The sequence below is a fragment of the Thalassovita litoralis genome, from assembly GCF_900182725.1.
In the GTDB taxonomy this organism is placed as follows: domain Bacteria; phylum Pseudomonadota; class Alphaproteobacteria; order Rhodobacterales; family Rhodobacteraceae; genus Thalassobius; species Thalassobius litoralis.
Genome location: NZ_FXTO01000003.1, coordinates 171,221 through 228,891 on the forward strand (window position 1 = coordinate 171,221; position 57,671 = coordinate 228,891).

49 protein-coding genes (2 of these 49 running past the window's edge) are annotated in these 57,671 nt (G+C 59.6%); 22 read left to right on the plus strand and 27 right to left on the minus strand.

Annotation, left to right across the window (positions count from 1 at the left end; translation table 11 throughout):
* The 4 genes from FN828_RS04535 to FN828_RS04550 form a co-directional block, all read right to left on the minus strand.
* Window positions 1-46: the 5' portion of a branched-chain amino acid ABC transporter permease gene (locus FN828_RS04535; protein ID WP_142492203.1), read on the minus strand. Its footprint begins 1,007 nt before the window's first position; 46 of the gene's 1,053 nt are visible here — the first part of the coding sequence; its start codon is at window positions 44-46; its stop codon lies beyond the left edge, outside the window.
* Window positions 43-951, minus strand: a complete 909-nt coding sequence (locus FN828_RS04540; protein ID WP_142492204.1) for a branched-chain amino acid ABC transporter permease — start codon at window positions 949-951, stop codon at window positions 43-45. The genes FN828_RS04535 and FN828_RS04540 overlap by 4 nt, the downstream gene beginning before the upstream one ends.
* Window positions 952-1,021: 70 nt before the next feature.
* Entirely contained in the window at window positions 1,022-2,281 is a 1,260-nt protein-coding gene (locus FN828_RS04545) for an ABC transporter substrate-binding protein (RefSeq protein WP_221930524.1), read from the minus strand.
* A gap of 89 nt (window positions 2,282-2,370) precedes the next feature.
* Entirely contained in the window at window positions 2,371-3,147 is a 777-nt protein-coding gene (locus FN828_RS04550; RefSeq protein ID WP_142492205.1) for an SDR family NAD(P)-dependent oxidoreductase, read from the minus strand.
* 140 nt (window positions 3,148-3,287) lie between these two features.
* On the opposite strand from FN828_RS04550, the gene FN828_RS04555 reads away from it, so the two are divergent.
* The gene (locus tag FN828_RS04555; RefSeq protein WP_142492206.1) at window positions 3,288-4,643 is read left to right on the plus strand and encodes an MmgE/PrpD family protein; all 1,356 of its coding nucleotides are present in this window, start codon (window positions 3,288-3,290) and stop codon (window positions 4,641-4,643) included.
* Between the two features lie 118 nt (window positions 4,644-4,761).
* Here the strand turns inward: FN828_RS04555 and FN828_RS04560 are convergent, their stop codons facing one another.
* From FN828_RS04560 to FN828_RS04590, 7 genes are all read right to left on the minus strand, one after another.
* Window positions 4,762-6,255 carry a sugar ABC transporter ATP-binding protein gene (locus tag FN828_RS04560; RefSeq protein ID WP_142492207.1) on the minus strand — a complete coding sequence of 498 codons (1,494 nt, stop codon included), beginning with the start codon at window positions 6,253-6,255 and terminating at the stop codon, window positions 4,762-4,764.
* Window positions 6,252-7,361 (minus strand): SMP-30/gluconolactonase/LRE family protein, encoded by a 1,110-nt coding sequence (locus tag FN828_RS04565; protein WP_142492208.1) that lies wholly within the window; start codon window positions 7,359-7,361, stop codon window positions 6,252-6,254. Before FN828_RS04565 ends, FN828_RS04560 begins: the two co-directional genes overlap by 4 nt.
* Window positions 7,351-9,462 (minus strand): ABC transporter permease, encoded by a 2,112-nt coding sequence (locus tag FN828_RS04570; protein WP_142492209.1) that lies wholly within the window; start codon window positions 9,460-9,462, stop codon window positions 7,351-7,353. The genes FN828_RS04565 and FN828_RS04570 overlap by 11 nt, the downstream gene beginning before the upstream one ends.
* An 89-nt stretch (window positions 9,463-9,551) precedes the next feature.
* On the minus strand, window positions 9,552-10,565 hold the full coding sequence (locus tag FN828_RS04575; protein ID WP_142492210.1) for a sugar ABC transporter substrate-binding protein: 1,014 nt from the start codon (window positions 10,563-10,565) through the stop codon (window positions 9,552-9,554).
* A 51-nt stretch (window positions 10,566-10,616) separates the two neighbouring features.
* On the minus strand, window positions 10,617-11,600 hold the full coding sequence (locus FN828_RS04580; RefSeq protein WP_142492211.1) for an ABC transporter permease: 984 nt from the start codon (window positions 11,598-11,600) through the stop codon (window positions 10,617-10,619).
* Between the two features lie 72 nt (window positions 11,601-11,672).
* Window positions 11,673-12,422 (minus strand): glucose 1-dehydrogenase, encoded by a 750-nt coding sequence (locus FN828_RS04585; RefSeq protein WP_142492212.1) that lies wholly within the window; start codon window positions 12,420-12,422, stop codon window positions 11,673-11,675.
* Window positions 12,423-12,437: 15 nt separating this feature from the next.
* Window positions 12,438-13,877: an aldehyde dehydrogenase family protein gene (locus FN828_RS04590; RefSeq protein ID WP_142492213.1), complete on the minus strand. Its 1,440-nt coding sequence runs from the start codon at window positions 13,875-13,877 to the stop codon at window positions 12,438-12,440.
* Between the two features lie 164 nt (window positions 13,878-14,041).
* Here FN828_RS04590 and FN828_RS04595 point away from each other — a divergent pair, with 164 nt between their 5' ends.
* A complete protein-coding gene (locus FN828_RS04595) occupies window positions 14,042-14,983 on the plus strand; it encodes a LysR family transcriptional regulator (RefSeq protein WP_142492214.1) in 942 nt (313 codons plus the stop codon).
* A 126-nt stretch (window positions 14,984-15,109) separates the two neighbouring features.
* Here FN828_RS04595 and FN828_RS04600 read toward each other — a convergent pair whose 3' ends face one another.
* On the minus strand, window positions 15,110-15,895 hold the full coding sequence (locus tag FN828_RS04600) for an SDR family NAD(P)-dependent oxidoreductase (RefSeq protein WP_142492215.1): 786 nt from the start codon (window positions 15,893-15,895) through the stop codon (window positions 15,110-15,112).
* Between the two features lie 142 nt (window positions 15,896-16,037).
* On the opposite strand from FN828_RS04600, the gene FN828_RS04605 reads away from it, so the two are divergent.
* The 19 genes from FN828_RS04605 to FN828_RS04695 all read left to right on the plus strand — a co-directional run bounded on the left by FN828_RS04605 (window position 16,038) and on the right by FN828_RS04695 (window position 35,771).
* Window positions 16,038-16,997, plus strand: coding sequence for a thiamine pyrophosphate-dependent dehydrogenase E1 component subunit alpha (locus tag FN828_RS04605; protein WP_142492216.1), 960 nt, complete (start codon window positions 16,038-16,040; stop codon window positions 16,995-16,997).
* A 3-nt stretch (window positions 16,998-17,000) separates the two neighbouring features.
* The gene (locus FN828_RS04610) at window positions 17,001-17,975 is read left to right on the plus strand and encodes an alpha-ketoacid dehydrogenase subunit beta (protein ID WP_142492217.1); all 975 of its coding nucleotides are present in this window, start codon (window positions 17,001-17,003) and stop codon (window positions 17,973-17,975) included.
* 18 nt (window positions 17,976-17,993) lie between these two features.
* Entirely contained in the window at window positions 17,994-18,776 is a 783-nt protein-coding gene (locus FN828_RS04615) for an enoyl-CoA hydratase/isomerase family protein (protein WP_142492218.1), read from the plus strand.
* Window positions 18,777-18,778: 2 nt separating this feature from the next.
* Entirely contained in the window at window positions 18,779-20,038 is a 1,260-nt protein-coding gene (locus tag FN828_RS04620) for a dihydrolipoamide acetyltransferase family protein (RefSeq protein ID WP_142492219.1), read from the plus strand.
* 20 nt (window positions 20,039-20,058) lie between these two features.
* On the plus strand, window positions 20,059-21,231 hold the full coding sequence (locus FN828_RS04625) for an acyl-CoA dehydrogenase family protein (RefSeq protein WP_142492220.1): 1,173 nt from the start codon (window positions 20,059-20,061) through the stop codon (window positions 21,229-21,231).
* Window positions 21,232-21,242: 11 nt separating this feature from the next.
* On the plus strand, window positions 21,243-22,745 hold the full coding sequence (locus tag FN828_RS04630) for an AMP-binding protein (protein WP_142492221.1): 1,503 nt from the start codon (window positions 21,243-21,245) through the stop codon (window positions 22,743-22,745).
* 18 nt (window positions 22,746-22,763) lie between these two features.
* Entirely contained in the window at window positions 22,764-23,417 is a 654-nt protein-coding gene (locus FN828_RS04635) for a TetR/AcrR family transcriptional regulator (RefSeq protein ID WP_235891398.1), read from the plus strand.
* Window positions 23,418-23,512: 95 nt separating this feature from the next.
* Window positions 23,513-24,271: an IclR family transcriptional regulator gene (locus tag FN828_RS04640; protein ID WP_142492222.1), complete on the plus strand. Its 759-nt coding sequence runs from the start codon at window positions 23,513-23,515 to the stop codon at window positions 24,269-24,271.
* A gap of 67 nt (window positions 24,272-24,338) precedes the next feature.
* Entirely contained in the window at window positions 24,339-24,791 is a 453-nt protein-coding gene (locus FN828_RS04645; RefSeq protein ID WP_185958928.1) for a MaoC family dehydratase, read from the plus strand.
* Window positions 24,788-25,942: an acyl-CoA dehydrogenase family protein gene (locus tag FN828_RS04650; RefSeq protein ID WP_142492224.1), complete on the plus strand. Its 1,155-nt coding sequence runs from the start codon at window positions 24,788-24,790 to the stop codon at window positions 25,940-25,942. Before FN828_RS04645 ends, FN828_RS04650 begins: the two co-directional genes overlap by 4 nt.
* A gap of 99 nt (window positions 25,943-26,041) precedes the next feature.
* Window positions 26,042-27,178 (plus strand): acyl-CoA dehydrogenase family protein, encoded by a 1,137-nt coding sequence (locus FN828_RS04655; RefSeq protein WP_142492225.1) that lies wholly within the window; start codon window positions 26,042-26,044, stop codon window positions 27,176-27,178.
* 243 nt (window positions 27,179-27,421) lie between these two features.
* Window positions 27,422-28,240: an enoyl-CoA hydratase/isomerase family protein gene (locus FN828_RS04660; protein ID WP_142492226.1), complete on the plus strand. Its 819-nt coding sequence runs from the start codon at window positions 27,422-27,424 to the stop codon at window positions 28,238-28,240.
* Window positions 28,237-29,400, plus strand: a complete 1,164-nt coding sequence (locus tag FN828_RS04665) for a thiolase family protein (protein WP_142492227.1) — start codon at window positions 28,237-28,239, stop codon at window positions 29,398-29,400. Before FN828_RS04660 ends, FN828_RS04665 begins: the two co-directional genes overlap by 4 nt.
* 5 nt (window positions 29,401-29,405) lie before the next feature.
* Window positions 29,406-29,813: a Zn-ribbon domain-containing OB-fold protein gene (locus FN828_RS04670; protein ID WP_142492228.1), complete on the plus strand. Its 408-nt coding sequence runs from the start codon at window positions 29,406-29,408 to the stop codon at window positions 29,811-29,813.
* A complete protein-coding gene (locus FN828_RS04675; protein WP_142492229.1) occupies window positions 29,810-30,196 on the plus strand; it encodes a hotdog family protein in 387 nt (128 codons plus the stop codon). Before FN828_RS04670 ends, FN828_RS04675 begins: the two co-directional genes overlap by 4 nt.
* Window positions 30,184-30,570 (plus strand): MaoC family dehydratase, encoded by a 387-nt coding sequence (locus tag FN828_RS04680; protein ID WP_142492230.1) that lies wholly within the window; start codon window positions 30,184-30,186, stop codon window positions 30,568-30,570. Before FN828_RS04675 ends, FN828_RS04680 begins: the two co-directional genes overlap by 13 nt.
* Complete coding sequence (locus tag FN828_RS04685; protein WP_142492231.1) at window positions 30,567-32,675, plus strand: acetate--CoA ligase family protein; 2,109 nt, start codon at window positions 30,567-30,569, stop codon at window positions 32,673-32,675. Before FN828_RS04680 ends, FN828_RS04685 begins: the two co-directional genes overlap by 4 nt.
* A 154-nt stretch (window positions 32,676-32,829) precedes the next feature.
* On the plus strand, window positions 32,830-34,746 hold the full coding sequence (locus FN828_RS04690; RefSeq protein ID WP_185958929.1) for a TRAP transporter permease: 1,917 nt from the start codon (window positions 32,830-32,832) through the stop codon (window positions 34,744-34,746).
* 29 nt (window positions 34,747-34,775) lie between these two features.
* Window positions 34,776-35,771: a TAXI family TRAP transporter solute-binding subunit gene (locus tag FN828_RS04695; RefSeq protein WP_142492233.1), complete on the plus strand. Its 996-nt coding sequence runs from the start codon at window positions 34,776-34,778 to the stop codon at window positions 35,769-35,771.
* Between the two features lie 199 nt (window positions 35,772-35,970).
* Here FN828_RS04695 and FN828_RS04700 read toward each other — a convergent pair whose 3' ends face one another.
* The 4 genes from FN828_RS04700 to FN828_RS04715 are packed head-to-tail and all read right to left on the minus strand — an operon-like array spanning window position 35,971 to window position 40,033.
* Complete coding sequence (locus FN828_RS04700) at window positions 35,971-37,164, minus strand: M20 aminoacylase family protein (RefSeq protein ID WP_142492234.1); 1,194 nt, start codon at window positions 37,162-37,164, stop codon at window positions 35,971-35,973.
* A 34-nt stretch (window positions 37,165-37,198) separates the two neighbouring features.
* Window positions 37,199-37,714 carry a TRAP transporter small permease gene (locus FN828_RS04705; RefSeq protein ID WP_142492235.1) on the minus strand — a complete coding sequence of 172 codons (516 nt, stop codon included), beginning with the start codon at window positions 37,712-37,714 and terminating at the stop codon, window positions 37,199-37,201.
* A gap of 29 nt (window positions 37,715-37,743) precedes the next feature.
* Window positions 37,744-38,721 (minus strand): TRAP transporter substrate-binding protein, encoded by a 978-nt coding sequence (locus FN828_RS04710; protein ID WP_235891399.1) that lies wholly within the window; start codon window positions 38,719-38,721, stop codon window positions 37,744-37,746.
* 31 nt (window positions 38,722-38,752) lie between these two features.
* Entirely contained in the window at window positions 38,753-40,033 is a 1,281-nt protein-coding gene (locus tag FN828_RS04715) for a TRAP transporter large permease (RefSeq protein ID WP_142492236.1), read from the minus strand.
* 149 nt (window positions 40,034-40,182) lie between these two features.
* On the opposite strand from FN828_RS04715, the gene FN828_RS04720 reads away from it, so the two are divergent.
* Window positions 40,183-41,085 carry a LysR family transcriptional regulator gene (locus tag FN828_RS04720; RefSeq protein WP_142492237.1) on the plus strand — a complete coding sequence of 301 codons (903 nt, stop codon included), beginning with the start codon at window positions 40,183-40,185 and terminating at the stop codon, window positions 41,083-41,085.
* A gap of 122 nt (window positions 41,086-41,207) precedes the next feature.
* Here FN828_RS04720 and FN828_RS04725 read toward each other — a convergent pair whose 3' ends face one another.
* The 11 genes from FN828_RS04725 to FN828_RS04775 form a co-directional block, all read right to left on the minus strand.
* Window positions 41,208-42,836, minus strand: coding sequence for an AMP-binding protein (locus FN828_RS04725; RefSeq protein ID WP_142492238.1), 1,629 nt, complete (start codon window positions 42,834-42,836; stop codon window positions 41,208-41,210).
* Between the two features lie 105 nt (window positions 42,837-42,941).
* Window positions 42,942-43,568, minus strand: a complete 627-nt coding sequence (locus FN828_RS04730) for a TetR/AcrR family transcriptional regulator (protein WP_185958930.1) — start codon at window positions 43,566-43,568, stop codon at window positions 42,942-42,944.
* A gap of 98 nt (window positions 43,569-43,666) precedes the next feature.
* Window positions 43,667-45,070, minus strand: coding sequence for an aldehyde dehydrogenase family protein (locus tag FN828_RS04735; protein ID WP_142492240.1), 1,404 nt, complete (start codon window positions 45,068-45,070; stop codon window positions 43,667-43,669).
* Between the two features lie 20 nt (window positions 45,071-45,090).
* Entirely contained in the window at window positions 45,091-46,653 is a 1,563-nt protein-coding gene (locus FN828_RS04740) for a GMC family oxidoreductase (protein WP_142492241.1), read from the minus strand.
* Window positions 46,654-46,667: 14 nt separating this feature from the next.
* Complete coding sequence (locus FN828_RS04745) at window positions 46,668-47,225, minus strand: hypothetical protein (RefSeq protein ID WP_185958931.1); 558 nt, start codon at window positions 47,223-47,225, stop codon at window positions 46,668-46,670.
* A 665-nt stretch (window positions 47,226-47,890) separates the two neighbouring features.
* A complete protein-coding gene (locus tag FN828_RS04750; RefSeq protein WP_221930525.1) occupies window positions 47,891-49,054 on the minus strand; it encodes an L-lactate dehydrogenase in 1,164 nt (387 codons plus the stop codon).
* Between the two features lie 30 nt (window positions 49,055-49,084).
* Window positions 49,085-50,026: a 2-hydroxyacid dehydrogenase gene (locus tag FN828_RS04755; protein WP_142492243.1), complete on the minus strand. Its 942-nt coding sequence runs from the start codon at window positions 50,024-50,026 to the stop codon at window positions 49,085-49,087.
* 15 nt (window positions 50,027-50,041) lie between these two features.
* Window positions 50,042-51,913 (minus strand): dihydroxy-acid dehydratase, encoded by a 1,872-nt coding sequence (ilvD, locus tag FN828_RS04760; protein WP_142492244.1) that lies wholly within the window; start codon window positions 51,911-51,913, stop codon window positions 50,042-50,044.
* 110 nt (window positions 51,914-52,023) lie between these two features.
* Window positions 52,024-55,482, minus strand: a complete 3,459-nt coding sequence (locus tag FN828_RS04765; protein WP_142492245.1) for an indolepyruvate ferredoxin oxidoreductase family protein — start codon at window positions 55,480-55,482, stop codon at window positions 52,024-52,026.
* Window positions 55,483-55,504: 22 nt separating this feature from the next.
* Window positions 55,505-56,704 carry a serine hydrolase domain-containing protein gene (locus tag FN828_RS04770; protein WP_142492246.1) on the minus strand — a complete coding sequence of 400 codons (1,200 nt, stop codon included), beginning with the start codon at window positions 56,702-56,704 and terminating at the stop codon, window positions 55,505-55,507.
* A gap of 30 nt (window positions 56,705-56,734) precedes the next feature.
* Window positions 56,735-57,671, minus strand: partial view of a TRAP transporter large permease gene (locus FN828_RS04775; RefSeq protein ID WP_142492247.1) — the 3' portion only. Its footprint extends 320 nt past the window's final position; only the last 937 of its 1,257 coding nucleotides appear in the window; the start codon falls outside the window, past its right edge — the gene reads right to left on this strand; it ends in the stop codon at window positions 56,735-56,737.

Here is a 57,671-nt window from a genome sequence, read left to right on the forward strand (position 1 = left end):
TCACGGCCATCAGGCTGGTGCGTGCGAAAATACGCGTGGAATTCATCGACCTGCCCTTTCACCCAAAAGGCCCTGCGGCCGGAAAACCAGAATGACCACCATCATCAGGAACATCGCGCCATCCACGAAAAGCGGGAACCCAAGGCTGCCAAAGGCGCGGGTGAAGCCCAGCAGCAGCGCCGCCAGAAGAGCGCCGGGGATGGACCCCATACCGCCGATCACCGTGACGATGAAACTTTCGATCAGGATGGACAGACCCATGCCGGGGGTCAGCGACCGGACCGGGGCAGCCAACGCGCCTGCCATCCCCGCCAACCCGCACCCCAAACCGAACAGGGTGGCGAAATAGATCGGCACACGGATACCCAGTACCGAAACCATCGTCGGGTTTGCGGCGGCGGCGCGGACGATTTTGCCAAAGCGGCTATAGCGGATCAGGATCAGGCTCAGCACGGCCACCATCAGCGCCGTTCCGGCAAGGAACAGATAAAAGGGCGGAACCACGCCTCCGGCAATGCGCCACGGCCGGACGCGGAATTCATCTGGCACACCCATTGCCAGATATTCCGACCCCCAGATGATTTTCACCGCATCGTCGCAAATCAGTACGAAGGCATAGCAGACCAACAACTGCATCAGCAGGTTTTCCTTGTACACCCGGCTGATGGCTGAGCGTTCGAACAAAACACCCACTATGGCGGCGGCAATGGTGCCGACCAGCACAGCAACATAGTAGTTCCCGGTCACGCCATAGGTGGAATAGGCAACATAGGCACCGATCATGTAAAACGCGCCATGGGCGAAATTCACCACATGCAGCACGCCAAAAATCAGCGTCACCCCCGAGGCGACCAGAAACAGCAACATGCCGATAATCACCCCGGTGGCGGATTGCGTCACCAGACAGGCCGAGTTGCTGAAGCAGTTTGACAACGCACCGAGATCGAGCATTTGCAATCGCTTTCTTAACTGTCAGGAAGATCTAGACGGACGGGATCCCCGCCCGCCTAGGGAACCACGGTCAGAGGAAGCTGTTACGCTTTTTCCAGTCCGTTTCGTAATCCACGATCACGTCCCACGCCGTGGGTTCGAAACCAGTCAGATACGGCGGTTGTGGTACGGTTTGGCCATAACCAATCGCGTAGTCGACCAATGTGTTATCGGCCTCGCGCATTGTGACAGTGCCGTTGACGCCAAAGGGGCTGTCGATGGTACGCCCACGGGTGGCGTCGGCCAGTTTCTGATAATCGGTATCGCCGCCGGTGTCTTTCAGCGCGTTCAGAACGAATTGCGCCCCGGTGTAGGTTTGCCATGCCCAGTTGGTAGGCAACTGGCCGGATTTACGGAATTCGGTATTCCAGTTCTCATTGGCTTCGACATCGGGAATGTCCTTGTGATAGCGATTGCCCGAATGAATGCCGCCCGGCAGGTTCTTGATTGCCTCCAGAACCGGCACGTCGCCCATGTTCACGGCCACTGTCTGGAACTGGTCGAACAGACCATACAGGCTGGCCTGATCGAAGAACGCCACCAGATCGCCGCCCCACAGGCAGGAATACAGCGCATCAGGTGCGACGTTCAAAAGGTTGGTGATGTTTTCCGTGTAATCCGGCTGGAAGATTTTCGGCCATGTTTCCCCGACCAGCTTTACCTCGGGGGCAAAGACGGCCAGGAATTCCATGAATTCGCTGGTCGTGGATCGACCATAGGCATAGTCCGGCGAACAGGTGGCCCAGCGGGTCGCCCCGGCCTTGGCCAGATTCGCCGCGTAAAGCCCCCCGGAAATCGCATCATGAATCCCCTGACGGGCCGACCGGAACACCCAAGGGGCACGGTTGGCCGGGTCTGCCGTCAACGACGAGGTTTCCGAGATCGTGTGCATACAATAGGTTTTGGTATCGCGGACCACTTCATGCACGGCAAAGGTTCCGCCCGAGGCTTCGCCGTTCAGGATGAACGCACAACCATCACTGCTGAGCAGGTCGCGCGTGACCTTCGCAGCCTCGTCCGGTTTACCCTTGCTGTCGCGGATCACCAGTTCCACCATGCGCCCGTCAATACCGCCAGCGGCGTTGAACGCGTCCACGGCCATTTTCGCGCCGACAGATGCCGTTTCGCCCAGGATCGCCACCCGCCCGGACAGGATTGTAGGCATACCGATCTTGATCGGGCTGCCGGCTGCGCGCAGCACCGTGGGGCTGGCCAGCGTTGTCACACCTGCTGCCCCTGCCGCGACCATAAAGTCGCGTCTGGACAGCCCATTTTGCTTCGTCGTTTTCATCTCACTCCTCCCTTGAGACAATGCCAGATCAGGCAAATTCCGAGATGCACCGCGCCCGTGAACAGGGGGCAGTGACGCATATGTTCACATCAGTGGGACCGCACTCCGCCATAAGGCGCCCACGACCCGACATGATAGAAACCGGCATCCACAGCCATCGACACGCCCGTCACCGCCGACGCATCGCGCGACAGCAAAAATGCCGCGACAGTGCCGATTTCGGACGGTTCGACCATGCGGCCAAGCGTGGAGTTTTCATTCATCAGGCTGATGTCGCGGTGGCCCAAATCAATCTGGACCTGAAGCGCAGGTGTGCGGGTATACCCCGGTTCGATCGCATTCACGCGCAGCCCCGCCCTGCCCCATTCCGCCGCCAGACCACCAATCAGATTGGTTACGGCGGCCTTGCCCGGCCCATAGGCGTGTAACGGCGTCGAACGCCGCGCCGTGATCGAACTGAGCGCGACCAAGCTGCCAGCCCGGCGGGGCAGCATGTATTTTGCCATTTCGCGCAGGGACAGGAACGTGCCGCGGAAATTCACCTGATAAATCTGGTCGAACACCTGCATATCCGTTTCCGAAGGCGGTTTGGGCGTCTGGACGATTCCCGCTGACGTAATCCCCCCCACCATCGGCCCCATATCGGTTTCGACCTGTGCGAAAGCGTCAGCGACGCTTTGTTCATCGGCCACATCGACATGGATCGCCGTGCCGCCCAGACGGGTGGCCACCTCCTGCGCCTGTTCTATGTTGCGGTCCAGAATGGCGACCCGCGCCCCTCGTGCGGCCAGAACCTCGGCGCAGGCGGCACCGATACCGCTTGCGCCCCCCGTGATTGCAATCACTGCATCCGCAAATTCCGACATGGCTTCCTCCTCGCCTTGCTGGTGCCAAGATGGCATATATGAATCATGAGTCAATTATGAATTGTGATTCAGTCATCATTTTTATTGACGGTGCCGTTCTGTACCCGCAACCTGACATCAGTCATCAAGGGAGAGAGACAATGACGGTCGCCGAAGAACTTGGGCGTTTCGTGGCCCGGCTGAATCGCGAAACCATCCCCGATCTGGTCTGGCAAAAAGCGCAAACCTGCCTGTTGAATGGCTACGGGATCGCTATGGCGGGCCTTGCCACCCCCTATGAACCAGTGGCGCGGGCTGCCGCCAATGCCATGTATCCGGGGGGCGGCGCGGCCACCTTTCTGGGCAATGGCGAGCGTGGCAATATCACGGGTGCCGTGATGGCCAATGCGGCGCTGTTCCACGGGCGCGGACAGGAAGATACCTGCGGCGCGGCACATCTGGGGGCGGTCATTATCCCGCTGCTGATGGCGCTGATCGAAAGCGGCCACGGCGACATCGACGACCTGATTCCGGCGCTGGTGGCCGGGTACGAAGTGGGCGGCCTGTTCGAGGAAGTGCTGGCTGGCGATACCACGCCCAAGGGGCTGCGGGCGACCACGCTGTATGGTGCCGGGGCGGCGGCCGCGGCCACCGCACGGCTGTTCCATATGGATGCGGAACGGATATGTGCAGCGCTTGGCAATGCTGTGTCCTTTTCCGGCGGTTTGCTGCAAACCTTTGCCGAAGGGACCGACGAATGGCGGTATCAGGTGGGGGTCACGGCGCAGGCGGGCTGGGCGGCGACCGAACTGGCCCGTGCCGGTTCCGTCAGCATCACGCAGGCTTATGAAGGAGCCAAAGGGTTGGCGCAGGCCTTTGCCGGGCGGGCGCTGGATGCGGATATGGTGATTGGCAAGATCGGGCAAGACTGGCAAACGCTGCGTGTGGCGTTCAAACCCTTCCCTGTTTGCGCGTTCAACCAAACCCCGGTGACGGCAGCACTGGATTTGCGCGACCGGATTGCCGGACGCCGCATTGACCGCGCAACGGTCTGGATGAATCCCTATGAATGTGGCTATGCCGGGATGGACAGCAAAGGCCCGTTTTCGACGATTGGCGGTACGCTGATGAGCATTCCGTTCTGTATTACCCAAACCCTGCTGCGCGGTGCGCCGTCGATGGCCATGATGACCGAATATGACGACGCCGAAATCAACGCGCTTGTGGCCCGGATTGATCTGGATGCCGATGCGGCAGTCCCAACGCTGTGCTGCCGGATCCTGGTCCATCTGGACGATGGCGAAGTGATTGATGAAATCTGCAACATGTCCGCTGCGGATTACGCCTATCGGTTCGAGGAAATGCGGGATCGGCTGATCCGTACCAATGCGCAGGAGAATGTATCTGCTGGCTGTGTGGATGCACTGGCCCGTTTCGCAGCAGACCCGACCAAAGCCGGGCTTGGGCCATTGTACGATGCCTTTGCCACGGCACGGGGCGAAATTCGGCGGCAATAGCGCACGGGGACCGGCCCGTCGTCCAATCAGGGGACGGGCCGATCTGATGCAAGATACGGGTGGTCGCTCGCTTGTGTCTGTCTGAAACAACATGTGCGGCGCGACCCGTTCCATGAGCCTAATGCACCGCAGCGTACATCAGTTTTTCTTCGGTCGCGTCCAAAGGCGAAAATTCTTCGACGATCTTGCCCTGCCGCGCCACAAGCAAACGATCTGATAGCTGCATCACCTCGGGCAGGTAAGAGGAGATGACAACCACCGCCCGCCCTTCGTCTGCCAGTTGGTTGATGATGTTGTGAATTTCGGCAATCGCCCCCACATCGACGCCACGGGTGGGTTCATCAAAGATAATCAGTTCGGGTTCCTGCACCAGCGATTTAGCGATCACCGCCTTTTGCTGGTTGCCACCGGACAGTTCGATGACATTGGCATTTTGCGTTACAGATTTGACCTGAAGCGCCTTCACCCATTTTTCTCCCAGCTCGTCCATCTTGGATTTTCGCAACCAAAACCGCGCCAGTTGAGCTTTGCCCATCAGGCCCGCGAACACGTTCTGCTTGATCGACATGGTTTCAAAGAACCCTTCGATTTTCCGGTCTTCGGTGACATAGGCAATGCCATCCCGAACCCCCTGCGCGGGAACCAGATAGCGCACGGGTTTCCCCTTCAGGATCACCTCTCCGCCGTTGCGGTAGTTGCGCTTGATCACACCGGACACCACCTTGAAGGTTTCGGTGCGGCCCGATCCGACCAATCCGAATATCCCCGTCACCTGCCCCTTGAAAACGGAAAGAGAGTTGTTTTTGACCACGCCGCCAACGCGCAGATTTTCAATGCTCAGGATGCGTTCCCCGGCAGGTCTGATTTTGGTTTTCCGGTTTTCATAAAGTTCCTGCGTCAGTTCCCGCCCAACCATCGACTGCACGATCCGGTCACGGTTGAAACTGCTGGTCTTGTCCGTCACCACATGCCTGCCGTCCCGCAGAATGGTGATCCGGTCAGAGATTTCCAGCGCCTCTTCTAAAGCGTGGGAAATGAAGATCACGGCCACGCTGTGACTTTTGAGGGTTTCGACCAGATTGAAGAAATGGCGCTTTTCTTCGGGGGTCAGGGTGGCTGTGGGTTCGTCGAACACGATTACCCGCGCCTCCAGAAGCATCGCGCGGGCGATTTCGACCATCTGTTTTTGGGCCGCGCCAAGCGAAGCGACAATCTGGGTGGGGTCCACATCGAAGCTGAGCGACTGCATAAACTGCTGCGCGGTGATGTTGGTGCCACGGATGCGGTTGAAGAATTTTTCATTCCCAAGAAACAGGTTCTGCGCGACCGTCATGGACGGCACCAGACTGGTTTCCTGAAACACCATGGCGATGCCCAGCTCTACCGCTTCGGCCGGGGTTCGGATGTTGATTTCATCCCCGTTCAGCAAAATCTGACCCGAAGTAGGATGCACCACCCCAGCCATCATTTTTGTCAGGGTCGATTTCCCGGCGCCGTTTTCCCCCAGAATGGCGTGAACCTCGCCGGGGTGAAGATCGAAATCCACCTCGGAAACGGCGGCGGCCTTCCCGTAAAGTTTGGTGATTTTTCGCATTTCCAGAACGGGTTTCATTGTGCCGCACCTCCCAGCAGGGTCGTTTCAACGGTGTGAACGGACAGTTTCAGGATGCGACCGCTGCCTTTGGACAGGGCGTAAAGCGTATCACCATCCTGTACCGTAGCGCAGATGCCGTGATTTCGGCCGCCTACCCGGCTGTGCATCGAATAAAGCGGCACCAGATTGGCATCGAACCGGACCACAAGCCCATAGGACCGGGGCGGAGCCCAGGGTTTCAGAACCCCCATCTGTTTCACCCCACCGCCTTGTAACGGTTCCAGAAAGTCCTGCCCGGACCCGAAACTGGGCGAAATCCAGTAGGCGGGTTCGATGGTGGCCATCATTTCTTGCCGGAAATCATGTTCTTTCAGGACGAATTCAACAAGCTGGGTGCGACTGCAAAACAGGCTGAGCCAGAATCCACCCCCCTGTGCCAGTGACATACGACTGGGATACCCAGCCAGACGATCCACCGCAGGTTTCTTCTTGCCCGTCACAGATGTCAGGCAGTGTTTCCAGCTTTCCGATACAAGAATGCCGGTTTCCGTGCTGTCATAGGCTCCGAATGCATAGGCCATGCCAGAGGCCAGCACCGTGGCATCACCGCTGGCCGGATCAATCCGGATCAGGCGCGCACCGCTGTTTTTGCCCATCAGATCCCACGCCCAGTCATCCACCCCGTGCCGGTCCGAACCATCGCATACCAGCAGCCCGCCATCGGGCTGGCGGTAGATCGCAGTCACCGCGACCAATTTCCGGCCCTTTACCGTGTCGACCACCCGTTCATCGGCGCTGCCGGGCGCCAGCACGATCCGGTCCCCCAGACCGACCACCGGGCGACCGTCTGCCATAAAGGCCAAGGCGGAAATCACACGGTCAAACGTCATGGTTTCCGTCAAAGCCCCGTCTTTCGACAGTGCGTACAATGTGTTGGCAGAGGCGGTGAAAATCTGGCCGTCGTCGCGGCGGGCCAAATCGTTCAGCCCCGGCTGTTCGACCAGAATTTCCGCCTCTTCCAGCAGGTTGTTCGGTTTCAATGCGCCGTCAAAGACCGGCACGGACAGGCTTTTGCTGCGGGTGTTTCCGAACGACCCGATCCAGTTCATCAGATTATCCAACATGGTATTTCCCACTCGAAACATAGGTTTCGTCCGCGTCATCAAGCTTGAGCCGCCCAATCCGGTTGTTGGTGATGCCACCGATATACAGATAGCCCTTGTGTTCGCGCATGGAGGTGATCATCGGGTGGTTGATGCCCTGACGATCCCAAAGCACGTCCAGAATTTCCCCGGCTTCGTTGAATTTGACGATGCAGCCAATGTTGATATTCGGGGCCAGCCATTCATCGCCGGGCAGTTGTTTGGACATCCTGCGGCGGAAACCGGGTTTGCGCATGGACAGGTCGAACACCTGACTGCGCATCCCCATGATGGCCAACCAGTAATTCCCGTCCGACGCGCGGTTGATATTGTCGGGGTAGCCGGGCAGGTTCGGGATCACCATTTCGACCTTGCCCTTCTTCGGACCTTCGAACCAATAGCGTTTGATGGTGCAATTCCAGCTTTCGGCAAACAGGATGGATTGCTTATCCGAGGCGACAACGATCCCGTTGGGGAAGATCAGGTTACGCAGAACGGTCGTGGTTTTGTTCTGCTTGGGATCATACATGATGATCCGACCGTTCCCCCGGCCTTCCAGCGCGTCGGTTGGCCATTCGTGCATTTCATAGCGTACCGTCGCTTCGGAAAACAGGATGCGGCCATCCGGCAGAATATCCAGATCGTCGGCCAGACGCAGGCGGCTGTCATCAATAATGGACAAGAAGTGCCGGTTGGTTTCGTCCGTGACAAGTTCAACTTTGCGATCGCGTGTGACGCGGTACAGGCCCATGCCACCAACACAGACATACAGGTTATACTCCGCGTCAAATGTCATCCCCAGCGGTTGCCCGCCAATTCGGGCGTAGACCTCGTGTCGTTTGTAATCGGGTGCGAAAAAGCGGATGATGTCGCCGTGGCGGCTGCCGCAATACAGGTTGTCGTCTTCGTCCAGAACGACATCTTCGGGGGCTTCGACCTGCCCCAGCCCGATGATTTCCACATCATGCAGTCTTTCGTTCGGGGCGTAATCCGAATCCGGGCTGGTGGCGTCTTTGGACAGTCCGGGCAGTTCCAGCAAGGCAGGGCTAACATAGAGTTCCTGTACAGCCTTATGGCGGTTCTTGAACCAGCGGATGTCCAGCGTGGCGGCCAGAAGCAGAATGGTGGCCAGAATGATCCGGGACGTACCTGCGGGCGTCGCCATGCGCAACAGACCATTGGTAATCAGCAGGATGATCAGCGTGCCAAGGATCGCTTTCATGACCGATCCCTTGCCGCCGCCAAGCCGGATACCCCCCAGAATGGCCGCTGTCAGAACGGTGATTTCCAGCCCCTTGCCGGTATCGGCGCCGGGGCTGGCCAACCGCGCGGCATAAAAGATTGCCGAGGCCGCAGTCAGCACCCCCGAAGCGACATAGGACAGGGCGACGATCCGGTTCACCGGCAACCCGGTGTTATAGGCCGAACGGCGATTGCCCCCTACGGCCAGCAACCACCAGCCATAGCGCAGACGGGTCAGGAAAATATGCGTGAAAATGGCAAGAATACCAAATGCCCAGACCACTGTCGGGATCGACAGGATGGCCCCGTATCCCATCCGGTCCCAGGCCGGTGAGTCGGGAAAATTCGATGAAATGGCCACCGCGACCTTTACGTTCAGCAGATCATGGATGGCTTTGAACACGATCAACGTGACCATCGTGGTCAAAAAGGCCCGCATTCGGAAATATCCAATCAGGATACCGTTGATCGCCCCAAGCGCCGCCCCCAGAAGCAAGGTCACGGACACAGCCCCGATCAGCGGCATTTGCCAGACATGCATACAATACAGCACCAGCAAATTGCACAGCGCAAAAATCGAAGCGACACTAAGGTCAATGCCGCCCACAATCAGCACCAGCGAAATCCCCAGCACGACAAAGCCCAGTTCCGCAGCCTGCCGGAAGTTATCAGACAGGTTGTTGGCGGAAATGAAGTTGTCGATCTGGGCGCTGAAGAAAACAATGGTGAAAATCAGCACGATCAATGGAACTGCCGTTTCCATCCACGGCTTTTGCAGGATCTCTCCGAAGATGTGATCCGGCCAGTACTTATAGCGTAATTTCTTCAAGGTCTGTGACATCGTCGGGTCCGTCAAACTGGGGCCGCTGGGATCAGGCCGCGTGATCCGGCACCGTATTCCACGGTGCCAGACACAATCCTGAGGGCATTTTACTTGATGCTTTCGAGCGTCCAGCAGGATTGCTGGTCCACGTTATCGGCGGTGAATTCGATCAGTGGCGTGTACAGGATCGTCTTGGTCGAACCGACCTCGTTCTTGTCCTGCAATGCTGCAAGGATCAGATCGTTCAGGTCGCGCGCCTGTCCCGGAACATCGTAGCTGACATAGTGCTGCCACAGGTTTTCACGGATACCCTTGCACGACAATTCGCCGCCACCGCCCGAGGTCGAAACAAACACATCGTTGGTTTTACCCGCTTCGGCCAGTGCCGCCGCTGTTCCAATGTCCGTGTTGTCCCAGACCCCCAGAATTCCGCAAAGATCCGGATGCTGTTGCAGAACCACTTGCGTGATCGACTTTGCCTTGGCGGATTCATAAGCGCCGGTCGACTGAACGCTGACCACCTGAATCTTATCATTTCCATTCAGGACATTTTCATAGCCATGCAGCATGTAGGCGGAAAACGGGCTGGTCGGCGGACCGGCCAGGATCAGAACCTTACCGGATTTACCTTCACCAGTGCAGTGGTTCACGACCGCATTGGCCTGAGTTTCACCGATTTCAACCACATCCGCCCCAACAAAGCCGGTGGTCAGGATGTTGGTTTTCATGTTGAGCTGAAGTACGTGAATCCCGGCATCTTCGGCTCGTTTCAGAAGTCGGGCATAGGATTGCACATCAGGGTTCTGCACCACCAGCACATCGGGCTTTTCCGAAATCAGCGATGTGATGGTTTGGGCACCGGCGGCAGTGTTGAAGTTCGAATTGCGAACCTCGTATTTATACCCCAGCTTTTCGGCCTGCCGGGCCATCATTTTCGACCAGCCCTCGGTCAGATCAAGCCCCATGAAAACCGGCACGAAAACGACGCTGCGGTCTTTCAGACTGGCATATAGCGCATCGCGGGCCGGGTCGTTGATGCTTTGCTGTGCCACGGCGGAACCGCCGATTGCGAATGACAGCAGAGTCACGGCCGTCATCGCGGCTTTGGTAAATAGTTTCATGTTTTCCTCCCATTTGTTTTCGGAACGTTTTGTTCCGGGCCGTAAGTCAGTTCAGATATCCCCTTGCTTCGCGGTCTCCTCGTTGCGGGGGTTCAGGATGCTGTCGGTCATCAGCGCGGCCAGCAACACCATCCCCCGGACCAGATTCTGCCCTTCAAAGGAAACGTTCATGATCGTCATGCCATTGATGATCGTGCCGATCAGCAAAGTGCCGATAATCACGTTCCAGACCCCGCCGCGCCCGCCGGACAGGCCAATACCGCCCAGCACGACGACTAGGATCACGTCGTAAATCCATGTCAGGTTGAAAATCCGCGTATCCATGTTTGCCGAGGACGCGGCCAGAACCAGCCCGGCGAACAGGGCAATTACCGAGGCCATCACATATTGCAGAATAATGATCGGGCGCACCCGCACCCCAGTGATCCGTGCCGCCAGCAGGTTGTCCCCGAGGGCATAGATGAAGAACCCCATTCGGGTCTTTTTCAGAAAGATATGGACGACAAGCGCCGCCGCCAGAAAGGCAAGGATCGAATAGGGAATGCCCAGAATGACCCCGCGTCCGATCCATGAAATCGAATCCAATGCGGGGGGCCATGCCACGATGTCATATTCGAACAGCCCGCTTTGGCCGATCCCAGCGATCCCGATGCCCACTGCCAGCGTGGCGAACAAAGCGGGGATTTCCGCATAGGCCACCAGAACGCCATTCAGCACGCCGGTCGCGATTGCAAAGGCCAGCCCGGCCAGTATTGCCAGAACCGGCGGATATCCGGCCCCCGCAAGGGTCATCACCCAAGCCGCGGGAACCGCCAGCGTTGCGATCATCGACAGGTCGATCCCGCGCCCGATCACGACGATGGCCATGCCCAATCCCAGAATGCCCAGAACGGAAACCGATCTGACCAGCGTGAGGATATTCCCCGCCGATATAAACCCCGGCAGAAATACCGCGAATGACAGGAAAATCAGAATAAACAGTATCAGGACAATGATCTGCTGATCCAGTTTTCGGCCACGTAAGAGGTTGAGCATGGTTCGATCCTGTTTCTGGGGCTGGACGGGCTGATGTCTGTCAGCCCGCGGTCACTGTTGGAGCGGACGGGGTCAGACCCCGCGCCCGCCGTCCACTTCAAGGGCAACACCCGTGATGAATTCGGCGTCATCCGAACTCAGGTACAGCGCGGCCCCGGCCACATCAGACGGCCGGGCCATGCGGCCCAGTGGGATTGTCGCCAGGAACGCCGTGCGATTTTCGGGGGTATTGGCCATCCCCATGAAATCTTCGGTCAGGCCGGTATCCCCCAGCACCGGGCAAATCGCGTTTACCCGGATCTTATCGGGGGCCAGTTCGACCGCGATGCCCTTGGACAGGTTGGTCGCCGCCGCCTTGGAACCGTTATACCAGACCAGTCCGGGGCGCGGACGCAGCGCCCCAATCGAGGCCACGTTCAGAATGACCCCACCGCCCTGCCTGCGCATCACGGGCACTACGGCCTTGGTGGCCAGATAAATCGCCTTAACGTTGACATCGTAAATACGGTCAAAGGTTTTTTCGTCGACTTCCAGCATCGAACCGTTGCGGCTGGTGTAGCCTGCGTTGTTGATCAGGATGTCCAGACGGCCAAATTTGGTTTCGGCTAGGTCAATCATTGCCTGAACATCGGCCTGCACGGTCACATCTGTCTGGATGGCAACGGCGGCATCGCCGATTTCGTCCGCGACACGTTTGGCCCCTGCGCCATTGATGTCAGCGACCACGACCTTTGCGCCCTCCTGCGCAAATCGTTTGGCGATCCCTTCACCGAAGCCGGACCCTGCACCCGTAATCACTGCAACTTTCCCCGGAATACGCATTCCCGCTCCCTTTCATTAGTCGTGTTTGAGGACAATCGTTTTGGTCACAGTGAATTCGTGCATGGCCTGAAAGCCCTTTTCACGCCCGTGACCGCTGTGTTTGACACCGCCAAAGGGCAATTCCACCCCGCCGCCAGCGCCGTAATTGTTGATAAAAACCTGACCGCAGCGCAGCTTCTTGGCGACACGCATCTGCCGCGCCCCGCTATTGGTCCAGATCCCGGCAATCAGGCCGAATTCCGTATCGTTAGCGATGCGGATCGCGTCTTCTTCGTCGTCGAAGGGGATCGCAGCCAGAACCGGGCCGAACACTTCTTTACGGGCCAGATCGCTGGTTTCGGGGACCGGGCCGAACAAGGCGGGGGCGACATAATACCCCGTTCCCGGTGCGTCAGCATCCAGCGTGGCCTGCGCCAGACAAGGAACATTGGTTGCCTTGGCTTGGGTCAGGAAATGTTTCACGCGATCCTGCTGTTTGGCGCTGATCAGCGGGCCACAATGCAAGTCTTTTTCATGCGATCCGGCACGCAATCCGTTGATCCGTTCGGCCAGCGCCGCTGTCACCGTCTCGAAAATGTTGCGCTGGATCAGAACCCGGCTGCCTGCCGAACAGGTTTGTCCGCCGTTTTGAATGATAGCCGCAACGACCACCGGCAGAGCCTCGTCCAGATCGGCGTCATCGAACAGGATTTGCGGGGATTTCCCGCCCAGTTCCAGCACACAGGCCCGATGATGCTGGGCCGAAGCGACCTGCACCAAGGTTCCCACCTCTGGCGAGCCGGTAAAGGAAATGAAATCCACATCGGGATGCGCTGTCAAGGCGGCCCCGGCGGTTTCGCCATATCCCGTGACCAGATTCAATGCACCGGGGGGCAGCCCGGCCTCGTGTGCCAGTTCCGTGAGACGGACGCAGCTTAAGCAAGCTTCTTCGGCGGGTTTCAGAACTGCCGCGTTTCCAGTAGCCAATGCAGGCCCCAAGGTGCGCCCGAACATCTGAGCCGGATAATTCCACGGAATGATATGACCAGTCACACCACGGGGTTCGCGAATAACCGAAACGAAATATTCGTTCAGATAGGGGATCGTTTCCCCATGCAGCTTATCTGCCGCGCCGCCGTAGAATTCAAAATACCGGGCGCAGGCGGCAATATCGGCCCGCGCCTGTGACATCGGCTTGCCGGTATCGCGTGCTTCGATCTGGGTCAGCTCGTCCGCGTGTTTCAGGATCAACGCGCTGAGCCGGGACAGAACCCTGCCGCGCTCGGACGGGATAGTTGCCCCCCAAGCTCCCGCCAGACTGGCTCGTGCAGCCCGGACCGCCAGATCAATATCGGCGGCTTGTCCATCCGCAATACAGGAAAACACCTGACCGTCGCTGGGCGCGACCACATCAATGGTTCCACCCTTTTCGGCGGCACGCCAAATGCCGTCGATACATATCTTTCCCGCAGTCATTTCTCCCCCCTGCAGTGCTGACGGCCGGTTATCGACAGCCGTCTGAGGGAAAGGCTATTGACGGTCTCAGTATGCGTCTAATACTCATTTCTTATTCATGTCATGCTTTTTCGGCATGGATGAGTGAAGGCACTGGCCTTCATGAAACGTGAGGAAGATGACGAATGAACCTGAATCTTACCCATTTGATCAACTTTATTCAGGTCGTCGAATGGGGGAACGTTTCGAAGGCCGCGACCTATCTGAATATCGCGCAACCGGCGCTGAGCCGCCAAATTCAGTCGCTTGAAGCGACTCTGAATACCAAGCTGTTACGCCGTCAAAACTGGGGGGTGGAACCGACGGAAGATGGCAGGATTCTTCTGGAACATGCCCGGCGTATCCAGAAGGAATGTCTTTCGGTACATGAAAGCGTGCGATCGAACAGGGACAGCCCGGTCGGGTCGGTTTATCTGGGCGTACCTGCGGCCTATGCAATCACATTGGTGCCGCCGCTGCTGCAAAGAATGCAGGTGCTGTATCCCAACATCAAAATTCACATCGTCGAAGCCTTCAGCGGGACGATCTATGAATGGTTGGTCAGCGGGCGGCTTGATCTGGCGGTTCTGTATCATTCCAAAGAACACACAGTCAAAGAATCGACCCCGTTTTTCGTGGAAGAACTGATCGGGTTGACCGCGCCCGGTATGTTCCCGGACATGACCGAACTGACCCTTGCGGATCTTGCCGATCAAGAGATTATCGCCCCGTGGCGTCCGCACCTATTGCGGTTGGTCCTGGATGAAAAATTCATCGAACTTGGGAAACTTTTCACGCCTAAGATCGAATTGGATTCAATGCCATGTATGATTGAAATGGCGCGGCGGGGTGACGGTATCGTGATCTTACCCCCATCCTGCGTGTTCCGGGAATTGTCCGAAGGGCAGCTCCGGGGCATTCCCCTGATGCCGAATGTCAAATTGTCGACGGCATTGGGAAAAACGCCCGAACGTCAACCTACGCGGGCAATGAATATTCTGACCAATGTGTTACGGGATCTGGTTGTTGAACTGGCCCCGCAAAAGGGGTGGAACGTTGTCGGGTCAGAAGACAACACTCCTACATAGGCATCTAAGTGATCTTCGATCGCATTGGAGTTTTCAAGAATAGTAAGGGGTTCGCCCATACCGTTCTCATGGCCAGTCGTGCGCGTCAGATTAGCCTGACTGGCCAGAAAATGCGCGCCTTGACGCTCAAGGTGTGTCTGTCAATGGCTCACGCAGTCCCCCATAGGCTGCCCAGTCCCCGGCCACCAGATAGCCTGCATCGACCGGAAGCACCGCCCCCGTGATCCCGGAAGCGGCGGGGCTGGCCAGAAAGCCAATGGCGGCGGCGATTTCCTGCGGCGCCACCAGACGACCCAATGCAGCGGCGGCCTCTAGCCGGGAGGCCCGAAGCGCCCCGGCGGACAGGCCACGATCCAGCGCGGGGGTTTCGGTAAAGCCCGGCGCGACGCAATTCACCCGCACCCCGCCCGGCCCCCATTCGGCCGCCAGCCCCTTGGACAGGTGGGCAATCGCGGCCTTGGCGGGGCCGTAGCCATGCAGCGGCCCCGTCCCCAGCCCGGCAACCGAGGCGATGGTGACAATCGCGCCTTGCCGCCGTTTGACCATCCGCCCGCCGAAGCTGCGGCAACAGGCATAGGTGCCGCGCAGATGCACCGCGATCATACGATCCCATTCGCCCCAGCTCAGGACCTCGGGGCGCAGGGTGCGTTGCAGAATGCCCGCGCAGGTCACAAGGATCGTGGGCGGGGTGTGCGCTTCCAGCAATTCGGCCAGCGATTCTATGGCGGTCTCATCGGTCACATCAGCCTTGTGGAAAGCTGCGCCGATGCGGGCGGCGGCCTGATCCGCCCCGTCAGCCAGATCCAGAATCGTGACCTGCGCCCCCTGCCCGCGCAGCAATTGCGCCGTTGCCAAACCGATGCCGCTACCGCCGCCGGTGATCACCGCATGTTGCCCCGTCATATCCGCCATATCCGCCCCCTGTTCTGTGCTGCGGGCAGGATACACCTGCGCCGGGATTTTTCAATATTGAATGAATTATGATTCATTAGTCATTTTTATTGACACCCCCGCCCGCCATTGGCAGGATCGGCGCAATCGAAGGAGACTCGTCATGAAATTGGATGAGCTGGCGGCGCTGTATCGCCAGATGCTGTTGATCCGCCGCGCCGAGGAGCGGCTGCAAAAACTGTTCGCGGACGGGCTGGTGCCCGGTTTCCTACACCTATCCATCGGGCAAGAGGCGGTGCCGGTGGGCGTGTCCCATGCGTTGACGGACCGCGACACCGTATCGTCAAACCACCGGGGACATGGGCATACGCTGGCCAAAGGGGTGGATCTGAACGGGTTCTTCGCGGAAATCCTGGGCAAGGCGACGGGCCTGTGCAAGGGGCGTGGCGGGTCGATGCACGTAGCGGATCTGAGCAAGGGCATGTTGGGCGCCAACGGGATCGTGGGCGCGGGCCTACCGATCACCACAGGCAGCGCACTGGCACATAAAATTCAGGGGCAGGGCCATATTGCCGTGGTCTATTTCGGGGACGGGGCGCTGGCCGAAGGCGTGCTGCACGAATGCCTGAACATGGCCGCGCTGTGGGATTTGCCGATCCTGTTCGTATGTGAAAACAACGGCTGGTCCGAATTCAGCCCGACCGATCGGCAATTGGCAACCAGCTTGGACAAGCTGGCCAAGGCGTTCGGCATCACTTACCGGGCGGTGGATGGCAATGTAGTGGCGGATGTGGTGGCTGAATCCGGGCGGCTGGTGAAAGCCATGCGCAAATCCCCTGCCCCGGCGATTCTGGAATGTCACACAACGCGGGTGCGCGGCCATTTTGAAGGCGACCGGCAGGATTACCGCGACAGCGGGGAAATCGCCGGATTATCAGAACGCGATCCGCTGCGACTGTGTGCCGAGACAATGGCGCGGGCGGGCGGTACGCCTGAATTACTGGCGGAAATCGCCGGTTCTGTCGAAGCCGAGATCAAGGCCGCAACGCAGGCCGCGCTGGAGGCTCCGCTTCCCCGCAGCGAAGATATTCTTGCTGATGTCTATACCCGAGCCGAGGTCTGAGAGATGCCCGAAACACGTTTTATCAAGGCCATCAACCAAGCCCTGAACGATGCGATGGAAGCCGATCCGACGGTTTTCCTGATCGGCGAGGATATTGGCGCGGCGGGCGGCTCGTTCAAGGCCACCCGCGATCTGCTGGACAGGTTCGGCCCCACGCGAGTGTATGATTCCCCGATTTCCGAGGCGGCAATCACCGGCATGGCCGTGGGGGCCGCGCTGACCGGGATGCGGCCCGTGGTGGAAATCATGTTCATGGATTTCACCACCCTGTCGATGGACATGCTGGTCAATCAGGCAGCCAAGGCGCGGTCGATGTTCGGCGGTCAGGGATCGGTTCCGATGGTGCTGCGCACCCCGCATGGTGGCGGGCTGAATGCCGGACCGCAGCATTCTCAATGTCTGGAGGCATGGTTTGCCCATATACCGGGGCTGAAGGTGGTTTGCCCGTCCAACCCGGCGGATGCCTATGGGTTGCTGCGGGCGGCGATTGACGACCCCGACCCGGTAATCGTGGTGGAAAACAAGGCGCTTTATGCGATGAAGGGCGATCTGCCCGACACGCCTGAACAAATCGAAATCGGCAAGGCCAGGATCACCCGCCCCGGACGCGATGCAACGGTCGTTGCCTATGGCGCGGCGGTAGCGATGGCCGAAACTGCCGCCGCCACGCTGGCCCCAGAGGGGATCGAGGTCGAAGTGATCGACCTGCGGTCGCTTCAGCCGTGGGACGAGGCGACAGTGCTGGCCAGCCTGTCGCGAACCCATAACCTTGTGATTGCACATGAGGCTGTCGAAGCCTTTGGCGTTGGCGCGGAAATTGCCGCGCGGATGGCCGATGTCGGCTTTGACGAGCTGGACGGTCCCATTTTGCGGGTTGGCGCACCATTTGCGCCCTCGCCTTTCGGCAAGACGCTGGAAGATGCCTATCGCCCCAATGCTGACCGGATCGTCGCGGCGCTGCGCCGGACGCTGGCCTGATCCCAGAAGGAGTTTCAGATGACCACCGACCCTATTTTGCTGGATGTGGACAACGCGATTGCCACGATCACCATCAACCGCCCCGAAACCCTGAACGCGCTGGATGTGCAGACGATCCGGGCCATGCACCGGGTGCTGGACAAGGTGGAAAAAGACCCCGATGTGCGGGTTCTGATTTTCACCGGCGCGGGCCGGGCGTTTATCGCGGGTGGTGATATTGCCGATCTGAATTCGCGTCAGGGCCTACCGCATTATCAGGAATTCGCCGAGGAAATCCACGGCCTGTTCCGGCGGATCGAAACCTTTGACAAGCCCACGATCGGGGCGGTGAACGGATTTGCGCTGGGGGGCGGGACGGAATTGCTACTGGCGCTGGATATTCGCATCCTGTCGGACAAATCCCGGCTGGGCCTGCCGGAAATCACGCTGGGCCTGTTTCCCGGCGCAGGTGGCACGCAGCGGATCATCCGGCAGTTGCCGCTGTGTCGTGCCAAGGAAATCATGTACACCGGCGACATGCTGACCCCGGACGAGGCCGTCAGCGTCGGGCTGGCAAACCGGGTAGTGGCGCACGATACGCTGATGGACAGCGCCCGCGAAACCGCCGCCAAGATCGCCCATAAATCGCCGCTGGTTCTGAAGCTGCTGAAACGCACGCTGGTGGATGGCGGGGATATGCCGCTGGCGGCGGCCTTGCGACATGAACAGGCGATGATCGGTCTGGTTCTGGACAGCGCCGACGCCCATGAAGGATGCAGCGCCTTTTTGGAAAAACGCGACGCGACATTCACGGGACGCTGAGCATGACCGATCTTGTGATGCCGAAATTCGGCCTGACCATGACCGAAGGATTGCTGAGCGAATGGCACGTCACTCCGGGCGCGGCCTTTCAGGCAGGCGATCTGCTGTTCACGGTCGAAACCGAAAAAGTCGCCAACGAGGTCGAGGCCGAGGCCGATGGCGTCCTGGCGGAAATTCTGGTGGCGGCAGGGGAAACCGTTCCCGTTGGCAGCCCGGTGGCCCGGCTGGCGGGGGACGTAGCAGCGGCTGCCGGTCCGTCCGGGGCTATGGAGATGGCAGCGGCAGAGCCTGCGACGCAGGACGCGCCGTCAGCTCGCAAGCTGATGGCGGAACATGACATTGCCCGCGAACAGGTCACGCCTACGGGCCGTGACGGGCGGGTGATGAAAGAGGACGTGCTGCGCGTGATCGCAACGCCGCTGGCCCGGCGTATTGCCGCACAAAAGGGTGTGGATTTACAGGGTATCGCGGGTTCCGGTCCCAAGGGACGGATCAAGGCCCGCGATGTGGAAACCGCACCAATTGCAACCTCCCCGGCCCCGCATCCCGCGGCCCAGACCGCGGTGACAGAGATCATTCCCGATGCGATCCGTCTGGCCACGGCGCAGCGGGTCAGCGCCGCCAAACGCGAGATTCCGCATTTCTATGTCACGCATGAGGCCGAACTGAGCGCCTTGTCCGCGCTGCGGGCGCAATTGAATGCCGACCCCGCCGCCCCGCGCATTTCGGTGACGCATATGCTAATCCGGGCGCTGGGAATCGCACTGACCGAACGCCCGGCAATGAACCGCATCTGGGCGGGCGACCGGATCGTGGCCTTTGGTCAGGCCAATATCGGAATGGTTGCGGAAACCCCCGAAGGGCTGCGGATTCCGGTGATCCGCGACGCCGGAGGCGTATCGTTGGACGAGGTGGCCGCGCAGGCGCGCGAACTGACCGACCGCGCCCGCGCCGGGGGCTTGCGCCCGTCGGATGTCGGGGACGGGGTGATTGCCATTTCCAATGTCGGCATGTTTGGCGTCACGTCTTTGACGCCGATCATCAACCCACCCAATGCGATGATCCTGGGCGTGGGGGCCGAACGGCAGGTGTTCCGCCCCGATGCCAGCGGCGCCCCCGCGCTGCGGCGCGAACTGACCCTGACGCTGGCCTGCGATCACCGCATCATTGACGGGGCCGATGCCGCCCGTTTTCTGGCCGATCTGGCCACCCTTCTGGAAACGCCTCTGCGTCTGCTGCGCCCCGCGCGTCAGGCCGCCTGACCCAACACCCGGAGCCCGATATGGATTTCATTCTGAACGACGAACAAAAACTGATGATCGAAACCGCCCGCAAGGTGGGCGAGGCCTTTGGCCCCGACTACTGGCGGCAGCACGACGCCGACAAGGCGTTTCCCTCGGAATGCTGGCAGGCGATCTGCGACGCCGGTCTGGCCGGGGCAATGTTGCCCGAAGAATTGGGCGGGGCAGGACTGGGTATGGTCGAGGTCGCGCTGATCATCGAGGAACTCTGCGCCGGGGGCGCTGGTGCAACGCTGGCACAGGTATTCATGCTGAACCCGATTTTCGGCGGCGTGTCGGTGGCGAAATATGGCACCGACCAGATGAAACGCGACTGGCTACCGAAAATGTGCAGCGGTGAAATGCAGTTCTGCATGGCGCTGACCGAACCGGATGCAGGGACCAATTCATTGGAACTGCGCACGACTGCTGTGGCGGATTCCGGTGGCTGGCGGCTGAACGGGCAAAAAATCTGGATCACCGGGGTGCCACAATCCCAGAAAATGCTGGTGGTGGCTCGGACCACGCCCGTCGACCAATCCCCGAAAAAGACCCGTGGAATAAGCCTGTTCATGATCGACACCGACCGCGAGGGCGTCAGCTATACCGCAATTGACAAGCTGGGCACCAACACACTGTCATCCAGTCAGGTGTATTTCGACAACGTGCATGTCCGCGCCGATGAATTGATCGGGGATGTGGACAAGGGCTGGCATCAGTTGCTGGACGTGCTGAACACCGAACGCATCGTCACCACCGCCGGTCTGGTGGGCGCAGGGCGTCTGGCGATCCGGCTGGGCGTGGATTATGCCAAGGAACGCCGGGTGTTCGGCACCACCCCGATCGGTGCCTATCAGTCGATCCAGTTCCCGCTGGCGCAACACTGGGCCGAACTGGAAGCCGCGAAGCTGCTGAACCTCAAGGCCGCGTCGCTGTTCGATCATGGCGTCCCATTCGGATCGGAAAGCAATGCCGCGAAGCTGATCGCGTCGCAGGCGGCCTCGGCCGTGGCGGAACGGGCGATGCAGGTGATGGGCGGCATGGGCTTTGCCAAGGAAATGCACGCCGAGCGGCTGTGGCGCGATGCGCGGCTGTTCCGGTTTGCCCCGGTATCCGAAGAGATGATCCTGAACTATATTGCAACGGCCAATCTGGGCCTGCCCCGCTCGTACTAAGGAACCTGACCATGCTGAACCTGTCCGCACAGTTGCGTTTTCACGCCCGCATCCGTCCACAGGCGGAGGCGCTGATTTATGGCGATACACAGCTGGACTGGGCCACGCTGGATCAACGGGTGCGGCGACTGGCGGGCGGGTTGCAGGCACGGGGGATCGGGCCGGACAGTATCGTTGGCATGATGATGAAAAATTCAAGCGCCTTCATCGAATTGCTGTATGCGCTGTCGCATCTGGGCGCGGTGTCGCTGCCGATGAATTTCCGCCTATCAGCCGAGGAGATCGGCTATATCACCGGCCATGCCGGGGTGGATCTGGTGCTGGCGGATGCGGAATTTGCCCCGGTTTTGGAAGGGATGGACCGCCCGGTTCTGCTGCTGGATACAGCGGCGCAATCCGATCCCGGCCTTGTGCTGGGCGGTGATCCGATAGATGCGCCGCAGCCCCGCGCGGGCGGTGATCTGATGCGGCTGATGTATACGTCCGGCACCACGGACCGCCCCAAGGGCGTAACCCACAGCTATGACAATTTCCATTACAAGAACATGGATATGGTTCTGTCGCTGCAACTGAGTGCGCAGGATCGGCTGTGCATGGTGGGGCCGCTGTATCACGTGGGGGCCTGCGATCTGCCGGGAATGGCCGTGCATATGGTGGGCGGCACGCTGGTGGTGCTGCGCGATTACGATGCGCAACAAGTGGTGGACACAATCGCACGGGAACGGATTACCGGGATCTGGCTGGCCCCGGTGATGACCAGCGGCATTCTGGCGCTGGAACGGGACGGACTGCCCGATCTGTCGTCCTTGCGATGGTGTATCGCAGGCGGGGATCGCACCCCCGAAAGCCGTATCCGTGATTTCGGCAACTTGTTCCCGAAGGCCCGTTATATCGACGCCTATGGCATGACCGAAACCGTATCGGGTGACACGCTGATGGAACCGGGCCGCGAGATCGACAAGATCGGGTCGGTCGGGCGGCCCGTCAGCATGGTAGAACTGGAAATCCGCGACGATGCGGGGGCCGTCCAGCCCATCGGGGAAGCCGGGGAAATCTGTATGCGCGGACCGAAAGTCACGCGCGGCTATTGGAAAGACCCCGAGCGCACCGCCGCCGCCATGTTCCCGGACGGGTTCCTGCGATCCGGCGATGTGGGTTATCTGGATCAGGACGGGTTCCTGTTCCTGACCGACCGCAAGAAGGACATGATCATTTCGGGCGGGGAAAACATTGCCTCGTCCGAGTTGGAACGAGTGATTTTCATGATGCCGCAGGTCGAAGATGTGGCCGTGATCGCCAAGCCCGATGACAAATGGGGCGAGGTGCCGATGGCCGTGATCGTACCACGCCCCGGCCAATCACTGACACTGGACCAGTTGACCGCCTTTTGCCGCAGCCGGCTGGCTGGTTTCAAGTGCCCCAAGGACATGCGTCTGGTTCAGGCTTTGCCCCGCAATCCGTCTGGCAAAATCCTGAAGCGTGTGCTACGGGATGAGACCCTGAAAGACCTGTGACAAGCCTTGGATGTGCCTGTGCCGAACCCGAAAGACACCACCACCGCAGAAGCCGAAGTTCCGTCTTTCAAGCGTCCCCGTAAGAAAACCAAGCTGACGCGGGATGAAAAGGCGCAACTGACCTATCGCAATCTGATGGATGCGGCAGCGGATATTGTCGGGGAAATGGGCTATGCCGCCACGTCGATCGCCAAGGTGACAGAGGCGGCAGGCGTGGCCCACGGCACGTTCTATAATTACTTCAAGGACCGTCAGGGGCTGTTCGATGTGTTGCTGCCCTATGTCGGGCAGAAGATGACTGACCAGATCACCACCGATCTGACCCATGTCGGCACCGGGATCGAACGGGAAATCGCACGGTTCCGCGCCTATTGCGCCTATCTGAAAGCCAATCCCGGTTTTTACCGCGTCCTGTACGAAGCCGAGGTTTTTGCCCCGGTCGCCCATGAAGCCCATATCAAACGGCTGAGCGACGGCTATCACCGCGCCCTGAAACGCGCGATGGAGGCCGGGGATTTGCGGCGCATGTCAGACGCGGAGCTGGCGGCGGTGGTGTCGATCCTGCTGGGCGCACGAGCCTATATCGCAATGCAGTACAAAGACAGCGGCGACATCCCGGAAACGGCTGTGCAGGGATATGCCAACCTGATGCGGTATGGGCTGTTTTCGTAACCCTGCGGCAACGATGCCTCATTCAGGCAGTTTACAATCTGCAAGCGGCCGCCATATTCTCTTGTGAGAATAGTGTTTCCAATTTGAGAGATTCCATGAAAGAAAGCGCACCGGAAAAACTTGTCGGGGCTTTGGTAAACGGGCTGGCAATCCTGCGGTATCTGCAAAAAGCGCGGGGCGGGGTTGGCGTCACACAGGTGGCGCGGGATCTGGCAATCAACCCATCGACTTGCTTCAACCTGTTGCGGACGCTGGTTCATGAAGGGCTGGCAAGTTTCGACCAGACCACGAAAACCTATGCGCTGTCGATGGGCGTGGTGTCGCTGGCGCAGGGGGCGCTGGACCGGGAAAACCACATTCGCGTACTGCATCCTGAATTGCAGCGTCTGGCGTTGAAATTCGGGGTGGCCATGAACCTGTGGCAGGTGGTCGAAGAAGATCGGGTGGTGCTGGTGGACCGGGCAGAACCCACAGCGACGGTGCAAATTTCAATGCGGATCGGGCAAAGGCTGCCGCTGTTCTCTGGTGCATTGGGGCGGTGCTTTGCCACGCTCAGCAATCTGCCAAAGGCTAAAATGGAACGCCAGTTCAAGAAGGTACGCCTGGCCCGCCCACTGGATTTCGACCAGTGGTACACCGAATTGCAACAGGTGCGCGAAGCCGGGTTCGCAGTAGACCGGGGCAATTTCGCCATTGGGATCACCACCGTCGCCATCGCCCTTTCCGACGCCAAGGGGCAGCCCTTTTTGGCGGTCAGCGCCATCGGCATTTCCGAACAGATCGACGATGCAAAGCTGGAAGCGCTGAGCCACAACATGCTGGGATTGGCTAAGATCGCCGAACAGAAAGGCTAATCAATCAAATAAATGACTTGTGATTCATAAATCACAAAGATTAACCTTCCTACAAAGGGAGGTTATGATGGAATCATGTAACGACTATTGGTACGACACCCTGCTGCCCGGCACAGTCCTGTCACTGCCGACAATAGATTGCAGTGCCGCGCGGATTGCCCGGCATTCAGAGCTGTTCAACGCCTATCACCCGATCAACACCAGTTCGGACAACCGCTTTGGCCGCGCCATTGCGCATGGGCCGCATCCGGTGGCGCAGGCCATGGCATCCATCGGGAATGTACTGGGCGACAGCCTGATCGCGATGGGACAGCTTGGCCCGTGGCGGTTCCTGTCCCCCGCTTTTGTCGGCGATAGCCTGACCGCTGACGCCACGGTGATCGGTCGCACCGCCCCCACGCGGGGCAGCGGCACGGTTGTACTGGAAATCCGCATCACCGCTCCGGACGGACGGGTTTCACAAATCGGCGAGGCGCATCTGATCGTGCGGCAGCGCCCCAATCCCAAGGACAAGCCATGATCTGGACTCAGGAACACGACGAATTGCGCCGCACCACGAAGGCTGTGGTGGACACCCATGTGAACCCTTTTGTCGACCAATGGGAGGAAGAGGGCATTTTCCCCGGCCGTCAGGTGATGAAAGCCTTTGGCAATGCCGGACTGCTGGGGATCGGCAAAGCCGCCGAATGGGGCGGGATGGAACTGGATTTTTCGTTCGAGATCGCCTTTGCCGAGGAGTTGGGGAATATCCGCACGATGGGCATTTGTTCGGCCATCGGGGTACAGACCAACATGTGTACCCCGGCGCTGGCCAAACATGGCAGCGACCGGCTGAAGGCAGAGTTCCTGGCCCCGACCATCGCGGGCGATCTGGTCGGCTGTATCGGCGTCAGCGAAGCGAGCGCTGGATCGGATGTGGCACAGTTAAAAACCCATGCCCGTAAAGATGGTGGCGATTACATCATAAACGGATCGAAGATGTGGATCACCAACGGGGTTCAGGGCGATTGGATTTGCCTGCTGGTCAATACCGACACGGATAACGGTCCCCATCGCAACAAATCCCTGATCGCCCTGCCCTTGGACACGCCCGGCATCACCGTGGGCAAGAAACTGGACAAGGTGGGGTATCGGTCCTCGGACACGGCGCTGTTGTTCTTTGACGATGTGCGCATTTCGCAGGCCAACCTGATCGGCGAAGAGGGCCACGGGTTCCGCTATCAGATGGAACAGTTTCAGGAGGAACGCCTGTTTGTCACCGCCCGGTCGTGGCGGTTTCTGGACATCGCGATTGAAGAAACTATCGACTATCTGCGCCAGCGCAAAGCCTTTGGCAAACCATTGCTGGACAATCAATACATCTATTTCAAGCTGGCTGAAATGCAGGCCCAGATCGAATCCGTCCGGGCGCTGCTGTACCGCGCATTAGAGGCTTATCTGAACGGCGAGGACGTGACCAAGCTGGCGTCGATGGCGAAATACCTGATCGGGCGGCTGTCGATGGAAATCCCGGTAGAATTGACCCAGTTCTGGGGCGGTCAGGGGTTCATGAACGACAACTTCATCACCCGCGTGTACCGCGAAGCCCGGCAAACCGCCGTAGGGGGCGGCGCGAACGAGGTGATGTTGCAGATCATCGCGAAAAAGATGGGGATTTTCCCCAAATCCTGACGATAGACGGCTTTGCGGTCTTGCCAAGGGATCGCAAAGCCAATTATTCTCCATCTCAAATATTATTCTCAAATAAGAATATCGGAGGAGAGAGGGAAGATGGACTTCACCTTTACAGAGGAACACGAACAGGTCCGCGATATGGTCCGGCGCTTTGCCGCGTCGGAAATCACACCGATTGCCCGCAAACACGATGACGACGAAACCTTTCCGCCGGAAATGTTCCGCAAATGGGGTGAACTGGGCCTGCTGGGGGTGCGCTATCCGACCGAAGATGGCGGGTCCGGCATGGACAAAATCAGCGATTGCATCGTGCGCGAAGAACTGAGCTATGCCAGTCAGGCGTTCGCGTCCTCTTGGTCAGCCCATACCCATCTGGGGATCTGGCCGATCTGGAAGGCAGGCACGCCCGAGCAAAAAGCGAAATACCTGCCCGCCGCATTCGAAGGCAGGAGGATCAGCGCCTTTGGCCTGTCAGAACCCGGTGGCGGATCGAATATTCGCGCCCTGTCCACCAAGGCAGAAAAGATTGAGGGCGGCTGGCGAATTTCCGGGGCGAAGACGTATATCACCAACTCTCCGATTGCGGATTTCATGCTGCTGGCGGCCCGCACCTCGCCCGAGTTGAAGCCCCATGCAATCAGCCTGTTCATTATCGACCTGCCCAACCCCGCCGTATCCATCCACAAACTAGAGAAAGAGGGGATTCGAGCGTCGGAAACCGGACTGATCCATTTCGACGGGCTGGAAGTCCCGGACGATGCCTTGCTGGGGCACCAGACCGGCACCTATCCGATCATTATCGACTCGCTGTCGGAAAACCGGGTCGGGGTGGCCGCGAATGCCTTGGGGATGGCCCGCGCGGCGCGGGATGCGTCCATCGCCTATGCCCGTGAACGCGAAGTGGCGGGCAAACGGCTGGGGCAATATCAGGCCATCGCCCACAAGATCGCCGACATGGATGCGGAAATCGAAGCCGCCCGCTGGCTGGTCTATCACGGGGCTTGGCTGGTCGATCAAAACCGGCTGACCACGCATATGGCTGCCAAGGTCAAGCTGTTTGCCTCAGAAGTTGCAGTGCGGGCATCGGAACAAGCAATCCGCATCCACGGCGGCGCGGGGATCATGCGGGATTATTCCGTGGGACGCATTCATCGCGACGCGTTGGTTTATGTCATTGGCGAAGGCACCTCGGAGGTGCAGCGCAACCTGATTTCGCGCGCGCTGGAGCTGTAAGCCCCAAAGCGCCGAACCCCGTTCCGGTCTTGTTCCTTCCCGTACCAAGACCGGAACGGACCATTTTCCCAACCCTTATACGCCCCCTACCCCGGCCCAGTGCCGGGCCTGTTGCGTTGCGCGCCACCTGTCCGGAACTGCGGTGCGCAAGAGTCTAAAAAATGATTGACAGGTCATTTTCTAGATTCCAATATTCTCTATATAAAAATAAATTCACCATTGCGAAAATATGAAGGAGGAGACATGACCGGCGCATTCCAGACACTGACCTATGAAACCCGAGGTCAGACCGGCATCATCACCTTCACCCGGCCCGAAGTTCGGCACAGTTTGGACATCGCCATGCGCGATGAAATCGCCGCCTTGCTGCCAGCGATCCGCGCGGACCGGGGGCTGCGGTCTCTGATCCTGACCGGCAGCGGCGGTGCATTCTGTTCCGGGGGCGATCTGAAGGCCTTGACCGAAGAAGAACGCCCCGTAGACGAAAACCGCGAACGGATTGCCAAGCTGCACACATGGTTCACCGAGCTGTCCAATCTGGAATTACCAGTGATTGCTGCGGTGGATGGCCCGGCCTTTGGCGCGGGGTTCAATCTGGCGCTGGCGGCGGATTTCATTCTGGCCAGCCCCCGCGCCCGGTTCTGTGCCGTGTTCGGGCGGATCGGTCTGGTTCCCGATCTGGGTGGGTTCTTTTTGCTGCCGCGCATTGTGGGGCTGGCCCGCGCCAAGGAACTGGTAATGACCGCCCGGTCCCTGTCTGCCGCCGAAGCGCAGGATATGGGGATCGTCTTGGAAATTCACGCCCCTGAAACCCTGCTGGAAGCCGCACTGACCTTTGCAAAGCGGTTCGATACATCATCACGGCTGGCGGCAGGCATGGCAAAAACCATCCTGAATCAGGCACTTCATACCGATCAGCGGGCGCTGGCCGACATGGAAGCCATGGCGCAGGCGCTGTGCCTTGCCTCGGACTATCACAAGGAAGCGGTTCAACGCTTCCTGGACAAGAAACCCCTTGAATTTGACTGGGACAGCATGACCAAGAAAGACACGCCCCGATGACGCCGCGCAAACAGCATACAGCTTGTATTACCGGCGTCGCCGATACGGCGATGGGCGAGTTGCCCGGATCGACCGCGCTGGGGCTACACGCCGAAGCCGCCAATGCCGCACTGAAAGACGCGGGCCTGACCGCGCAGGATATTGACGGCGTGTTATGCGGCTATTCGATGACCGTCCCACATCTGATGCTGAGTTCAGTGTTCAGCGAATATTTCGGGATCAGTCCCAGCTTCAACACCGCCATTCAGGCCGGGGGGGCGACCGCCTGTATTATGCTGGCCAATGCGGTGGCACTGGTGGAATCCGGGGCGTGCCGTCATGTGCTGTGCGTCACCGGCGACAACCGTCTGACGGGGATGACACGCGACGGGGCCGTGGCGGCGCTGGCCACAGTGGGCCACCCTGAATTCGAACAACCCTATGGCATGTCGGTTCCGGCCTCCTATGCGCTGGTGGCGCAGGCTTATCTGCATTGGTACGGCGTGTCGCGGGACGAATTATCCGCCATTGCGGTGGCAGCTCGCAAACATGCTGCCCTGCATCCCAAGGCGACCAAACGCGATCCGCTGACGCTGGAGGATGTCGCCAACAGCCGCGTTATCGCGTCGCCGCTGCGGCTGCTGGATTGCTGTCTGATTTCCGATGGCGGCGCGGCGGTGATCGTCAGCGCAGCGGATGCGGCGCGGGACACCCGCAAACCCGTGCGGGTATTGGGCAGCGGACAGGGACATACCCATGAACATATCATGGCCGCCCCATCCCTGACGGAATTCGGCTGCAAAGCCTCCTCGGCGCTGGCGTTTGCGCAGGCGGGGGTGACGGCGCGGGACATCGACGTCGCGGAAATCTATGACAGTTTCACCATCACCTTGCTGGCAGAACTGGAATCCATCGGGTTCTTTGAAAAGGGCGAGGCAGGCAAAGCTGCCTTGGCGGGCGATCTGTCGCTGGGCGGGCGGTTGCCCACCAACACCCACGGCGGCCTGATGAGCTATGGCCATTCCGGGGCCGCTGGCGGTGCCTTTCATATCGTCGAAGCCGTTCACCAGTTGCGGGCCGAGGCCGAAGCCCGGCAGGTCCGGGGGGCCGAATTGGCCTTTGTCCACGGCGATGGCGGCATTCTGTCGGCACATTGCAGCCTTGTTCTGGGACAGGAGTAACGCGAATGGATCTACCCATCCCCACCCCGAATGCCGATACCCGCCCCTATTGGGATGCCGCGCAACAGGGGCGTCTGGTACTTCAGCATTGCAGCGCTTGCGGGGCGGTTCAGGCCGTACCGCGCAGCTATTGCGGCGCCTGTCACTCCAACGCGCTGATCTGGCGCGAAAGCAACCGGCGCGGCGTGATCGCCAGCTTTTCCATCGTCCATCGTGGCCCGACCAGCGCATTCCGCGATCACCTGCCCTATGTGCTGGCGCTGGTCGACATGACCGAAGGCGTGCGGCTGATGCTGAACGTGATTGGCACCGACCGGCTGGACACACAGATCGGCGATCCGGTGGAAATCGTGTTCGAACCGCGTGGTGCAGAAGGGTTCAAGATGCCGCAAGCCCAAAGGAGCCGCGTATGATCACCTTTGACGATTTCCAGCCCGGCCATAGCTTCGGCGCGGCGCCTGTCACGCTGGACGACGCCTTGTTTGCCAAATGGACAGCGCTGTTCCCCGACGACGACGCCTGTGCGCCCGACATGCCCGAAGGCATGACCGCCGTTCTGGTGATGAACGCCTACATGGAACTGATTGCCCCGCGCCCGCCCGGCAATGTCCATGCCAGCCAAGCCTTTGCGCTGCACCGCCTGCCAAAGCTGGGCCAGACCGTCAGCACCACCGTCACCTGTACCGGCAAAGAGCTGCGCAATGGCCGCCGCTGGCTGGATCTGGAAACCCAAAGCCATGACGAAGACGGCAATTTTCTGTTTTCCGGCACGATGAGGATGATATGGGCAGCCTGACCGATACCCCCGCACCCGCAGATCGCACCAGCACCGTCGCGCTGGAAATCTCTGCCGAAGTGATCGGCAAATATGCCGTGATCACCAATGATTTCAATCCTATCCATGTGGACCCCGCCTTTGCCGCGACCACGCCGATGAAGGGTGTAATCGCCCACGGCACCATGTCTCTGGCGCTGATTTGGCAGATGCTGCGGCGCGAATTTGGCGCGGCCCGCTGCGCTAGCGCCACGCTGGACATCCGGTTCACCAAGCCCGTGCGGATCGGCGACCGGCTGACCGCCCGGCATGACCCGCAGGACGGCGTCGGCTTTGCCGTTTGGGTGGAAAATCAAGATGGCGATCCGGTCATCAAGGGAAGTGCAAAGCTATGACCCATGCGTTCAAGACTCTGGATGTGCTGCTGAACCCGCAGTCGATTGCGGTTGTGGGGGCGTCGTCGAACCCGTTGAAGATCGGCGGGCGGCCCATCGCCTATATGAAAAAGCTGGGCTATGCTGGTCAGATTTATCCGATCAACCCCAAGGCCGATATGGTGCAGGGATTGCAGGCCTATCCGTCCCTGTCCGCCATCGGTGCGCCGGTTGATCTGGCCATTGTCGCGGCGGCTGCCGCGTCAGTCGAGGACATCCTGCGCGACGGGATCGCCGCCGGGGTAAAAGCCTTTGTCGTGTTTTCTTCCGGCTTTGGGGAATATTCGGCAGACGGCGCGGCGATACAGGCCCGCCTGCGCCAGATGTGCGAGGCCGCCGGGGCGTTGTTGCTGGGGCCGAATTGTCTGGGCGCGATCAATATTCGCAACCATGTCATCGCGTCCTTCACCACCGCGATGGAGGATCACGCCCTAATCGAAGGGGGCTTTGGCTTCGTGTCGCAAAGCGGGGCGCTGGGGGCCTATTGGCTGGACATGGTATTTCAGCGCGGGATCGGTGTGTCGTCTTGGATCGCCACCGGAAACGAGGCCGGGATCACCGTGTCCGATGCCATTCACCATCTGGCCCATGATCCCGACACCCGCGTGATCGGTTGTTATATCGAAGACATCAAGGATGGCCCGGCCTTCCGCGATGCCGCATTGACCGCCATCGCGGCGGGCAAACCCGTTTTGCTGATCAAATCGGGCCGCTCGCAAACCGGCGCGGCGGCTGCGGCATCACATACCGGGGCGCTGGCGGGCGAAGATGCCCGTTATCAGGCCCTGTTCGACCAGATCGGTATCGTGCGGGTGAATTCGCTGTCCGATATGATGTCGGTCGCCCGGCTGATCCTGCTGCAACCGCCTGCATCCGGCCCCAATGTCGGAGTGATCAGCGTATCGGGCGGTGCCGGTGTCATGCTGGCGGACGAACTGGACGAGGCCGGATTTGCCGTACCGCCCTTTGACGCAGAAACACAGGCGCGGATCAATGACGCGCTTCCCGGCTTCGTTTCGGCCAATAACCCGCTGGATGTCACCGGCAGCGTGGCCGGGGACAGCGGGATTTTCGGCCGGGTGCTGGATGCGTTGGGTAATGCCCCGGATCACGACAGTTTCGTGCTGTTCATCGGGCTGATGGTCAGTATTTCCAAAGACCTGTCTGAAAGTCTGGTCCGGGCCTTTGCCAATCGCGGCAAACAGGTGGCCGTGGTCTGGATCGGCGCCCCGGCGCAGGTGGTCCGGGAACTGGAAGCACATGGTCTGCCAGTCTTCCCCGACATTCCCGAAGCGGTACATGCGATGAAAATCGCACGGCAGATCGGTGCGGCCCGTGACAAGGCCCATCGCCTGCGCGGCACGCAATGGTCCGCCCCCCTGCCCGCCCCTACTACGCTGGAGGCCCGCGCCGAGGTTCGGGCGCAGGATTTCATCCGCGCCCAATCCAGTCTGGCCTTTCCCGATCAGGTTCTGATCCAGACCCCGGACCAGGCAGCGGCGGCGTTGACTGCGCTGACCCCACCCCTGGCAGTCAAGCTGCAAAGCCCCGACATGCTGCACAAAAGCGAACATGGCGGGGTCAAACTGGGACTCGAGGATGCCGATACGCTGAAACGCACCGTGCAGGACATGCTGGACATCGCCAACACGGGGGCGTTGCGGCTGGACGGTATCCTGCTTCAGGAAATGTCGCCCATCGCGCAGGAACTGATCGTGGGGTTCAAGCGGGACGCAGTATTTGGCCCGCTGCTGCTGATCGGACGCGGCGGAGTCGAGGTGGAGTTACGCCCCGACAGCGCGATGGCCTATTTACCGCTGACACCCGATGCCGTGCTGGACCTGCTGCGCGGGCTGACGACCGCCCCGCTGTTTGACGGGTATCGCGGCGGCCCCAAGGGCGACCTGTCCGGATTGGCACAGGCTCTGGCCGACTTGGGGAATGCCTTTGCCGCCGACCCCACCATCGAGGAGATAGAAATCAACCCGCTGGCCCTGACCCGCGACGGGCGGTTCGTGGCGCTGGATGCGCTGTCGCTGCACCGCGCCGCCGCCGATCCGGGATAAGCACCGCCGGGGGCGGCCCATTCGCCCCACAGAGGTTCGGACACAGCCCCCCGCTGTATCCGCAACATCACATTCTGACATGACTGACCGGCGTCTTGGTCCGTCCCCGCCCCTTTCGGGGTCAGGACCAGCGCCAACCGGAGGAGCCAACCCCATGACCGATGCTACAGCATCCCCAACCGGCGCGTTCCGCGCGATACCACGTGCGATGATTGCTGTGATCGCGATCGCCACCGCCGCCTTTTTCATCTACACCGCGTGGTATGGCAGCTATCCCGCGCTGATCCAGCGATCAATCATGCTGGGATCGGCGATGTGCCTGGTCTTTCTGGGTTGGGCGCAACGTACCCCGCCCAACCCCCTGAAACACAAAGTGCTGTTGGTATCGCTGTATCTGGGGGTGGCGTCCAGCGTGGTGACGATGGGGTTCATCGTCATGAATTTCCAAGTCATCGCCGAAAGCGCGGGCTTTTATGGCCAGACCGAAGTGGTGCTGGCGACGATCATGGTGGGCACCTTGCTGTTTGCCACTTGGCTGGCCTTTGGCCCGGCGCTGCCGATTATCGCCATCGCGTTCATCCTGTACGCGCTGTTCGGGCGGGAAATGCCCGACATTCTGTCCCACCGGGGGCTGAAATGGAACTCGCTGATGGCTGGCAACTACCTGACCACCAAGGGCGTACTGGGGGTTCCGCTGGGCGTTGTGGCCGATGTGGTTCTCTACTTCCTGTTGTTTTCGTCCTTTCTGGCGGCAACCGGGGCGTCTGACACCTTTGTCCGCCTGTCGCAATTGATGGTGGGGCGGATGCGGGGCGGCCCGGCCAAGATCGCCGTGGTGGGCAGCGGTCTTCTGGGCAGCATTTCCGGGTCTGCCGTGGCCAATGTAGCTGCAAGCGGCACCTTTACCATTCCCATGATGAAGCGCGTCGGATACGCGCCGCATTTCGCTGGCGCGGTCGAGGCCGTGGCCTCGTCGGGCAGTCAGTTGATGCCGCCGGTGATGGGCGCTGCTGTGTTCATCATGGCCGATATGCTTCAGGTCGGATACGGCACGATCATTCTGGCAGCGGTGTTTCCGGCGCTGATCTACTATATCAACCTGTTTTTGGTGGTCGATCTGGAGGCCAGCAAGAAAGGGCTGCGGGGGCTGGATGCCTTCGAGAAGGACAAAACCCGTGAATTGCTGAAAGATTCCGGTTACTTGCTGGCCCCTCTGGTGGTGTTGTTCGGCATGGTCATGCTGCAATATTCACCCCGCTATGCGGCACTTCTGTCGTTGGCGCTGCTATTGACGCTGAACCTGCTGCAACCGCGTCATCGGCTGTCCTTTCGGGCGCTGGTGAATGCGTTGATCGACGGTATGACCAGCGTCGCGCCCGTGGCCGTGGCCGTTGCTGTGGCCGGGATCGTTGTGGGCGTCGTCGAAGTGACCGGACTGGGGCTGAACCTGACCACGATCATGGCCAAGGCGGCGGAAAATTCGCTGCTACTGTTGCTGATACTGACCATGATCAGTTCCATCGTGCTGGGCATGGGGCTGCCGACCGTGGCCTGCTATATCATTCTGGCGCTGATTATCGCGCCAGTGATGGTGCGGCTGGGCGTGCCGCCATTGGCTGCGCATATGTTCGTGTTTTATTTCGGCACCTTGTCGGCGATCACCCCGCCTGTCGCGTTGGGATCGTTCACTGCCGCCGGGATTGCCGGGGCGTCACCGCTACAAACCTCGGTCACGTCGCTGCGGATCGCGCTGCCAGCATTCCTGATGCCCTATATTTTCGTGTTCCAGCCCGGCCTGCTGTTTCAGGGCGATGTCCTGGGACTGCTGGTGCCGTTGCTGAACGTTTCCATCGCCGTAGTTGGCCTGTCGGCAGCCACCGTGGGCTATTTCCGCGGCCATGTCGGATTGCCGCGCCGCGCCATGTTCCTGGTCGGTGCGCTGATGGCCTTTGCCCCTGATCATCTGAGCGATGTGCTGGGCGCCGCACTGATCGCGCTGGCCATTGCCATCGGTGAATTCACACGACCAAGGCCCGGCCTGATCCCCACTCGGGAACAAGCCGAGCACTGACCTCTCTGGTAACATCAAAGGAGGAGAAGATGACCATGAGACTGAAAAAGACCGGCCTGCGGGCCAGCCTGTTGGGACTGGCCACCGTTGCGGCGCTTGGCGGCGCGGCCTTGGCGCAGGACCGGACCGAACTGGGTTTCGCCACCTCGTCCAGCGGCGGCACCGGCTATATGTATGCGGTTGCCGTGGCCACTGTGGTGAACGAAGACAGCCCTGATCTGAAAATCACCCCCTTCCCCAGCGCGGGCGTGGTGGAAAATGACCGCCTGCTGCGCGGCGACGAGGCGCAACTGATCCTGCATACCGGCGGGCAGGCCTACAGTTCGTATCGGGGCGAGGGCAAATACCCGTCCGCCTTTACCGATCTGCGGGCGATCATGCCGATCTATGCATCACTGGTTCAAATGATCGTCCCCAAGGAATTGGAATCAAAGACCCCAGGTGAACTGAAAGGCAAACGTGTCGGTCTGGGGGAACCGGGATCGTCGGCCAACACCTATGTGCGGCAGGTTCTGAAAGCCGAAGGCGTGAATGACGGCGACTATGACGCCCGCCCCAACAGCCTGACGGAACAGGTGGCCGGGGTACGCGACGGCAATCTGGATGCGCTGACCACAGTCATGGGCAGCGGCGCGCCCGCGCTTCAGGATCTGGCCACCAGCCGTAACGTGCGCTGGCTGTCCGTGTCGCCTGAAACGCTGACAGCCGTGATGGGCATGAACCCTCCGGGGGCGGTGGTGCCGGTGACGATCCCGGCGGGCACCTATGCGCAGCAAGACGACAATGTGCAGACCTTCGGTGTGCCGATCTGGATCATGGCCCGCGCCGATCTGCCTGATGCGGCTGTGACACAGATCATCACCCGGTTCCTGGGCAATATGGACCGTGCCCGCGAAGTGCATCCCATCGTCAACGGCACCACGAAAGATTTCGTCGCGGGCGCAACACCGCCGGTACAGTGGCACCCCGCCGCCGCTGCCGCGCTATCGGAAATGGGATATTCCACGCTACCGTTTAGCCAGTAAAAACTATTGCCGCCAAGCAGCTTAACTGGCTTGGCGGCAACGCAATGCGTCCTCTGTCATCGGCTACCCGACCGAGTTTAAGGCAGGCATACCCTTGGGCAGAGGCTCTGCATGAGGGGGAGTTGGAAAGAACCCGACCGGATTGGCCCAGAGGAATGCCGAAGGCGCGGCTGCGCAATCGACTGCACCCAAGAGGTTTCTAATTCTGGCCCAATTCGGCCTGCACAAGGTTCAGCCAATAGGCAATCCCAATCGGCAGCAGCGCGTCGTTGAAGTTGAACTTTGGAGTATGAACAAAGGCTGAATCTGGCCCATCCCCGTTGCCGATCATCACATAAGCACCCGGCACTTTTTCCAGCATAAAGGCGAAATCCTCGCTGGCGCCTTGGGGGGTTGCATTCGCATTCACATCATCGCCCCCGACCGTGTGGCTGGCCGCAATCAGGGCAGTTTCAACGTTTTCCGGGCTATTCACCAGCGGCGGATAGCGCCGGGTATAAATCGTTTCCACCCGCACATCAAAAGGTGCCGCCGCCCCCTGTGCCAAGGCATCAATCATGTGTTCAACCGTATCCCGCACGGACGGGGTATAGGTGCGGGCCGTGCCGCGGATCGTGACTTTGGGCGGAATGATGTTGGGGCTGTTGTAATCCCCTGCCGCGATATGCCCGACCGAAATCACCGCGCTGTCCGTCCCAGCCACCCGGCGCGAAATAGCTGACCCGAGCGAAGCGATAAACTGCCCCGCCGGAACGGTCGGGTCGATGCTGCGTTCGGGCATGGCCCCATGACCGCCGGTGCCGTGAAACTGTACTTCCCATGTATCCCCGGCGGACATGAAACCGCCGCTGCGGGTAATCACCTGCCCCAAGGGGCGTTGCGGATTGTTGTGAACCGCATAAACGGCATCGCACGGGAACAGATCAAACAACCCGTCCTCGATCATCACACGCGCACCGCCAAGGCCCTCCTCGGCGGGTTGAAATATGAAATGTACGGTGCCCGCGAAATCGGGGTTTTGCGCCAGCTTTTCCGCGGCCCCCATTAGCATCGCCGTATGCCCGTCATGGCCGCAAGCGTGCATTTTCCCCGGCACGGTCGAGGCATAGGGAAGCCCGGTTTCCTCCTCGATAAACAAGGCATCCATATCCGCCCGCAACCCGATCACGCGCTGCCCCGGTCGATTGCCCTGCAAGGTTCCAACCACCCCGGTTTTCCCCAGCCCGCGATGCACCTGCATCCCCAGCCGCTCCAGATGCGCGGCGACGATACCGGCGGTACGCGTTTCCTCGAATGCGGTTTCGGGATGGGCGTGAATATCCCGGCGAATATCAGTCAGGCGTTGGATAAATTCGCGGTCAGCAGCAATTGCTGCCGGTAAAACAGGCGACATTCTGGAACTCCAAGATAGGGAACGATGGGGGGATTTATTCGGGTTGGCTTAACGATTTTACAATCATTGAAAGCCCGTGCAGCCCAATCGCAAGAATAAAGACCGGCACTGTGACAGAGACGAAAATCATCGACATATCAAATGTTTCCGCCTTGACGTTAAGCGTTCGCATCAAAAACGACCGGGCCACATTCATCTTTGGGCCAAAGAAACAGTACCACAGGATCGGGCTAAAAAAGATCACCACGGACGCGGCCTGAATGGCCCCCGCGATCAATCGTTTGGGGCGCCCGGTTTCAGGGCCATAGCTGACCAAAGCGGGATCAAATCGCGCCTTAAAGGACACGCTGGCTCCCAGCAGCCCAACCCAGACCATAGCATAACGCGCGGCCTCCTCGGTCCATGCAGGGGGCGAGGAAAAGCCATAACGCGCCAACACCTGAAGGCAGATCAGGCCGACCATAACGGCCAGAAAGAAAATGGCGACCACCCGCAAAACGCGATCAACTGCGTCGCTAACGGAACTGATTGCGGTGACGAAACCTGTCATGTTCGATATCCTGCGGGTGGTTTGTTTGCTTATTTAACGTGTGGCGCGATCACGTCGATGATCCGCTGAGGCACCAGATCGGGCCACAGAACCTTGGTCGCGGCGACGAACTTGTCGCGCTCACCGTCCTTCAGCGGGGTGATCGTGATGCCGCCCTTTTGAATGATGTCTTCGAATACTGGCACCATATTTTTGGCCCACGCCCGGTTGGCCGCGGTTCCCGCAGCAACCGCCGCATCAACCCAGCCCTGTTCTTCGTCGCTCAGGTCATCATACCAATCGGACGACAGCATCACGACCTTGGGCACAACGCCCGCATCCATTGGGGTGAAATGCTTCAACAGTTCCACCTGACCCGCCGCTACGACGGTCGAGGGCGGATTGAAATGCCCAACCGCCACGCCGGTTTGCAACGCGTTCGGCGTTTCGGCCCAGCTGACAACGGTCGGACGTGCGCCCCAGGCTTCCATGTATTTCACCTGATCGCCGTTCTGGGCGCGAAAGCGCATTCCCTCGACATCGGCCATCGTGCTGATCGGTTTTTCCGTGTTGAACAGGCCCAAAGACCCACCACGCATGGCAAACCCGGCAATACGAACCCCACGCGCGGCAGTGTCTTTGTTCATGTGATCATATGCGCCCGAATTTTCCAGCGCCGCGTCAAACTGCGCTTCGCTGCTGAACAGGAACGGCAGGAACAGGACATGCGAAAATTCCGACGCTTTGAACAATGTGCCGCCATTGGCCACGTTCACATTGATCAGACCTTGGGACACCTGATCGAAGCGTTCGCTTTCCTTGCCCAGCGAATTGGCCGGGTGGATCACGCTTTGAACGCCATGTTCGGCAAGGCTGTTGGCGAAGGCTTCGATAAAGACATATTCGGCGTCGCGCACCGGGTCTTCGGTTCCGGCAAAGGCGATAACCACATCGTCCATTGCCTGTGCCGCCGATGCAAAGGCAAGCACGCTGGCCGTGGCTGCCATCAGGGTTTTCAGTTTATTCAAGGTGTTTCCTCCGGGTTTATCAGGGTTGGGGTCAGTGCAGCCCCATCAGGCGCGGCAGCGTCAACGAGATGTCAGGCACCAGCGCCAGTACGAAAAGCAGGATCATTTCAGCGATCAGGAAGGGCAGAACCGCGCGCACCAGACGCCAATAGCCAATTTCCACCACGGTCGAGAGGATCAGCAACACGCCCCCCAAGGGCGGGGTCAGCAGCCCCACGGTCAGGTTAAAGCAAACCACAATCCCCATGTGGACCGGATCAATCCCAAGCGCGATGGCCGGTGGGATCAACAGCGGGCCAAGCAAGGCCACCGCCGCTTTGACGTCCATGAACATCCCCGCAACGATGAAAATCAGGTTCAGCATCAGCATATAACCCGTCGGGCCAAGCCCAAGCTGCGTGACCAGTTCCCCAAGCTTGCGCGGCAGTTGTTCAATCGAGGTCAGGTAGCCAAAGGTCGCAATCGCCACCAGAATGATGAACACCGCCCCCGACAACATGCCCGTGCGCAGCATCGATTCCCACACGTCTTGCCGTGAAATCCGGCCATAGAATTTGCCCACCAAAAACGCGGCCAGCACTGCGACGCCAGCAGCCTCGGCCGGGGTCATGAAGCCGAACAGGATGCCGGACAGCATAATGACGGGCAGCGACAGTGCAGGCAGCGCGTAGCGCAGCGAAGGCCAGAAGGCGGGGATTTCGGCACCTTTGCCGCCAGGGTGGTCATCGCGGTGGGCATAGATCGCGTTGATGACCATCAGAACAGCCGCCAGCAAAAGCCCCGGCACGATACCCGCCGCAAACAAAGCCACAACCGAAGTATTCAGCAGCGCACCATAGAAAATCAGGATGATCGACGGCGGAATAATCGGCCCGATGATCGACGAGGCCGCCGTGATCGCCGCCGCATAATCGCGCGAGTAGCCCTGCTTCTCCATCACCGGCACAAGCGTATTCCCAAGCGCCGCGGCATCCGCCGTGGCCGACCCGGAAATGCCCGCAAAGAACACCGAGGTCAGGATGTTCACATGCCCAAGGCCGCCTTTCAGCCGCCCCATCATCGACATGGAAAACCGGATCAGCGCCTCGGTCACGCCGCCACGGTTCATCAATTCACCCGTCAGGATGAACAGCGGCATGGCCAGAAATGCGAACACGTCCAGTTGGCTCATGACCTTCTGGGGCAGCGCAGCAAGATAGCGGGTTTGGTCGAAAGCCCAAAATCCAAGGATCGTGGCGCTACCAACGAAATAGGCAATCGCGGTGCCCGCGAAGACCGACATCAAAAGGAAAATAAAGGGTAAGGCGTGCATATATCTCTCCGTTGCCGGATTGGAGAACGAAAGCACCCCATAGTCAATTGACTATAATATTCCTAATCTATAGCTTTTAACTATAGTAAATTCGCTCTCCTCTCCTCTGCTACCCAGAGGGGACAATCCCGACAATAGAAAGACATCGCATGTCTGGCCCAAATCTTCACCGCCTTCAGATTTTCCAAATTGTCTATGAAATGCAGAACATTAGCGCGGCTTCACGCAAGTTGGGATTGGCCCAGCCAACGCTAAGCCGCCATCTGGCCGTTTTGGAAAAGGAACTTGGGTTTGAGCTGTTCCTGAATGTCGGCGGGCGGATCGAACCAACGTGGGAAGCGCAGCGCCTTTACGAGGAAACCGCCGGTCTGTTTGAACGGGTCGCGCAGGTTGAAAAAAGCGTCGAGGCAATTCGAATCGGCGCACAGTCGTCGCTGCGGGTTATCACCTCCAGCGCGCTGGCTTTAGAAGTCGTCCCGGCCGCCATTGGTGAAATTTACCAGAAGATGCCCGAACTGGATCTGGTGCTGGAAGGCGGCGGTCAGCGCGCCCAGATCGAGGCGTTACGCTGCAACGCCGCCGATATTGCCGTGGGCGGTGTTTTGGAAAACCCAACCGGGTTACGTCAAACCGTGCTGGGAAAGTTTCCAGTTGTCGCCGTGATGAAGGCCGATCACCCCCTAGCCATACACGACTGCTTTGATCTGGCCAGTCTGGAACATCACGCCAGCATCATGCAAAACCCCAAAGCGCCAATCGGGGCATTTATCTTTGCCGAACTGGCCCGTCGCGGCATCACCCCTAAACGATACATTTCTGCCTATACCCTGCCCTTCAGCGTCAGTCTGGCCCGGCATATGGATCTGTGTACCGTAACGGATTTCTTTTCCGCGAAGGCCCTGAAAGACGACACCATCGTCATCAAGCCGCTGTCTGACCCGCTTTATCTGGAACTGGTGACACTGGAACCCGCCTCGGCGGGGCGCAAACGCGGTGTTGCAGAATTCAAGGCTGCCCTGAAACGTGCATTGCAAAGGCAGCTTAGGGGGTAATCATGATCTTCGTGGCCTTCATGCCGTGCCTCGAACACGAGGCCGGGGCGCGATCACATGGACGAACCATGCGGCATTTGCCGGGCAGAGCCATGCCTTTCGGATGGCTCTGCCCCCTTGGTTTACCGATCCCGCAGCTCGCGGCGCAGGATTTTGCCGACGGCGGTTTTGGGCAGCTCGTCGATAAAGGCGATCTGTTTTGGCACTTTGTAGGCGGTCAGGTTGGCGCGGCAATGCGCGATGACATCATCGGCGCTTAGGGTGTCGTCTTTCTTCACGCAGAACACCTTGACCGCCTCGCCGGTTTTTTCATCCGGCACCCCCACACAGGCGCTTTCGACCAGTCCGTCCATGCCTGCCAGAACGTCCTCGATCTCATTCGGGAAGACGTTAAACCCGGACACAAGGATCATATCCTTTTTGCGGTCCACGATGCGGAAATATCCGGCGTCATCCATCACCGCGATATCGCCGGTTTTGAAATACCCGTCCTTGGTAAAGGATTTGGCATTCGCGTCCTCGTTGCGCCAATAGCCGGGCATGATTTGCGGCCCCTTGGCACATAGTTCGCCGGTCTGGCCCTGCGGGACTTCGTTTTCGTCATCGTCCAGAATGACGATATCGGTGGTGGGGAACGGCAACCCGATCGAGGCCGTCGCGTCATCCGAGGTCATCAGGTTCATCGTCAGCACCGGGCCGGTTTCCGACAGGCCGTAGCCTTCGATGATGTGAATGCCGGTCACACCGCGCCAGCGATCCGATACCGCCTTTTGCACCGGCGCACCGCCACCAAAGGACAGTTTCAGCGCGCTGTGATCAATCTGGGCAAAACCCGGATGATGCAGCAGCCCCACATACAACGTATTTACCCCGGTAAAAATCGTGATCGGCTGTTTACCCCAATCGGCTACAAAGGCATCCATATCGCGCGGGTTGGTGATCAGCACATTTGATGCGCCCAACCGATAGAACGACAGCAGGTTCACCATCAGCGCAAAGATATGGTACAGCGGCAGCGCGGTGATGATGGTTTCTTCGCCTTCCTTGACCATGCCATTGAACCACACGATCAGGGTTTCGATGTTTGACACAAGGTTGCCGTGGGTCAGTTGGGCACCCTTGGACAGGCCCGTGGTGCCGCCGGTGTATTGCAGGAAAATCAGATCGTCCTGCGTCATGTCCGGGTGGGTATAGGGCATGTCCCTGCCCTGCTCTAACACCTGCGCCAGCGGCGTAGCGATGTCTGACAGGCGTGGGTCCACCGGGATCGTGGGCAATCCGCGCGGTTTTACATCGTCCAGCCCCAGCGTGATCACCGTCTTGATCCCGGTTTCGGTCACGATCTGGGCCAGCGTCGGGGTGGACTGGTTGAAGATCACGATCACATCGGCGTCAGCATCGTTCAACTGGTGTTTCAATTCGCGCGGGGAATACAGCGGATTGACGTTCACCTGCACCGCCCCTGCCCGGATGATACCGAAACTGATCGGCGCATAGGCCAGCACATTCGGCGTCATTAGCGCGATCCGGTCGCCCTTTTTCACACCCAGTTTTGTTTGCAGCCACGCCGCGAAATCGCGCGACAAAGCCTCGGTTTCGGCAAAGCTCAGTTCCGCCCCAAGGTTGGTATAGGCCATCCGGTCGCCAAACCGGGCCGAGGCCTGTTCGATGATGTCCAGAACGGTCCCGTTTGCCGTGGTGTCAATCTCTGCCGGGATGGTCCCGTAATGCTGAAGCCAGGGTTTTCCCATGATGATCCTCCTCCTTAGTGCAACAATGCTTCGGCCCTGCGCCGGCTCCGGCGCGGGTTGATCGCGTTTCCCGGTAGCAAACCGGGCCTGTCGTCCTGTCCCGGATCAGGCCGGGCGGGACGACATCAATGCGCTGTTCAGAACCGTAAGGAATTCCTGCTTGAAGGGGGCACGCCATTCGCCGCCTTCGGTCAGGGCAATCACCAGCCAATAGCGATAAATCGCGTCCAGTTGCAGGTACATCAGCTTGCCATCCACCTGCGTCGCGCCGATTTGGGAAAAATAGCCGTCCAGCATGGCCGCCATTTCCATTTCGATGCGTTTTACTTCGTCACGAAAGGTATCCACGAACATCGCCTGCGTGCGCAGGTCATACCACAGCCGATGGGTTTCGCCGTGGTCTTCGATGGTTTTGGCCAAGGCCTCGGCCAGTTGTTCACCGATGTCCTGACCCGTCCCCACCGAACCGAACACATCGCGGATCAGTTCAAAGAAGTCATCCTTGAACCGCACCACGCACAGGCGCAGCAATTCGTCCTTGTCGGCAAAGTAATAATGGATGGTGCCCAGCGATACCCCCGCGTCCGAGGCAATGATCCGCAGGTTCGTCTGCGAATACCCCAACCGTGACAAGGTTGCCAAAGCTGCCTCGACCAAGGCGGCTTTTTTGCTTGCATGTTTGCGCGCAACTTTTTGTCCGACCTTGGTTTCTTCGCTGACGGTGCTTGTCACGGAATTGCCTTTAACAAATGAAGTATGCAGAAGCTGACCTATGAAGAGTCTGAACAATTGTCCAGACCTTCAGGTCCTTGGGGTTCTGTGGTCGCCTGTTATCGCCAGGCCAGCCGCATGATTTTTTCCTTCTTGCTGTTATAAGGCACATACCGCGCATCCAGATCCATCCGCTTGCCGCGTTTCAACACGGGCTTGAAATGCGAGAAGGTACAGAACCCCTGCGTGCCGGTATAAGACCCCATGCCGCTGGCCCCGACCCCGCCAAAGGGCAGTTCCGGCACCACGACGAACAGCATCAGATCGTTGATCGCAACGTTACCCGCGCTGATCCGGTCCACAATGCGGGTCTGGAACCCTTTGTCATCGGCAAAGACATACAGCGCCAGCGGTTTGTCCCGCGTCGCCATCCAGGCATAGATGTCTTCTTCCTTTTCCCATTCGACGATGGGCAGGATCGGGCCGAAAATTTCATCCGACATCAGCTTGCCGCCCTCGGGGGCGTCTTCGATGATGGTGGGTTCGATATACAGATCGGCCTTGTCGTGGCGGCCACCGTGGACAATGCGCCCCTCGCTCAGCAGACCCGTCAGGCGGTCATGGTGGCGGGCGTTGATGATGCGCGCGTAATCATTGGATTGCTGCGGATCAGCCCCCAGACCGTTGGCGATTTCCTGTTTCAGCGCCGCGATCAGTTCGGCCTTTTTGCTTTTGTGAACAAAGACATAATCGGCAGTGATACAAATCTGCCCGGCGCATTGGAATTTCCCCCACACCAGCCGCCGCGCGGTCATTTTGATGTCGGCGGATTTGTCCACGATGGCCGGGCTTTTGCCGCCCAGTTCCAGCGTGACCGGGGTCAGGTGTTGCGCCGCCGCCGTCATCACGATCCGCGCCACGGTGCCGCCGCCGGTATAGATGATGTGATCGAACTTATTACGCAGCAAGGCCTGCGTTTCCTCGGGGCCGCCCTGCACGATGGCCACGGCATCCGGATCCAGATATTGCGGGTACAGTTTCGCAATCAACGCGGCGCTGGTGGCACACAGTTCAGACGGTTTGACCAGCACACAGTTACCCGCTGCAAAAGCCCCCACCATCGGGGTCAGCGATTGGTGCCACGGGAAATTCCACGCGGTAATGCACAGCACCACACCCAAGGGTTCGGGTTGCAGCCAGCTTTTGCCCGGTTGGGCCAGCATCGGGGTTTTCACCTTTTTCTTGCTGGTCCAGCGTTTCAGGTTCTTCAGCGCATATTGCGCTTCTTTCTTGATCGCGGCGATTTCCGCGATGAACGCCTCGACCCGGCTTTTGCGCAGGTCGGCCTGAATGGCGGCAATGATCGCGTCCTCTTGTTCGTCGATCAGGCGGATGATCCCCTTGAGCTGCGCCTTGCGCCATTGCAATGACCGGGTTTTGCCGCTGGCAAAGGCCGTGCGCAGGTGGGCGATATCGGCGTCGATCTGATCCGCCGCGGTAAATTCAGTGGTGATCTGGTTCATGTCAGGTTCCTTTCTGCGGCTCAGCTCAGCGCGGCGGCCAGCGTTTTGGAATTGCGCAACGCGGTTGCGTAAATGGTGTACTGCGGGTTCAGACCGACCGAGGTCGGGAAGATCGAGGCATCATGCACAGACAGGTTTTCGATGGCGAAATGCCGCCCGTCCGCATCCACAACGCCGGATTTTTCATCCACCCCCATCGGGGCGCCGCCCATGACGTGCGCCGAACCGTAAAGCTGTTTCAGCAGCCCCATATCGGCATCCGCAACCCATGATTTCACCGCGCTCATGGATGTGAAATCGGGCGCATCCACATGCCAGCACGAAACCTTTTCCGCCCCCGCCGCGAATTGCAGTTCGGCCAGTTCTTCGATCGCATACCGGGCCGACCGTTTCAGCAGATCGGTGATCGGGTAATCCACCACCGGACCATTATCCGTCATTTCCACCGTGCCACAGGCCTCGCCCGCGTGGTGGCCATCGCCGTGCAGCGCGTTGAAACAGGCGTAATGCGGTAGCTGCTTCATCCGTTCGGCGTGATCCTTCCCGATCCGTTTATCAAGGAAGCTGGACAGGATCATGCTGGTGGTCGGGATGGTTTCCAGCTTGAACCCCATACGGTCGGATTTCGGGGTGATATAGTGATCGCTGTAAACCGTTTGCGGCGCACCGTGGAAGCCATCAATCGCTTCTTTATACACACCCACCACCGGGACAACCGGATGCAGGAAGGTACGCTTGCCCACCTTGCCCGACGGGTCCGGCAAGTCCGAGGCCATCATCAGCCCCGGCGTGCGGATCGCCCCCGCCGACAGCACGAAATGACGCGCCCGGATGGTGATCTTGCGCCCGGTTTCCTGCACCGTCGCCCCGTCCAGCGCGGCGACCTCCAGCGCGGAAATCCGTTTGCCGTCATGGATCAGCTTTTTCGCGCGGGCCTTTACAACAATGCTGGCCCCGTTATCCAGCGCCCAAGGCACCGTCGTCACCATCTGCGATTGCTTGGCGTTGACCGGGCAGCCCAGACCGCACAGGCCGGTATTGGCGCAATGGCGCACGTTGCGCAGCACGCGTGACCATTCGATCCCCCGCGCGGCGCAGCCTTCGGCCAGCTTGCCGTTGTTGTTGTTCGGCTCGACCTCGACCCACGGGGCAATGCCCAGACGTTCGCCTGCTTCCGTGAAATACGGGGCCAGATTATCGCGGGCCATATCGCCCAGCCCATAATCCCCCGCCCATGTGTCCAGCGTAAAGCCGGGGGTATTCAGGCTGGTGGTCCAGTTCACCGTGGTCCCGCCACCCACGCAGCGGCCTTGCAGCACCAGAATGCCGCCATCCTTGGTTTTCTGCGCACCGCCCTGTTGGTACAGCATCGCGGTGGCAATCGCCTCGTTCTGGGAAAAAGTCTTGGCGGTATGATACGCCCCTTCTTCGACCATCACCACCTTCAGCCCGGCGCGGGTCAGGGTTTCGGCGGTAAAGCCACCCCCGGCCCCGGTGCCAACGATGACAACATCAGCGTCGATCGTTTTGTCCCCCGTCAGGGTCGAGGCATCAATGATATCGCGGGTATCCATGACAGACATAATTTATCCTCCCCTCAGACTTCTTCGCCCGGTCCCGTGACCAACGGCCCCGGATAGCCCACCAATTCCCAGCTCTCTTCCAGCCCGTAGAAGCTGGAGGTCGCAAGATCGTGCAGGGTGATATAAATCAGGCGCTGCAAATCCTTGTCCGACCCTTTCAGATCGTTCATCTGCGCAGTGACATCTTCGCGCGTGGCATTTTGCCAGCCGCTCCAGCGGCCAATCAGGGCGAACCGCACCGGCGCAAAGGCCAGCAAGGACAACAGCCCGGTCAGTTCCTTTTGGATATGCGGCGGCAGGCCGGAAATGCCGTAATCCAGCGCGCCAACGGTTTTGGTCAGCAATTCCTGTTCGCGCCCTTGCGGCAACATGCCGTGCAGCACGCCATCAAACACGCGGTACAGCATTTGCTGCACTTCCGCGCTTAGGTTGGCGGCTTGGGGTAACAGCGGGGCCGCTGATCCATCCGTGATCCGGGCAGCGATATATCCGCCACCGACAACGGCAGCCAAACCGATGGCGCCAAGTTTCAGAAATGACCGTCTTGACGGTTGCAACGCCTGCGCATGCATCCGGGGCCTCCTCCCTTTTTGATTTGGTGCCTGACGGTGGCCTTGAAACAGCAGCCTGAACGTCCGGCGAAATTCTCCCTGTCTAAAAGCATCAAAAATTTTTGAACTTTTGTCCAGATTTTTTTTGGACAATTGTTCACATAAATTTAAAGCCATGTAATTACGTCATTTTCCGAAAGTTCCCTGACAGTCATGCGGTGTTGGGGCGTCAGGACACCCTCATCGTCGGGTCGTGAAAACCATCGAAATTTCATGCCGTGCGATCACGAAACAGGAAGCACGATTCTCCGAATTTCTTCCGAAATACCCAGTGAACCCCAGATCGAAACAGGCCGTTACCACATTGCAGAAAATGGAGTCCCCCAGTTTACTGGACGACTGCCCGTTCCCTGTGAGTCCCTTAATGCGGAACGGAGAGGGGCCAATGACATTCAAAACTTTGAAATCGGCTCGGCTTGCCGCCGGGCTGGTCTTTGCTGGCACCGTTTCACACGCTGAAAACTGTTCTGAAACACGCATCCATCGCGCCCCCCCAATTTATAGTGGGGGGCTGTACGCCATCAACAATGCCTCTACATGTGCCTCAGCTTGCGCTGGAAGCGCCCGACCGAATTGCACGCAGGGCAGACGCATCACGCTTCTGTCGCATAATAGGCAAAGTCGTGCTAAGTTTGGGCTATAGAGTGGCATGTGATGTCCGCCACATTCGTGACACCACACAGGGCCATCGCGCTCTGGAATTCCTTGCGGTAGGCAGTAAGCAGGCCGGTCACTCCTGCCTCGCCGCGTGCGGCTACCGCAAAGGCCCATGACCGGCCAATCAGGACACCACTCGCCCCCAGCGCCCGTGCGCGGAATACATCCAACCCACTGCGCACGCCGCCATCCATCAGAACCTCAGCCGCGTCGCCCACCCGTGCGACCACTTCGGGCAAAACAGAAATGCTGGAGGCCACCCCGTCAAGCTGTCGCCCGCCGTGATTTGACACGATCACGGACTCCGCCCCGGCCCCGACCGCCGCAGCGGCGTCCTCGGCCGACAGGACGCCCTTGATCATAAGCTTGCCTTTCCAGACGCTGCGCAACCATTCGATATCTTTCCACGTCACCGATGCGTCAAACTGGTTTCCGACCCATTCGCGATATTGGGTGGGGTTGGTCGCAGCCGGAACATAGCTGGCAAGGTTCCCGAAAGTATGCGGCTTGCCCTTGAACCCAACGTCCATCAGCCAAGTGGGATGCGACAGATAGGACAGCGGCCCGGACAAAATACGCCCCCAAGCGCTGGCACCGCCCGCGATCCCGTTGCGCACATCGCGATACCGTTCCCCTACAACGGCCAGATCGACCGTAAAGACCAGCACGCGCACCCCAAGGCCCCACGCACGATCAAGGATTTCCGTCACGATATCCCGGTCACGCAGCATGTAGAGCTGAAACCAGAATGGCTTGTCAGATACCGCAGCGATTTCCTCGAGCGAACAGATCGACACTGTCGAAAGCGTGAACGGTACCCCCGCCGCATCCGCCGCGCGTTTGGCCTGCACCTCGGCCCGGCGGGCCAGCATCCCCCCCATCCCGACCGGAGCCAAAGCAAGGGGCATCGCAGTTTCTTGGCCAGCAAGCGTCGTGGAAGTCTGAACCTCCGAAACATCCCGCATCACACGCTGTTGTGGCACGATTTTCGAGAAGTCGGCGGTGTTCTTTGCCAACGTGGTTTCGCCGAACGCCCCCCCATCGACATAGTCAAACAGAAACCGTGGCAGCTTGCGCTCGGCAATGCGGCGATAATCTTCGGTGGACGCGGGGACAAGATTCATGGTGGGCATGATGGTTCCTTCAAAATTCAGGGCGTGGGATCACTCGGGCGTCACCGGGTTCAAAACGCTGCCACCTTCAAGAAACGAAACGACATTCGCAAGGACACATTGCACCATGTCCATTCGGCAGGCCGTGGTCGCACTCCCGATATGCGGGGTTAACAGCACATTTTGCCGTTCCAACAGCGCAGGGATCACCTTCGGTTCCCCGGCGAAGACATCAAGACCGGCAGCCGCGATATGGCCTGTATTCAATGCGTCGCAAAGCGCTTGCTCGTCCACGATGCCGCCGCGTGCGGTGTTGATCAAAACAGCCCCCTTGCGCATTTGCCCAAGACGCTTGGCATCAATCAGGTTGCGCGTGGCCGGGGCCAGCGCGGTATGGACCGAGACAAAATCGCTTTGCCCCAGCAGATCGGCCATATCCGGTACGAAAGTCGCATCAATGGCCGCTTCTGCGCTTTCGCGGCGGGTGCGGTTCCAGTACAGCACATTCATCCCGAACCCCTTAGCCCGCCGTCCGACGGCCTGCGCGATGGGGCCAAAGCCCACAAGCCCAAGCGTTTGACTATGAACGCGGGTGCCAAGCGGTGACGGGGCCTCTCCGGCGGCCCAAGACCCTGCCCGCAGAAATCTTTCGCCCTCCCCCGTGCGCCGTGCCGCGCCAAGGATCAGGGCGAACGCCAGATCGGCGGTATCCTCGGTCACGACAGGAGTGTTGGACACCGTGATCCCGCGTGCCGATGCGGCCTTGAGATCAATATTATCCACACCGACGCCGATATTAGCGATCAGGCGCAGCCCTTCCGGCATGGCGGCAATGAAATCGCCATCAACCGGGTCAACTGCCGTAGAAATATGCGCAAGCGCCTTTTCCGGGATTTCCGCCGCAGACGAAACCGGCACAAATTCCAACGCTTCTCCGTCAGCCTGGATTCGAGGCAACGGCAGCGGGCGAGACAGGGTCACAATCTTTGTCATCCTTGGTCCTTTCCCTTAGCCTTCGGCCGACAGCCGTTCCAACCGGGCCAGACGTTCTGTATCTCGGGCGCCGCCCTTGTCTGCGGACCCGGCCAACAACCCAAAAACCCGCAGTGCTGTAGAAACCTCGCGTTGACGGGTCGCGGGTTTCCACGCCTTGTCACCACGAGCGTTCATGTCTTCGCGGCGGCGGGCAAGTTCGTCATCGGACACATCCAGATGCACACGGCGATTGGGGATGTCGAATTCGATCACATCGCCATCTTCGACCAAAGCGATCACCCCGCCAGAGGCGGCCTCGGGCGAGACATGCCCCACCGACAGGCCAGAGGTCGCACCCGAAAACCGCCCGTCGGTGATCAACGCGGCCTTGTCACCCAGACCCATCGCTTTCATCACGCCGGTGGGTGTCAGCATCTCGCGCATACCCGGCCCGCCGCGCGGCCCTTCATAGCGGATGACAACGACGTTTCCCGCCTGCACCGTACCGTTCTGGATTTTCTCCAGCGCCTCTTCCATGCTTTCGGAAACAACCGCCGTGCCACGGAACTGCCAAAGGGGGTCGGGCACCCCAGCCGATTTCACCACGCAGCTATCCGGCGCAAGGTTGCCCCGCAGAACGGCAAGGCCACCATCGGCGGTAAAGGCGTGTTCGGCGTTGCGGATGACACCCTTTTCGCGGTCGGTATCCAGTTCCTTGAACCGGCTCGACTGTGAAAAGGCGCTGATCGACCGGATACCACCCGGACCGGCGGAAAACAGTTTGCGAGCCTCGGTATTGTCTGGATTGGTAATGTCCCAATCGGCGCAATATTCTGCGACGGGCTGGCCCAGAACGGTGGGCACATCGCCATTGTACTTGCCTGCCTTCAGCAATTCGTGGGCCACTGACATCACCCCCCCCGCGCGGTGCATATCCTCGATAAAGACCTCGTGGGCCGAGGGGGACACCTTGCACAAACAAGGGGTATCCCGGCTGATCCGATCAAAATCGTCGATGCTGAAATCCGCCCCGGCTTCGCGGGCAACAGCCAGCAGGTGAAGGATCGTGTTCGTGGAACCACCGATTGCCATCGTCATACGCACGGCGTTTTCCAACCCCTCGCGCGTGCAGATCGAGCGCGGCAACACGCTGTCGTCACCATCGCGATAATAGACCTTGGCCATTTCCACGATCCGTTGCGCCGCCTTCTTGAACAGGTCTTCGCGGTCGGTATGTGTGGCCACGATGGTGCCGTTACCGGGCAAGGCCATGCCCAAGGCCTCGGTCAGGCAGTTCATGGAATTGGCCGTCCCCATCAGCGCACAAGAACCACAGGTGGGACACGCGTTTTCTTCGACGGCGGCGATCTCTTCTTGCGTGGCATCCGGGGCGCTGGACACATAGATCGTGTCGATGGCATCAATGCGCCGTGTCTGCCCACGGTAGTCAAACTTGCCGCTTTCCATCGGCCCACCCGAAACAAAGATCGTGGGAATGTTCAGCCGATTGGCGGCCATCAGCATCGCCGGTGTGATCTTGTCACAGTTGGACAGGCAGATCATCGCGTCGATGGCATGAGCATTTGCCATGTATTCACAGGCATCCGCGATCAGATCGCGCGAGGGTAGCGAATACATCATGCCTTCGTGGCTCATCGCGATACCGTCATCCACGGCGATGGTGTTGAACTCTTTGGGCACGCCCCCGGCAGCGCGGATTTCCTTGGCCACCAATCGCCCAAGCGCCTGCAAATGCACATGGCCCGGCACCATTTCGGTAAAGGAGTTGGCAATACCGATAATCGGGCGACCAAACTCCTCGGGTTGAGTGCCGGTGGCGCGCCACAATGCACGTACACCCGTGTTCAATGCGCCTTGGGTGACGCGGTCGGATCTAAGTTTCATCGGTGTGGCTCCTCACTCGAATTCGCGGATGATGTGTTTAGCAAGCGTATGCGCTGCGGCTTCTGTGGTGATGGCGTCGCGCATGTGGTCGTCACCGTGGGAAAAAGGCGTCATGCGGCTTTGTCCTTTTGGTTTTGAATTGCACTGCGCAGTTCGTCACGACGTTTCTGCGCATCCTTTGCGTGGCGTTCCCGTACATGGCCATAGCCGCGGATATGTTCGGGCAGGTCCAACAATTCAGTCATGGCCTCAGCCTTGTTTTCGGTCCAATTGGCCAGCACGAAATCAATATCCGCCTGATAATCGGCCAACAGCTTCCGGGCGAGTTTCGCCTCGTCATTGTTGCGGAACGGATCGAACATCGTGCCGCGCAGCCCGCGCAGCCGATTCAGCAGGCCAAAGAAACGCATCGCCGTCTTGCCTTTGACCGCCCCCTTGACCGCCTTGCCGGTCTTTGGGTCCGTGCCACCATAGGGCCAGGCGCCAAAGTAGAAGGTCAGTTCCATATCGCCCTCGAAGGTCTCATTCAGCTGTTTGCGGAACGATGGCTTGGAATAAAGCCGCGCCACTTCCCATTCATCCTTGACCGCCATTAGCTTGTATAACCCCTTGGCCACCGCCGTGACGGCCTCCTCTGGCAAGCCCGCCGCCTGCACCCGCGCCACCTGATCCGAATAGGATTTGGCAAAGGCTGCATTCTTGTATTCGGTCAGGTTCTTCACGCGCAGGGCCGTGATCTTGTCCAGCGTCGGCTCGCGATGGGTGTCCAACAGGATCGGTGCCGTGTCCCCCGCCAGCGAAAGCGCCTCTTGCGGGGCCGCGACAGCCAGACGGCCCAGATCGAAGGCCTGCTTGTTCTTTGGTACGGCCACGCCGTTCAGTTCAATCGCGCGATGGATCGCCTGAAGCGACAGGGGAATCCCACCCTGCTGCCACGCGGCCCCCATCAACACCATGTTGGCGAATACGCGGTCGCCCATCACCTTTTCCGCCAGTTCCTGCGCATCGAAGGCCACGGTCGCATCCCCCAGCACACGGGTCAGGCGCTCAACCTGTTCATCGCCGTTCAACTGCCAATCAGGGTTTTTGGAAAACTCGGACGTTGGCACAACGGTCGTGTCCGTTACCGCGACGGACTTGCCGGGCGTCAGTTTCGACAGCGCCTCATCCCCTGCGGCCACAACAAGATCACAGCCGATCAGCGCATCCGCCTCGCCCGTGGCGATCCGGGTGGCACGCATGTCGTCGGGGCTGCTGGCGATCTTGATGTGGCTGTGGACCGCGCCATATTTCTGCGCCAGCCCGGTGATGTCTAAGTTCGAGGAAAAATATCCGTCCGCATGGGCCGCCACCGCAAGCGTCTGGCCCACGGTCACAACCCCTGCCCCGCCGATGCCGGACACAAGGATGGACCAAGACCCATCAATCGGGCGCATTACCGGCTCTGGCAGGTGGTTGACGTCGATGGTGACATCCTTGCGCCGTGCCTTGCGCGGCGTCGCCCCGGACAGGGTGACAAACGAGGGGCAGAACCCTTCGACACAGGAAAAGTCCTTATTACAGGACGACTGATTGATCTTGCGCTTGCGCCCCAGTTCGGTTTCCAGCGGTTCAATCGCCATGCAGGCGGACACGGTTGAACAATCGCCGCAGCCTTCGCAGACCTCGGGGTTGATGAAAACCCGCTTGTCCGGGTCTACCCATTTGCCGCGTTTGCGCAGGCGGCGACGTTCCGTTGCGCAAGGCTGATCATAGATGATGACGGTGACACCGGGCATCTCGCGCAGTTCTTTTTGCACCAGTTCCAGTTCGGTACGCGGATGCAGGCTCACCCCGCCCGAGAAGATGCCCTTGCCGTCGAACTTCTCGACTTCATCAGTGACCAGCGCGATCCGCTCCACCCCTTCGCCGCGCAACTGCGCCACCATTTGTTCGGGGCTGATTTCGCCATCATGCGGCTGCCCGCCGGTCATCGAGACAAAACCGTTGTGCAACAGCTTGTAGGTAATATTAGCCTTGGTCGCGATGGCAGCCCGGATCGCCATGAGGCCGGAGTGGAAATATGTGCCGTCGCCCATATTGGAAAAGACGTGCGGTTCGTCGGTAAAGGGATATTGGCCCAGCCACATGACACCCTCGCCGCCCATGTGGCTGACAGAATTCGTCTTCAGCGGGTCGCGCAGCATGGCCATCGTGTGACAGCCGATCCCGGCCAAGGCCCGGCTGCCGTCGATCACCTGTGTCGACCGGCCATGCGGACAGCCCGCACAAAAAGACGGCAAACGGACAGCCCCCGCCCCAAGAGAGGGCGGCGCTTCGGGACGGTTGGGCATGGACAGGCCACAATCGGGATCGGTTTCCTTGGCAATCTTGACCAATACCTCGGTGATCTTGCCGGGGTCGATCTCGCCAAAATTGGGGAAGGCACAGGCGTCGGGATCAGCCGAATAGGCCTGCCCGGAATAGGTTTTGCCTACGATACGCGGTGCCTTGCCCGAACCATACAGCATGGCGCGGATCTGGTCCTCCAGCAGGGGGCGCTTTTCTTCGACCACGATGACCGTTTCCAGCCCTTCCGCGAAGTCCGCGATCAACTGCGGGTCAAGCGGCCAGACCATGCCGACCTTGAGCCGCCGCACGGGCAGGTTTCCAATTTTTCCGTCCTGATACCCAAGGCCCGCCAGCGCCTGTGACAAGTCCTGCCACGCCTTACCCGCTGCGATGATGCCGATACGGGCGTTATCCGGCCCGTCCTGTTTGTTGAGATGGTTGGCGCGGGCATAGGCCAGCACCTTGCGCAGTTTCACATCCCAAAGCATTTGCTCTTGCAAAGGGATCGGCGTGAAGGGCTTGATCGACGTATCGGGACCATCCATCGGCGGGATGACGATTTCCGGGCTGGTTGGCGAGACATAGACCGACCCACCGCCCTCGACGACATCAGTGACCAGTTTCATGCCGCTCAGCGTGCCGCTATAGCGGCTCATGGCGATCCCGTGCAGCCCCATATCCAGAACATCCTGCGCATTCGCAGGCGCCAGAAGCGGTGCGCCCAAGGACGCGAAATTCAGGTCGGAATAGCAGGCCAGCGTCGAGGATTTGGCACCATGATCATCGCCCACCAGCAACAGCGTCCCGCCCTTGGGGTTCGTTCCGGCCAGATTGGCGTGGCGTAGCGGGTCCATCGAACGGTCCATGCCCGGTGCCTTGCCGTACCAGATGGAAAACACCCCATCGACCTTGGCACCCGGAAAGGTGCCGACCATCTGCGCGCCCCATGTTGCCGTGGCAGCCAGATCCTCGTTCAGGCCCGGCTGGAAATGGATGTTATACTCTTTCAGGGTGGCTTCGGCCTGCCACAGATTCATGTCGTAAGTGCCGATAGGCGAACCACGATAGCCCGAAATATATCCGCCGGTGTTCAGGCCCGCCGCCGCGTCCCGCTTGCGCTGCTGGATCGGCAACCGGACCAGCGCCTGCATCCCGGTCATGTAGACCCAGCCTTCGTCTTGGTGCAGCCGGTCTTCCAGCGTCATCTCAAGGCGTTTCGTTGGTACGTACTCGGTCATGGGAAAACTCCGTTTCGGATGGTCAGGCAAGCAGGTCTGAGGTTGCGATCGGGCGCAGATAGCGGGTCATCTGCATGTTCGGTGTGGTGGAAAAATACGCGATCACCAGATTTCGGCTGGGCGAGACATAAAGCCCCTGATCCATGAAACCGCCCTTGTACATGTCGCCATCGGGCCAAATGCAATCCCACTGACGCGCATTCCCCAGCATCGTGTCGTCGCCAAAGCGATCAACAAAAACCGGCCCGTCATAGCCGTTCATGAAAAACGCCTTGTCGCGCACACCGCCGCGAATGCGGGCCAGTGTGGCATCGCTGATCACCTGCTTCGCGGCGACCTTGGGCCAGCTTGGGGTATACAGCATCCCGAACCGCGCCATATCCAGCAATCGGGAAGACACCACCCCGTGCGCCAGCGCCACCCCGTCGGGCGAAAGATGGAGTTGAACCGGCCCCTTAGCCGCGACATGTGTCCAGACGTTCTGTCGAAATAGCTCTGGCCAAGGCAGGCCCGAGACAGCCTCGGCCAGATAGACCAATACCTGCGTACAAGGAGAGCCATATTCAAATTTCTCGCCCGGTGTACCGACACGTTTGCTGGATTGAAGCACCTCCAACAATGTTTCGGTTTTACCGTTATGAGGCACACCGAACTCTGCCAGAAAGGCGCGGATGGCGTTTGACGATGGATTGGCGCGTGTTTCCTCGTTTTCTTCGCAATCCATGCCCGGCGTCATGTCCATCGCGTCATGGACAGTGACATCCTGCCAGTCGGTATCGCGCAGCGCGGGGATGTAGGTGCCTATACCCTTGGTCTCGTCGATCTGACCGGCCTCGATCAGATGCTCGATCATCAACCCGGCCATAGGTTTTGCGCAGGACGCCCAAAGATGGGCCTGCTCGGGGCGCAGGTCAGGATAGCTTTCGGCGGCGACCTTGCCATCCTTGATCACGACAATCGCCCGTGCGCCACTTTGCGGATGGGTCAGGAAATCACGCAGTGCAAGGGTGCCGAACTCGGTCTCGGCGGCGATATCCATCACCCCAGCGATTGGGGCGGCCTCCAGTATGGCGGCGGGTTGCGCACTTGGGACCATCGCGGTCGGCATACATTCGGAAATATGGGTACACCACCAATGCGCGACCTCGCCGCATTCCAGCAGCTTGGGCACACTCACTTGGGACCGCAGGCGAGCGGTGGTATCAGCAGATATCGTACTCATGGGTGTTTCCTTTCCAAACAGGCAGGCCGGTCACAGCAATCCCAAGGACAGCCACGGGATCACGGATATCAGGATCAGGCCTAACACCATGATGGCGATATAGGGCAGCACCGACTTCACCAGTTCATTGAAGCTTTGCTTGAACGTCACCAGCGCGACCATCAGGTTCATGCCGACAGGCGGCGTCAAATACCCGATTTCCAGATTGACGATCATGATGATCCCGAAGTGGACCGGGTGAAACCCATAGGCCTGTGCCACGGGCATCAGGATCGGACCAAGGATCAGGATCGCCTCATTCGTCGTCATGAAGGCACCAACCGCCAAAAGCAGCAGGTTGATCACGACAAGAAAGGCAATCGGACTGTCAATCCATGCGCTGACCAGTTCAACCATCTGCGCCGGGACGCGGTATTCCGTCAGCACAAGGTTGAGCGACAGGGCGACGGCGATCAAAGGAAACAGCGCACCGCCAAGTTTCGCGGTCTCGGTGACAACATTGAAATATTTCTGCATTGTCATTTCGCGGTGGATGAAGAATTCAATCACCAGCGCATAGACAAGCGCGACAGCCGCGCTTTCGGTGGGCGAATAGTAACCCGAATAGATGCCGCCCAGCAGGATTACCGGGAAAAGCGCGGCCCACACCCCTTCGCGCAAAGCAAGACGCAATTCACGCCAATCCATTTTCTGCGCGGGTTGGTTGCGGTTCGCCCAGATTGCATAGGCAGTCATTAACGCGACCAGCACCAGCCCCGGTATGATCCCCGCAAGAAACAGATCAACAATCGAAGTTTCGGTCACAAGACCATAAAGGATAAGCGGGATCGAGGGCGGAATGATAATGCCAAGCGTGCCGCCGGACACAACAGTACCCAAGGCAAATCGGTTCGTATAACCGGCCTCTTTCATCGCCGGGTAAAGCACGGAACCCACCGCAATCATTGTAACGATTGATGAGCCGGAA

What these genes read in the sequence shown, in the direction of transcription:
- FN828_RS04540 (WP_142492204.1), bottom strand. Translation starts at nt 951, where the DNA reads ATGCTCGATCTCGGTGCGTTGTCAAACTGCTTCAGCAACTCGGCCTGT.
- FN828_RS04545 (WP_221930524.1), bottom strand. Translation starts at nt 2,281, where the DNA reads ATGAAAACGACGAAGCAAAATGGGCTGTCCAGACGCGACTTTATGGTC.
- FN828_RS04550 (WP_142492205.1), bottom strand. Translation starts at nt 3,147, where the DNA reads ATGTCGGAATTTGCGGATGCAGTGATTGCAATCACGGGGGGCGCAAGC.
- FN828_RS04555 (WP_142492206.1), top strand. Translation starts at nt 3,288, where the DNA reads ATGACGGTCGCCGAAGAACTTGGGCGTTTCGTGGCCCGGCTGAATCGC.
- FN828_RS04560 (WP_142492207.1), bottom strand. Translation starts at nt 6,255, where the DNA reads ATGAAACCCGTTCTGGAAATGCGAAAAATCACCAAACTTTACGGGAAG.
- FN828_RS04565 (WP_142492208.1), bottom strand. Translation starts at nt 7,361, where the DNA reads ATGTTGGATAATCTGATGAACTGGATCGGGTCGTTCGGAAACACCCGC.
- FN828_RS04570 (WP_142492209.1), bottom strand. Translation starts at nt 9,462, where the DNA reads ATGTCACAGACCTTGAAGAAATTACGCTATAAGTACTGGCCGGATCAC.
- FN828_RS04575 (WP_142492210.1), bottom strand. Translation starts at nt 10,565, where the DNA reads ATGAAACTATTTACCAAAGCCGCGATGACGGCCGTGACTCTGCTGTCA.
- FN828_RS04580 (WP_142492211.1), bottom strand. Translation starts at nt 11,600, where the DNA reads ATGCTCAACCTCTTACGTGGCCGAAAACTGGATCAGCAGATCATTGTC.
- FN828_RS04585 (WP_142492212.1), bottom strand. Translation starts at nt 12,422, where the DNA reads ATGCGTATTCCGGGGAAAGTTGCAGTGATTACGGGTGCAGGGTCCGGC.
- FN828_RS04590 (WP_142492213.1), bottom strand. Translation starts at nt 13,877, where the DNA reads ATGACTGCGGGAAAGATATGTATCGACGGCATTTGGCGTGCCGCCGAA.
- FN828_RS04595 (WP_142492214.1), top strand. Translation starts at nt 14,042, where the DNA reads ATGAACCTGAATCTTACCCATTTGATCAACTTTATTCAGGTCGTCGAA.
- FN828_RS04600 (WP_142492215.1), bottom strand. Translation starts at nt 15,895, where the DNA reads ATGGCGGATATGACGGGGCAACATGCGGTGATCACCGGCGGCGGTAGC.
- FN828_RS04605 (WP_142492216.1), top strand. Translation starts at nt 16,038, where the DNA reads ATGAAATTGGATGAGCTGGCGGCGCTGTATCGCCAGATGCTGTTGATC.
- FN828_RS04610 (WP_142492217.1), top strand. Translation starts at nt 17,001, where the DNA reads ATGCCCGAAACACGTTTTATCAAGGCCATCAACCAAGCCCTGAACGAT.
- FN828_RS04615 (WP_142492218.1), top strand. Translation starts at nt 17,994, where the DNA reads ATGACCACCGACCCTATTTTGCTGGATGTGGACAACGCGATTGCCACG.
- FN828_RS04620 (WP_142492219.1), top strand. Translation starts at nt 18,779, where the DNA reads ATGACCGATCTTGTGATGCCGAAATTCGGCCTGACCATGACCGAAGGA.
- FN828_RS04625 (WP_142492220.1), top strand. Translation starts at nt 20,059, where the DNA reads ATGGATTTCATTCTGAACGACGAACAAAAACTGATGATCGAAACCGCC.
- FN828_RS04630 (WP_142492221.1), top strand. Translation starts at nt 21,243, where the DNA reads ATGCTGAACCTGTCCGCACAGTTGCGTTTTCACGCCCGCATCCGTCCA.
- FN828_RS04640 (WP_142492222.1), top strand. Translation starts at nt 23,513, where the DNA reads ATGAAAGAAAGCGCACCGGAAAAACTTGTCGGGGCTTTGGTAAACGGG.
- FN828_RS04645 (WP_185958928.1), top strand. Translation starts at nt 24,339, where the DNA reads ATGGAATCATGTAACGACTATTGGTACGACACCCTGCTGCCCGGCACA.
- FN828_RS04650 (WP_142492224.1), top strand. Translation starts at nt 24,788, where the DNA reads ATGATCTGGACTCAGGAACACGACGAATTGCGCCGCACCACGAAGGCT.
- FN828_RS04655 (WP_142492225.1), top strand. Translation starts at nt 26,042, where the DNA reads ATGGACTTCACCTTTACAGAGGAACACGAACAGGTCCGCGATATGGTC.
- FN828_RS04660 (WP_142492226.1), top strand. Translation starts at nt 27,422, where the DNA reads ATGACCGGCGCATTCCAGACACTGACCTATGAAACCCGAGGTCAGACC.
- FN828_RS04665 (WP_142492227.1), top strand. Translation starts at nt 28,237, where the DNA reads ATGACGCCGCGCAAACAGCATACAGCTTGTATTACCGGCGTCGCCGAT.
- FN828_RS04670 (WP_142492228.1), top strand. Translation starts at nt 29,406, where the DNA reads ATGGATCTACCCATCCCCACCCCGAATGCCGATACCCGCCCCTATTGG.
- FN828_RS04675 (WP_142492229.1), top strand. Translation starts at nt 29,810, where the DNA reads ATGATCACCTTTGACGATTTCCAGCCCGGCCATAGCTTCGGCGCGGCG.
- FN828_RS04680 (WP_142492230.1), top strand. Translation starts at nt 30,184, where the DNA reads ATGGGCAGCCTGACCGATACCCCCGCACCCGCAGATCGCACCAGCACC.
- FN828_RS04685 (WP_142492231.1), top strand. Translation starts at nt 30,567, where the DNA reads ATGACCCATGCGTTCAAGACTCTGGATGTGCTGCTGAACCCGCAGTCG.
- FN828_RS04690 (WP_185958929.1), top strand. Translation starts at nt 32,830, where the DNA reads ATGACCGATGCTACAGCATCCCCAACCGGCGCGTTCCGCGCGATACCA.
- FN828_RS04695 (WP_142492233.1), top strand. Translation starts at nt 34,776, where the DNA reads ATGACCATGAGACTGAAAAAGACCGGCCTGCGGGCCAGCCTGTTGGGA.
- FN828_RS04700 (WP_142492234.1), bottom strand. Translation starts at nt 37,164, where the DNA reads ATGTCGCCTGTTTTACCGGCAGCAATTGCTGCTGACCGCGAATTTATC.
- FN828_RS04705 (WP_142492235.1), bottom strand. Translation starts at nt 37,714, where the DNA reads ATGACAGGTTTCGTCACCGCAATCAGTTCCGTTAGCGACGCAGTTGAT.
- FN828_RS04715 (WP_142492236.1), bottom strand. Translation starts at nt 40,033, where the DNA reads ATGCACGCCTTACCCTTTATTTTCCTTTTGATGTCGGTCTTCGCGGGC.
- FN828_RS04720 (WP_142492237.1), top strand. Translation starts at nt 40,183, where the DNA reads ATGTCTGGCCCAAATCTTCACCGCCTTCAGATTTTCCAAATTGTCTAT.
- FN828_RS04725 (WP_142492238.1), bottom strand. Translation starts at nt 42,836, where the DNA reads ATGGGAAAACCCTGGCTTCAGCATTACGGGACCATCCCGGCAGAGATT.
- FN828_RS04735 (WP_142492240.1), bottom strand. Translation starts at nt 45,070, where the DNA reads ATGAACCAGATCACCACTGAATTTACCGCGGCGGATCAGATCGACGCC.
- FN828_RS04740 (WP_142492241.1), bottom strand. Translation starts at nt 46,653, where the DNA reads ATGTCTGTCATGGATACCCGCGATATCATTGATGCCTCGACCCTGACG.
- FN828_RS04745 (WP_185958931.1), bottom strand. Translation starts at nt 47,225, where the DNA reads ATGCATGCGCAGGCGTTGCAACCGTCAAGACGGTCATTTCTGAAACTT.
- FN828_RS04750 (WP_221930525.1), bottom strand. Translation starts at nt 49,054, where the DNA reads ATGCCCACCATGAATCTTGTCCCCGCGTCCACCGAAGATTATCGCCGC.
- FN828_RS04755 (WP_142492243.1), bottom strand. Translation starts at nt 50,026, where the DNA reads ATGACAAAGATTGTGACCCTGTCTCGCCCGCTGCCGTTGCCTCGAATC.
- ilvD (WP_142492244.1), bottom strand. Translation starts at nt 51,913, where the DNA reads ATGAAACTTAGATCCGACCGCGTCACCCAAGGCGCATTGAACACGGGT.
- FN828_RS04765 (WP_142492245.1), bottom strand. Translation starts at nt 55,482, where the DNA reads ATGACCGAGTACGTACCAACGAAACGCCTTGAGATGACGCTGGAAGAC.
- FN828_RS04770 (WP_142492246.1), bottom strand. Translation starts at nt 56,704, where the DNA reads ATGAGTACGATATCTGCTGATACCACCGCTCGCCTGCGGTCCCAAGTG.